64 protein-coding genes and 3 tRNA genes (2 of these 67 cut by a window edge) are annotated in these 53,999 nt (G+C 59.4%); 46 read left to right on the top strand and 21 right to left on the bottom strand.

The annotated features are described in order from the left end of the window. Positions 1-948, bottom strand: partial view of a porin gene (locus AB5Y48_RS10390; RefSeq protein WP_368164359.1) — the 5' portion only. The gene continues 120 nt to the left of window position 1, outside the view; the window shows 948 of its 1,068 coding nt (coding positions 1-948); its start codon is at positions 946-948; its stop codon lies beyond the left edge, outside the window. A gap of 396 nt (positions 949-1,344) precedes the next feature. Between AB5Y48_RS10390 and dinG the strand changes: the two genes are divergently transcribed. From dinG to AB5Y48_RS10375, 3 genes are all read left to right on the top strand, one after another. Continuing rightward, positions 1,345-3,417: an ATP-dependent DNA helicase DinG gene (gene dinG, locus AB5Y48_RS10385; RefSeq protein WP_050666089.1), complete on the top strand. Its 2,073-nt coding sequence runs from the start codon at positions 1,345-1,347 to the stop codon at positions 3,415-3,417. Between the two features lie 107 nt (positions 3,418-3,524). Further along, positions 3,525-4,184, top strand: a complete 660-nt coding sequence (locus AB5Y48_RS10380; RefSeq protein WP_050666088.1) for a DUF2057 domain-containing protein — start codon at positions 3,525-3,527, stop codon at positions 4,182-4,184. A 37-nt stretch (positions 4,185-4,221) separates the two neighbouring features. Then, positions 4,222-5,121 carry a histone deacetylase gene (locus AB5Y48_RS10375; RefSeq protein WP_050666087.1) on the top strand — a complete coding sequence of 300 codons (900 nt, stop codon included), beginning with the start codon at positions 4,222-4,224 and terminating at the stop codon, positions 5,119-5,121. 25 nt (positions 5,122-5,146) lie between these two features. Here AB5Y48_RS10375 and ylqF read toward each other — a convergent pair whose 3' ends face one another. The 4 genes from ylqF to AB5Y48_RS10355 all read right to left on the bottom strand — a co-directional run bounded on the left by ylqF (position 5,147) and on the right by AB5Y48_RS10355 (position 9,008). Next, positions 5,147-6,085: a ribosome biogenesis GTPase YlqF gene (ylqF, locus tag AB5Y48_RS10370; RefSeq protein ID WP_050666086.1), complete on the bottom strand. Its 939-nt coding sequence runs from the start codon at positions 6,083-6,085 to the stop codon at positions 5,147-5,149. 105 nt (positions 6,086-6,190) lie between these two features. Next, positions 6,191-6,712, bottom strand: a complete 522-nt coding sequence (locus tag AB5Y48_RS10365) for a hypothetical protein (RefSeq protein ID WP_136614615.1) — start codon at positions 6,710-6,712, stop codon at positions 6,191-6,193. Positions 6,713-6,718: 6 nt separating this feature from the next. Beyond that, positions 6,719-8,035: a hemolysin family protein gene (locus tag AB5Y48_RS10360; protein WP_050666084.1), complete on the bottom strand. Its 1,317-nt coding sequence runs from the start codon at positions 8,033-8,035 to the stop codon at positions 6,719-6,721. 127 nt (positions 8,036-8,162) lie between these two features. After that, positions 8,163-9,008 (bottom strand): OmpA family protein, encoded by an 846-nt coding sequence (locus AB5Y48_RS10355; protein ID WP_368164358.1) that lies wholly within the window; start codon positions 9,006-9,008, stop codon positions 8,163-8,165. Between the two features lie 163 nt (positions 9,009-9,171). Between AB5Y48_RS10355 and rnt the strand changes: the two genes are divergently transcribed. Next, positions 9,172-9,831 (top strand): ribonuclease T, encoded by a 660-nt coding sequence (gene rnt, locus AB5Y48_RS10350; RefSeq protein WP_368164357.1) that lies wholly within the window; start codon positions 9,172-9,174, stop codon positions 9,829-9,831. A 317-nt stretch (positions 9,832-10,148) separates the two neighbouring features. On the opposite strand, the gene AB5Y48_RS10345 is transcribed toward rnt, so the two are convergent. Continuing rightward, a tRNA-Ser gene (locus tag AB5Y48_RS10345) sits at positions 10,149-10,236 on the bottom strand. Between the two features lie 238 nt (positions 10,237-10,474). Further along, positions 10,475-12,196 carry a C4-dicarboxylic acid transporter DauA gene (gene dauA / locus AB5Y48_RS10340; protein WP_224163376.1) on the bottom strand — a complete coding sequence of 574 codons (1,722 nt, stop codon included), beginning with the start codon at positions 12,194-12,196 and terminating at the stop codon, positions 10,475-10,477. Positions 12,197-12,530: 334 nt separating this feature from the next. On the opposite strand from dauA, the gene AB5Y48_RS10335 reads away from it, so the two are divergent. Both AB5Y48_RS10335 and AB5Y48_RS10330 read left to right on the top strand, forming a co-directional pair. Beyond that, positions 12,531-12,606 (top strand) — tRNA-Asn (locus AB5Y48_RS10335). Positions 12,607-12,608: 2 nt separating this feature from the next. After that, positions 12,609-12,684: transfer RNA gene (locus AB5Y48_RS10330), tRNA-Asn, on the top strand. An 81-nt stretch (positions 12,685-12,765) separates the two neighbouring features. Here AB5Y48_RS10330 and AB5Y48_RS10325 read toward each other — a convergent pair. Then, a complete protein-coding gene (locus AB5Y48_RS10325; RefSeq protein ID WP_224163377.1) occupies positions 12,766-13,533 on the bottom strand; it encodes a zinc-dependent peptidase in 768 nt (255 codons plus the stop codon). Next, entirely contained in the window at positions 13,533-14,003 is a 471-nt protein-coding gene (locus tag AB5Y48_RS10320) for a GNAT family N-acetyltransferase (RefSeq protein ID WP_368164356.1), read from the bottom strand. The genes AB5Y48_RS10325 and AB5Y48_RS10320 overlap by 1 nt, the downstream gene beginning before the upstream one ends. A 254-nt stretch (positions 14,004-14,257) precedes the next feature. On the opposite strand from AB5Y48_RS10320, the gene AB5Y48_RS10315 reads away from it, so the two are divergent. Next, positions 14,258-15,751 (top strand): sodium:alanine symporter family protein, encoded by a 1,494-nt coding sequence (locus tag AB5Y48_RS10315; RefSeq protein WP_060586857.1) that lies wholly within the window; start codon positions 14,258-14,260, stop codon positions 15,749-15,751. A 172-nt stretch (positions 15,752-15,923) separates the two neighbouring features. Here the strand turns inward: AB5Y48_RS10315 and AB5Y48_RS10310 are convergent, their stop codons facing one another. The 5 genes from AB5Y48_RS10310 to AB5Y48_RS10290 all read right to left on the bottom strand — a co-directional run bounded on the left by AB5Y48_RS10310 (position 15,924) and on the right by AB5Y48_RS10290 (position 21,401). After that, positions 15,924-16,910, bottom strand: a complete 987-nt coding sequence (locus tag AB5Y48_RS10310; RefSeq protein ID WP_368164355.1) for a tyrosine-type recombinase/integrase — start codon at positions 16,908-16,910, stop codon at positions 15,924-15,926. A 352-nt stretch (positions 16,911-17,262) separates the two neighbouring features. Then, on the bottom strand, positions 17,263-19,269 hold the full coding sequence (locus tag AB5Y48_RS10305; protein ID WP_368164354.1) for a hypothetical protein: 2,007 nt from the start codon (positions 19,267-19,269) through the stop codon (positions 17,263-17,265). Positions 19,270-19,272: 3 nt separating this feature from the next. After that, positions 19,273-19,731: a hypothetical protein gene (locus AB5Y48_RS10300; RefSeq protein WP_368164353.1), complete on the bottom strand. Its 459-nt coding sequence runs from the start codon at positions 19,729-19,731 to the stop codon at positions 19,273-19,275. Further along, on the bottom strand, positions 19,728-20,630 hold the full coding sequence (locus tag AB5Y48_RS10295; protein WP_368164352.1) for a hypothetical protein: 903 nt from the start codon (positions 20,628-20,630) through the stop codon (positions 19,728-19,730). Before AB5Y48_RS10295 ends, AB5Y48_RS10300 begins: the two co-directional genes overlap by 4 nt. A gap of 72 nt (positions 20,631-20,702) precedes the next feature. Continuing rightward, complete coding sequence (locus AB5Y48_RS10290) at positions 20,703-21,401, bottom strand: LexA family protein (protein WP_368164351.1); 699 nt, start codon at positions 21,399-21,401, stop codon at positions 20,703-20,705. A 120-nt stretch (positions 21,402-21,521) separates the two neighbouring features. Here AB5Y48_RS10290 and AB5Y48_RS10285 point away from each other — a divergent pair, with 120 nt between their 5' ends. The 14 genes from AB5Y48_RS10285 (at position 21,522) to AB5Y48_RS10220 (ending at position 28,090) form a co-directional block, all read left to right on the top strand. Next, complete coding sequence (locus AB5Y48_RS10285) at positions 21,522-21,719, top strand: Cro/CI family transcriptional regulator (protein ID WP_368164350.1); 198 nt, start codon at positions 21,522-21,524, stop codon at positions 21,717-21,719. A 21-nt stretch (positions 21,720-21,740) separates the two neighbouring features. Beyond that, positions 21,741-22,010, top strand: coding sequence for a DNA-binding protein (locus AB5Y48_RS10280; RefSeq protein WP_368164349.1), 270 nt, complete (start codon positions 21,741-21,743; stop codon positions 22,008-22,010). A 37-nt stretch (positions 22,011-22,047) separates the two neighbouring features. Further along, positions 22,048-22,557: a phage regulatory CII family protein gene (locus AB5Y48_RS10275; protein WP_368164348.1), complete on the top strand. Its 510-nt coding sequence runs from the start codon at positions 22,048-22,050 to the stop codon at positions 22,555-22,557. A gap of 10 nt (positions 22,558-22,567) precedes the next feature. Beyond that, positions 22,568-23,026: a hypothetical protein gene (locus AB5Y48_RS10270; RefSeq protein WP_368164347.1), complete on the top strand. Its 459-nt coding sequence runs from the start codon at positions 22,568-22,570 to the stop codon at positions 23,024-23,026. Between the two features lie 65 nt (positions 23,027-23,091). Then, positions 23,092-23,268 (top strand): hypothetical protein, encoded by a 177-nt coding sequence (locus AB5Y48_RS10265; RefSeq protein ID WP_168929927.1) that lies wholly within the window; start codon positions 23,092-23,094, stop codon positions 23,266-23,268. 2 nt (positions 23,269-23,270) lie between these two features. Next, positions 23,271-23,444, top strand: coding sequence for a hypothetical protein (locus AB5Y48_RS10260; protein ID WP_368164346.1), 174 nt, complete (start codon positions 23,271-23,273; stop codon positions 23,442-23,444). Then, positions 23,441-23,632 (top strand): hypothetical protein, encoded by a 192-nt coding sequence (locus AB5Y48_RS10255; protein ID WP_060587457.1) that lies wholly within the window; start codon positions 23,441-23,443, stop codon positions 23,630-23,632. The genes AB5Y48_RS10260 and AB5Y48_RS10255 overlap by 4 nt, the downstream gene beginning before the upstream one ends. Further along, positions 23,629-23,838, top strand: coding sequence for a hypothetical protein (locus tag AB5Y48_RS10250; protein ID WP_136614294.1), 210 nt, complete (start codon positions 23,629-23,631; stop codon positions 23,836-23,838). Before AB5Y48_RS10255 ends, AB5Y48_RS10250 begins: the two co-directional genes overlap by 4 nt. After that, on the top strand, positions 23,835-24,143 hold the full coding sequence (locus AB5Y48_RS10245) for a hypothetical protein (protein ID WP_368164345.1): 309 nt from the start codon (positions 23,835-23,837) through the stop codon (positions 24,141-24,143). The genes AB5Y48_RS10250 and AB5Y48_RS10245 overlap by 4 nt, the downstream gene beginning before the upstream one ends. After that, a complete protein-coding gene (locus AB5Y48_RS10240; protein WP_368164344.1) occupies positions 24,140-24,397 on the top strand; it encodes a hypothetical protein in 258 nt (85 codons plus the stop codon). Before AB5Y48_RS10245 ends, AB5Y48_RS10240 begins: the two co-directional genes overlap by 4 nt. Continuing rightward, positions 24,394-26,658, top strand: a complete 2,265-nt coding sequence (locus AB5Y48_RS10235) for a replication endonuclease (protein ID WP_368164343.1) — start codon at positions 24,394-24,396, stop codon at positions 26,656-26,658. The genes AB5Y48_RS10240 and AB5Y48_RS10235 overlap by 4 nt, the downstream gene beginning before the upstream one ends. Position 26,659: 1 nt before the next feature. Beyond that, positions 26,660-26,947 carry a hypothetical protein gene (locus AB5Y48_RS10230; RefSeq protein WP_368164342.1) on the top strand — a complete coding sequence of 96 codons (288 nt, stop codon included), beginning with the start codon at positions 26,660-26,662 and terminating at the stop codon, positions 26,945-26,947. Positions 26,948-26,999: 52 nt separating this feature from the next. Next, complete coding sequence (locus AB5Y48_RS10225) at positions 27,000-27,401, top strand: antitoxin Xre-like helix-turn-helix domain-containing protein (RefSeq protein ID WP_368164341.1); 402 nt, start codon at positions 27,000-27,002, stop codon at positions 27,399-27,401. Next, positions 27,401-28,090, top strand: coding sequence for an RES family NAD+ phosphorylase (locus tag AB5Y48_RS10220; RefSeq protein ID WP_368164340.1), 690 nt, complete (start codon positions 27,401-27,403; stop codon positions 28,088-28,090). Before AB5Y48_RS10225 ends, AB5Y48_RS10220 begins: the two co-directional genes overlap by 1 nt. 34 nt (positions 28,091-28,124) lie before the next feature. Here AB5Y48_RS10220 and AB5Y48_RS10215 read toward each other — a convergent pair whose 3' ends face one another. The 3 genes from AB5Y48_RS10215 to AB5Y48_RS10205 all read right to left on the bottom strand — a co-directional run bounded on the left by AB5Y48_RS10215 (position 28,125) and on the right by AB5Y48_RS10205 (position 31,266). Further along, positions 28,125-28,376, bottom strand: a complete 252-nt coding sequence (locus AB5Y48_RS10215) for an ogr/Delta-like zinc finger family protein (RefSeq protein WP_368164339.1) — start codon at positions 28,374-28,376, stop codon at positions 28,125-28,127. Positions 28,377-28,438: 62 nt separating this feature from the next. Then, positions 28,439-29,458 carry a phage portal protein gene (locus AB5Y48_RS10210; RefSeq protein ID WP_368164338.1) on the bottom strand — a complete coding sequence of 340 codons (1,020 nt, stop codon included), beginning with the start codon at positions 29,456-29,458 and terminating at the stop codon, positions 28,439-28,441. Next, positions 29,455-31,266: a terminase family protein gene (locus AB5Y48_RS10205; protein ID WP_368164337.1), complete on the bottom strand. Its 1,812-nt coding sequence runs from the start codon at positions 31,264-31,266 to the stop codon at positions 29,455-29,457. Before AB5Y48_RS10205 ends, AB5Y48_RS10210 begins: the two co-directional genes overlap by 4 nt. A 188-nt stretch (positions 31,267-31,454) precedes the next feature. On the opposite strand from AB5Y48_RS10205, the gene AB5Y48_RS10200 reads away from it, so the two are divergent. The 24 genes from AB5Y48_RS10200 (at position 31,455) to AB5Y48_RS10085 (ending at position 49,001) form a co-directional block, all read left to right on the top strand. Continuing rightward, positions 31,455-32,342, top strand: coding sequence for a GPO family capsid scaffolding protein (locus AB5Y48_RS10200; RefSeq protein WP_368164336.1), 888 nt, complete (start codon positions 31,455-31,457; stop codon positions 32,340-32,342). Positions 32,343-32,354: 12 nt separating this feature from the next. Next, positions 32,355-33,419, top strand: a complete 1,065-nt coding sequence (locus tag AB5Y48_RS10195; RefSeq protein ID WP_368164335.1) for a phage major capsid protein, P2 family — start codon at positions 32,355-32,357, stop codon at positions 33,417-33,419. A gap of 3 nt (positions 33,420-33,422) precedes the next feature. After that, positions 33,423-34,133, top strand: coding sequence for a phage terminase small subunit (gene gpM, locus AB5Y48_RS10190; protein ID WP_368164334.1), 711 nt, complete (start codon positions 33,423-33,425; stop codon positions 34,131-34,133). 111 nt (positions 34,134-34,244) lie between these two features. Next, on the top strand, positions 34,245-34,706 hold the full coding sequence (locus tag AB5Y48_RS10185) for a head completion/stabilization protein (RefSeq protein ID WP_368164333.1): 462 nt from the start codon (positions 34,245-34,247) through the stop codon (positions 34,704-34,706). Next, positions 34,703-35,206 carry a phage tail protein gene (locus tag AB5Y48_RS10180; RefSeq protein WP_368164332.1) on the top strand — a complete coding sequence of 168 codons (504 nt, stop codon included), beginning with the start codon at positions 34,703-34,705 and terminating at the stop codon, positions 35,204-35,206. The genes AB5Y48_RS10185 and AB5Y48_RS10180 overlap by 4 nt, the downstream gene beginning before the upstream one ends. After that, the gene (locus AB5Y48_RS10175) at positions 35,203-35,886 is read left to right on the top strand and encodes a phage virion morphogenesis protein (protein ID WP_368164331.1); all 684 of its coding nucleotides are present in this window, start codon (positions 35,203-35,205) and stop codon (positions 35,884-35,886) included. Before AB5Y48_RS10180 ends, AB5Y48_RS10175 begins: the two co-directional genes overlap by 4 nt. A 4-nt stretch (positions 35,887-35,890) precedes the next feature. Next, positions 35,891-37,003 (top strand): DUF2586 domain-containing protein, encoded by a 1,113-nt coding sequence (locus AB5Y48_RS10170; protein ID WP_368164330.1) that lies wholly within the window; start codon positions 35,891-35,893, stop codon positions 37,001-37,003. A 3-nt stretch (positions 37,004-37,006) separates the two neighbouring features. Next, a complete protein-coding gene (locus AB5Y48_RS10165; protein WP_368164329.1) occupies positions 37,007-37,462 on the top strand; it encodes a phage protein in 456 nt (151 codons plus the stop codon). Positions 37,463-37,471: 9 nt separating this feature from the next. After that, positions 37,472-37,681: a TraR/DksA family transcriptional regulator gene (locus AB5Y48_RS10160; protein ID WP_368164328.1), complete on the top strand. Its 210-nt coding sequence runs from the start codon at positions 37,472-37,474 to the stop codon at positions 37,679-37,681. A 24-nt stretch (positions 37,682-37,705) separates the two neighbouring features. After that, complete coding sequence (locus AB5Y48_RS10155; RefSeq protein ID WP_368164327.1) at positions 37,706-38,029, top strand: phage holin, lambda family; 324 nt, start codon at positions 37,706-37,708, stop codon at positions 38,027-38,029. Continuing rightward, a complete protein-coding gene (locus AB5Y48_RS10150; protein WP_368164326.1) occupies positions 38,019-38,480 on the top strand; it encodes a glycoside hydrolase family 104 protein in 462 nt (153 codons plus the stop codon). The genes AB5Y48_RS10155 and AB5Y48_RS10150 overlap by 11 nt, the downstream gene beginning before the upstream one ends. Further along, a complete protein-coding gene (locus tag AB5Y48_RS10145) occupies positions 38,477-38,908 on the top strand; it encodes a hypothetical protein (RefSeq protein ID WP_368164325.1) in 432 nt (143 codons plus the stop codon). The genes AB5Y48_RS10150 and AB5Y48_RS10145 overlap by 4 nt, the downstream gene beginning before the upstream one ends. Further along, positions 38,844-39,035: a hypothetical protein gene (locus AB5Y48_RS10140; RefSeq protein WP_368164324.1), complete on the top strand. Its 192-nt coding sequence runs from the start codon at positions 38,844-38,846 to the stop codon at positions 39,033-39,035. Before AB5Y48_RS10145 ends, AB5Y48_RS10140 begins: the two co-directional genes overlap by 65 nt. Next, positions 39,032-39,289, top strand: coding sequence for a putative phage tail assembly chaperone (locus tag AB5Y48_RS10135; protein ID WP_368164323.1), 258 nt, complete (start codon positions 39,032-39,034; stop codon positions 39,287-39,289). Before AB5Y48_RS10140 ends, AB5Y48_RS10135 begins: the two co-directional genes overlap by 4 nt. 41 nt (positions 39,290-39,330) lie before the next feature. After that, entirely contained in the window at positions 39,331-39,474 is a 144-nt protein-coding gene (locus AB5Y48_RS10130) for a hypothetical protein (RefSeq protein WP_168929930.1), read from the top strand. 5 nt (positions 39,475-39,479) lie between these two features. Beyond that, a complete protein-coding gene (locus AB5Y48_RS10125; RefSeq protein ID WP_368164322.1) occupies positions 39,480-41,330 on the top strand; it encodes a phage tail tape measure protein in 1,851 nt (616 codons plus the stop codon). Further along, positions 41,330-41,647, top strand: coding sequence for a DUF2590 family protein (locus tag AB5Y48_RS10120; RefSeq protein WP_368164321.1), 318 nt, complete (start codon positions 41,330-41,332; stop codon positions 41,645-41,647). Before AB5Y48_RS10125 ends, AB5Y48_RS10120 begins: the two co-directional genes overlap by 1 nt. Next, positions 41,644-42,828, top strand: coding sequence for a baseplate J/gp47 family protein (locus tag AB5Y48_RS10115; protein ID WP_368164320.1), 1,185 nt, complete (start codon positions 41,644-41,646; stop codon positions 42,826-42,828). The genes AB5Y48_RS10120 and AB5Y48_RS10115 overlap by 4 nt, the downstream gene beginning before the upstream one ends. Beyond that, positions 42,821-43,411, top strand: a complete 591-nt coding sequence (locus AB5Y48_RS10110) for a phage tail protein (protein ID WP_368164319.1) — start codon at positions 42,821-42,823, stop codon at positions 43,409-43,411. The genes AB5Y48_RS10115 and AB5Y48_RS10110 overlap by 8 nt, the downstream gene beginning before the upstream one ends. Continuing rightward, positions 43,408-45,531, top strand: a complete 2,124-nt coding sequence (locus AB5Y48_RS10105) for a phage tail protein (RefSeq protein WP_368164318.1) — start codon at positions 43,408-43,410, stop codon at positions 45,529-45,531. Before AB5Y48_RS10110 ends, AB5Y48_RS10105 begins: the two co-directional genes overlap by 4 nt. A gap of 8 nt (positions 45,532-45,539) precedes the next feature. Continuing rightward, positions 45,540-45,965 (top strand): tail fiber assembly protein, encoded by a 426-nt coding sequence (locus AB5Y48_RS10100; protein WP_368164317.1) that lies wholly within the window; start codon positions 45,540-45,542, stop codon positions 45,963-45,965. Continuing rightward, positions 45,962-46,840 (top strand): hypothetical protein, encoded by an 879-nt coding sequence (locus AB5Y48_RS10095; RefSeq protein ID WP_368164316.1) that lies wholly within the window; start codon positions 45,962-45,964, stop codon positions 46,838-46,840. Before AB5Y48_RS10100 ends, AB5Y48_RS10095 begins: the two co-directional genes overlap by 4 nt. Next, positions 46,837-47,391, top strand: a complete 555-nt coding sequence (locus AB5Y48_RS10090; RefSeq protein WP_368164315.1) for a hypothetical protein — start codon at positions 46,837-46,839, stop codon at positions 47,389-47,391. The genes AB5Y48_RS10095 and AB5Y48_RS10090 overlap by 4 nt, the downstream gene beginning before the upstream one ends. After that, positions 47,388-49,001 (top strand): hypothetical protein, encoded by a 1,614-nt coding sequence (locus AB5Y48_RS10085; RefSeq protein WP_368164314.1) that lies wholly within the window; start codon positions 47,388-47,390, stop codon positions 48,999-49,001. Before AB5Y48_RS10090 ends, AB5Y48_RS10085 begins: the two co-directional genes overlap by 4 nt. A gap of 574 nt (positions 49,002-49,575) precedes the next feature. On the opposite strand, the gene AB5Y48_RS10080 is transcribed toward AB5Y48_RS10085, so the two are convergent. The 4 genes from AB5Y48_RS10080 to AB5Y48_RS10065 form a co-directional block, all read right to left on the bottom strand. After that, entirely contained in the window at positions 49,576-49,938 is a 363-nt protein-coding gene (locus AB5Y48_RS10080; RefSeq protein WP_368164313.1) for a hypothetical protein, read from the bottom strand. Further along, the gene (locus tag AB5Y48_RS10075; RefSeq protein WP_368164312.1) at positions 49,923-50,702 is read right to left on the bottom strand and encodes a hypothetical protein; all 780 of its coding nucleotides are present in this window, start codon (positions 50,700-50,702) and stop codon (positions 49,923-49,925) included. The genes AB5Y48_RS10080 and AB5Y48_RS10075 overlap by 16 nt, the downstream gene beginning before the upstream one ends. 6 nt (positions 50,703-50,708) lie before the next feature. Further along, entirely contained in the window at positions 50,709-51,269 is a 561-nt protein-coding gene (locus AB5Y48_RS10070) for a type VI secretion system PAAR protein (RefSeq protein WP_368164311.1), read from the bottom strand. Between the two features lie 355 nt (positions 51,270-51,624). Next, positions 51,625-52,431, bottom strand: a complete 807-nt coding sequence (locus AB5Y48_RS10065) for a crotonase/enoyl-CoA hydratase family protein (protein ID WP_060586858.1) — start codon at positions 52,429-52,431, stop codon at positions 51,625-51,627. A gap of 141 nt (positions 52,432-52,572) precedes the next feature. Here AB5Y48_RS10065 and AB5Y48_RS10060 point away from each other — a divergent pair, with 141 nt between their 5' ends. Then, positions 52,573-53,999: the 5' portion of a putative nucleotidyltransferase substrate binding domain-containing protein gene (locus AB5Y48_RS10060; protein ID WP_368164310.1), read on the top strand. The gene runs 373 nt beyond the window's last position; the window shows 1,427 of its 1,800 coding nt (coding positions 1-1,427); it begins with the start codon at positions 52,573-52,575; its stop codon lies off the right edge, out of view.

Genomic DNA, 53,999 nt, shown 5'->3' with positions numbered 1-53,999 from the left:
CTCGTCGACCAGATCCTTGTACTCGGAACCATTCAGATTGGAGCCCAGCTTGCTCTCTTTGAAGTTGTAACCGGCCAGGAAGGTCCAAGCGTCTACATTGTAGGAGGCAGCCAGCTCGTAGCCGCGGCCCTTGTCCTTGTCGGCACCGGCAGCATTCTTGGTGTAGTTCAGGTCACCCTGAGTGTATACACCGGCGAAGTAGAAGCCACCGATGGCGTAGTGTGCACCCAGTGCCCACTCTTTCTTATCACCGTTGATATTTGTGTTGTTTTTATTTTCGAAGTCGGAGTAGGCGTAACCAGCGTTGAAGCCCAGACCGAAGTCAAAGTCGTAACCGGCAGCGGCGGCATAACCATAGTTACGTTTAACATCTTTGCCGAAGATGGCTGTTTCTTTGACAGACTGGCCAGCATCAGTAACCTTCACAGCGACGTCGTCGTTGGTCTGATAGGAGAGCTTGCCCTTGAAGCCACCGATCTGGTTGGAATAGACAACCTGACCTTCCTGGCGACCGTCATAGAAGTTACCGTAACTTCCCCACTCATTGAAAATATCGGTTGCTTCCATTACATCGTAAAAAGCTGTATCGGTCTGACCGAAGATGATCTTACCGTACTGGGAGCCATCGAAACCGACGTAGATGTGGCGAGAGTTGAACTTGTTGTCAGAGTTTTCGGCAGAAACTTGCCACTCGGTCTTGGCAATGGCAGACCAGATGCTATCCAGAGCAACCTTGCCGGACCAACCCAGACGGGAAGACCCAATCAACTCAGCATCACCTTTGTGTGCAGCAGTGATATCGTTAGGGTTGTCACTATCAGCATAGTAGTTGGCCTGAACACGACCGTAGATGTCGAAGGTAGTACCGTCTTTGTCATACACTACGGCAGCGTTAGCAGCGGAGGCGAACAGAGCCGGGATGGCGATAGCCAGAATTGTCTTTTTCATAGTTTCCAATGCCTACTGTAATTAAACACTAAGTCTTTGTTATTCCCTGTGTTAGCGACGTTCTCTGCGTCACTATGCTGGCGAGACTAGCACCGGGGTTTGTAATCCGCAATAAAAAAACCGGGAACTTTTTACCGGGTCGATGGTCTGGCATATCAAAACGTGACCAGGATCCCATTATCTTCCCGATAACAACTGGAAAACGTTTTTAGAGATTATCACTGGTCATACCGCCACCAAGGCGCACACAATTGCGTCCTTCCTCCCCACAACAGCGCAATTTAATCGCGCGCCCTCCCCCGACAAATTCCCCTTTATTCCTCTCCCGACGCTCGCACTGGCGTGCCCTCATTCGCTATTCTGTGTCACCCAGTTACAAACCCGGCACTTTGTCCCATGCTTTCACCCCGTCTCAAAGAGGCCATCCGCACCACTTACCGGCAATTGGCCGACGCCTTGCCAGGATTCGTCCCCCGCCGTGAGCAGAACTTCTTGGTGGCCGAAATCGCCAAGACCCTGAGCGGGGAATACGAGAAGTCCCGCCGACTCCTGGTCGCCGAGGCGGGCACCGGGATCGGTAAATCCCTCTCCTATGCCCAGGGGGCCATCCCGCTCGCACGTCTGCAACAGAAGAAGCTGATCATCTCCACCGCCACCGTGGCCCTGCAAGAGCAGCTTATTCACAAGGATCTCCCCTTTTTCCTGCAGCACAGTGCCGTTCCATTTCGTTTCATGCTGGTCAAGGGACGCCAGCGCTACTGCTGCGAACATCTGCTTGAGCAGGCGGCCATGGGGACCGAAGAGGCCAATCTGGAGTTTGCCTTCGAGCAGCTCTCTGCCACACGGCCCAGCGAGGAAGATAAAGATCTTTATAAACGGCTGTGGGATCGCTACACGGATGGCAAATGGGACGGAGACAGGGATAACTGGGCCGAGCCACTCCCCGATACGGCCTGGGAGCGCATTGCCGCCGATCGCCACACCTGTAACAAGGCCCTGAACCACCATCAGCAGTGCCCCTTCCACCGGGCCCGGGACAAGATGGAGGAGAGCGATGTGCTGGTGGTCAACCATGCCTTGCTGCTGTCGGACCTCACCATGGGGGGCGGCATCATACTCCCTCCTCCTGACGAGTGTTTTTATGTGCTCGATGAGGCGCACCACCTGCCCACGGTGGCACGGGATCACGGGGCTGCCGCAATCCACCTGGGCGGCAGCCGCAAGAGCCTGGAGAAGCTTGCCCAGAGTGCCGGCAAGATAGCCCGGCGCCTTAATAAGGAGAGTCTGCTCGATCCCCAGATGAAGCTACAGGATGCGTTGGCCTCTCTCTTGCCCGACCTCAAGGAGGTGGAGCAGTGGGTTAAACAACACCCGGAGCTCTTTGCCAACGAACCGCATCATCGTTTCGTGGATGGGGAGCTGCCAGAGCCCCTGCCACTGCTTGCCATTAACCTGCGGGAGGGGAGCAAACAGGCGCTGCGAGCGCTGGATCGGTTGCAAGGCGCCCTGAGTGAGGCCCTTCGCGAGGGGGAGATCCGGCGCAAGGAGGCCGAGCCTCTGCTCGCCGAGGCGGGCTTCTTCTTGCAACGCCTCGAGCACTTCCACCAACTGTGGGAGCTGATGAGCCGGGAGGTCCCCCCCGGCAAAACACCGCTCGCACGCTGGCTGTACCAAAGCGATGGGGGGGATGTGATGATCCACGCCTCCCCCATCGAGGTGGGTTATCTGCTCGAGGAGTGGCTCTGGTCCAAGTGCCTGGGGGCCGTGCTGGTCTCGGCGACCCTGACGGCCCTGTCGAGTTTTGACTACTTCCGCCATCAGGCGGGGCTCAAGCCCCATGATGGCACCCGTTATCTGCGCCTGCGCTCTCCCTTTGATTACGAAAAAGCCGAGCTGTTCATCCCCAAAATGCGCTGCGAGCCGAGCGATCCCGGCTTCACCCCTGAGCTCATCGAACGCCTGCCTGGGCTCATCAAGGGTGAGAAGGCCAGCCTGCTGCTCTTCTCCTCCTACCGCCAGATGAAGGAGGTGGCCGAGGGACTGCGCAGTCAGGGATTGACCCTGCTGGTGCAAGGAGAAGCCTCGCGCCATGCGCTGCTGACCCTCCATCGCCAGCGCTGCGACGCCGGTACCCCCAGCATACTGCTCGGCACGGGTAGCTTCTCGGAAGGGCTGGATCTGCCGGGCCACTACCTCACCAACCTGATCATTACCAAGCTCCCTTTCGCGGTGCCCAACTCCCCGGTCGAGGAGGCCACCGCCGAATGGATTGAGAAACGTGGCGGTAACCCCTTCTTGCAGGTAACGGTGCCAGAGGCCTCGCGCAAGCTGATTCAGGCCTGTGGCCGGCTGATCCGCAAGGAGGCCGATGCCGGACGCGTCACTGTTTTGGACCGGCGCCTGGTGACCAAGCGCTACGGCAAGGGGCTGCTCGATGCCCTGCCCCCTTTCAGACGCAATATTGAGTGAGGATTCAGCAGCGAGGCCAAGATGGGCAAGGCTTGCCGCCCAGCAGCAAACCTGCAAGAATGCCGCTTGGTTTAGGTTTGTAACCTTCGTTGGTTCAAGGAGATAGAATGAAACTGACCGTTTTGCTGCCAACCGTAGCGGCATTGGCTTGGGGTAATCTGGCTGTGGCCGCGGCGCAACTGGATGTTCAGGCCCCCTATGTGGTAGAGCTGATCGATGGCCAGAGCGTCAGCGCCAAGCTGCTCGAGCACGGCAAGAACAATCAGCTGCAAGATGGCAGACATCAGCTGGTTGTCTCTTTTGAGGGCAACTATTCCAATCGTACCGAGACCCGTTTCATCACCGCCGAGCCGCTGGTGCTGAACTTCGAGTCCAAAGATGGCCAACACATCGTATTGGACTACAAGAAGCCCCGTAACGAGGGTGAAGCACGTCAGTTTGTTAAGCTGCAAGACGTCCAGCTCAAGGACAAGGTGACCGGGCAGCGTATCGAGAGCGAGCGCTTCGTGATGCCCAAGCAAGAGGGCTTCCAGCTGACCCGCGACTATCAGCAGGAGCTGATCGCCATGGGCAAAGCCTTCAACCAACCCAAGACGGTCGCCGTCTCTACTGCCGCCGTGATGGCCGCCAGCAGTGAACCGATGCAAGTGGCCCCCACCAAGGCCATGGCCAATCCCGAGGCCCTGACCCAGCTGCAGAGCTGGTACAACAAGGCCGATGCCGAAACCCGCAAGGCATTCCAGATCTGGGTCATCCAGCAACAGTAATGACCAAGGGGAGCCAAGGCTCCCCTCTTCTTTGCCCATGACTCCCACCGTCTTCTATCACCCCCTCTACTCGGCCCTCCCCCTGCCCGAGCACCACCGTTTTCCCCTAGCCAAGTACCAGGCGCTGCACCAGAGCCTGCAGAGCCTTCCCTTGAGATGGCAGCAGGCCAATCCCATCAGCCGGGAGGCCCTGACCCGCATCCACGAGCCAACCTATGTGGATGCCCTGCTGCAGGGGTCGCTGGACCCTCTCAGCCTGCGACGCATCGGCTTTCCCTGGAGCCCGCTTTTGCTGGAGAGAACCCGACTCTCGGTAGGCGCGACCGTGATGGCCGCCCGCCACGCCTGCGAGGAGGGGTGCGCCCTGCAGATCTCGGGGGGTTATCATCACGCCCACAGGGAGAGGGGCAGCGGCTTCTGCCTCTTCAACGATCTGGTGCTGGCCGGGGATCTGATGATCGCCGAGGGGCGTGCAGAGCGGGTGCTCATCTGCGATCTCGACGTCCATCAGGGGGACGGCAGCGCCACCTTATGTCAGGGCCGCGACGACATCATCACCCTATCGCTACACGCCGAGCGCAACTTTCCCGGCAACAAGGCCCACTCACACCTGGACTTTCCCCTGCCCGATGGCATGCAAGACGACGCCTATCTGGAGACCCTCTCCCAGGCTCTCGAACTGGCGCTGTGCCTCTACGCCCCGGATCTCATCCTCTATCAGGCCGGCATCGATGTGCATCGGGACGACGAACTGGGCTACCTGGCATTGAGTGATGAAGGCGTCCGGCAACGAGACCGTTTCGTCTTCGAAACGGCCCAAACCCGGGGCATTGCCATCGCCGCCGTGCCGGGGGGCGGCTACCGGCGGGACTGGAGCGCCCTCGTTCCCCTGCATCGCATCCTGTTTGAAGAGGCGCTTGCCTGCTGCTTGCGATAGCAAAACGGCCCTTGCGGGCCGTCTCTTACTTACCGTAACGCTTGCGCGCTTTGGCCTGGCGGACCTTGTCCCGCTCCGCCTTGTCGGCGGCCCTTCGGGCCTCCTCCTCCTTGGCCTCAATTTGCTCCTGACTCACCATGTCAGGGGTCTCCAGCGTGAGGGAACCCAGTTGCCCCAAGCGCAGCTCATGGATCAGGATCTCCGAGACCTTGTGCAGATCAGAAACGCCCCCCTTGCGCATGCAGCCGCGCCGCTGTGCGATGGCATCCATCAGCTCCATGTCGCTACCGGGCAACTCGCTGAGCTGATAACGATCCATCAGGCGCTCGGGGTAGGCCTTGAGCAGATACTCGGCAGCAAACAGGGCGATATCGGCGTAGTCGATCACCGTGTCCTTGATGGCACCGGTCACCGCCAGGCGATAGCCACAGGAGGCGGGGCTCAGCTTGGGCCAGAGAAAGCCCGGGGTATCGGTCAGAATGATGTTGCCCTCAAGCTTGATACGCTGTTGGGATTTGGTCACCCCCGCCTCGTTCCCTGTCTTGGCGATGATACGCCCGGCCAGGGTGTTGATCAGGGTCGACTTACCCACATTGGGGATCCCCATGATCATGGCGCGCACACCACGCAGCTCCTTGTCACGATCCGGCACCATCTCGTGGCACAGGGCCAGCAGGCTCTTGATCTCGTCCGGCTTCTGCTGGGTGAGCGGCAGGGCACGGATCCCCTTTTGCTGCTCCATATGAGCAACCCAAAGAGCGGTGGTAGCCGGATCCGCCAGATCGGCCTTGTTGAGTACCTTGATAACCGGCTTGTCACCGCGCAGCTCCGGTACCAGGGGATTTTCGCTGGAGAAAGGGATGCGAGCATCGATCATCTCGATGATGACATCGACCTGGGGCATCACCTCGGCGATCTCTTTTCTCGCCTTGTGCATATGGCCGGGGAACCAGTTAATCGACATCGCTTCTCTCCATCAGATCCAAAGGTCGCGCATTCTAACCAAGTTTGTGCCGCTTGTAGAGGGGCCGTAAAAAAGGGGGCAAGCCCCCTCTTGTCCGAGCGGCGCCTAGCGCCCCGCCATCACCTGCTTGAGACGGGCACTCCAGTGCCGCACCTCACCATTTTGCGGCAGGCTCTGCCATATCTGCCGGTAGCGGGCATCGCCGAGAGGACCGAGACGAGCCTCCAGGCCACTGCGGATATAGTCGTGGGCCGTCGTGGTGGCATGCTCCGAGGTGAGGAACTTGCGCACCGGATCGGTCAAGTGCACATCGCGCATGCCGAGTAGCGGATAGTCGGTATGCACCGCCGCCAGCATGGTCTCACGCAGGGCAGAGTCGACGTAACCGCGGGCAAACAGGGCCTGCACCGAGGCTATCGATCCTGGCTTCGGCCCCAGGTACTGCTCCTGGAACTGGATCCGCTCCACCCCTTGCGTCTGTACCTTGCCGTCGGTGCGCGGTGCGGCAGGCGCAACAGCGGCAGCGACGGGAGCAACCCGGGCTGGAGCGGGCTGCGGCTTCTGACTGCAACCGGCCAACATAAGGGCGACCACCAGCCCCATCAGGGGATAGCCGTTAAAACCCATCATCATCTACTCCTGGATGGCCGGCTCGGCCGGTGCTTCAATACGGGTCACCAACAGCTGATCCACCTTGTAGCTGTCGATATCGACGACCTCGAACTTGTAACCGGCAAAGGTCACCGAGTCGGTCCGCTTGGGGATCTTGCGCAGCATATACATGATAAAGCCGGCGATGGTCTCGTAGTTTTGATCGTCCGGGAACTCCTCGATGGCGAAGGCTCGCATCACATCCGAGATGGGGGTAACGCCATCGACCAGCCAGGAGTGCTCATCGCGCTGCACGATCTGCTCTTCCACCACATGAGTCGCCCACTCGCCCATCACGGTACTCATCAGGTCGTTCATAGTGACGATACCCACCACCAGAGCGTACTCATTCATCACCACGGCGAAATCACCACGATGATTCTTGAAATACTCCATCGCCTCGTAGAGGGTCAGGGTATCGGGAATGATGAGCACGTTGTGGATGAGGGAGTCACCTCCCTTGAAGTCGATGCTCTTGCCATTGATGACGCGGATCAGCAGCTCTTTGGCATCGACAAAGCCCTTGATACTGTCGAGGTTCTTGTCGCACACCAGAAACTTGTTGTGGGGGTGATCGGCAATCTTGGCCTTGATGCTCTCTTCACTCTCTTGCAGGGTGAAGTAGATGAGGCTCTCACGGGCCGTCATGGCCGAGGTGACGGAGAGAGACTGCAGCTCGAAGACGTTCTCGATAAGCTGCTGCTCTTCCCGTTGCAATACCCCCGCCTCGGCCCCCGCATCGACCAGGGCGAAGATATCGTCAGAGGTGATCTCGTCCTTGCGCACGGTCGAGATACGCAGCAGCCGAAACAGGGCATTCGCCAGACCGTTGAAGATCCATACCAGAGGACGCAGCAACACCACCAGGAAGATCATCGGGCGAACAATGCGCACGGCGATCTGCTCGGGAAAGCTCATGGCCAGTCGCTTGGGCATGAGATCGGCGATCAGAATAAAGCTGCAGGTAACCACCACAAAGGAGAGCACAGAGCTTATCTGCCCTAAACCGCTGCCCTGATAGACACGGGAGACCAGCTCCTGAAAGGCCGGGTTAAGACTGGACTCGCCCAGCACACCGGCGAGGATCGCCACCGTGTTGAGGCCAATCTGTACCACGGTAAAGAAGTTCCCCGGCTGGGCTTGCAAGTCCAGCACCTTCTGGGCATGGCGATGCCCCTCGTCCACCATCACCTGCAACTTGATCTTGCGAGCGGCGGCGAGAGAAATCTCGGAGAGTGAAAAGAAGACACTGCCGGCAACCAGCAGCGTAAGCATGAATAAACTGTCAGCAAAACTCATGATGAACCTATCGGCTAAGGCCGCTCGGCATCATCATCCCCGATTGAGGACGCTCGAGCCGCGGCACAGGGGCAATATGATAACAGAAATTAGCCGAAAAAGGGGGAGAGGCGAGCCTTTACGCCTCCTAGAGGTTACTGCTGCGCTCCATGGAGATGACCACACGGCGGTTCTTGGCCCGTCCCTTTTCTGTCTCGTTAGAGGCCACATGTTGCTTCTCCCCATGGCCCTCAACCGCGATCTTGGTCGCGTCGAGTCCCAGTCCGGTGAAGAAACTCTTGACGCTCTCGGCCCGCTTCTCGGAGAGCGTCTGGTTGGTCCAACGGCCGCCATAGCTATCGCTGTAGGCGTCGATGACCACCACATCGATACTGGGATCGGCCTTGAGATAGGCAGAGATCATCTCAAGCCGGCGCCGCGAGGGGGCCGAGAGGCGATCGCTGTTTTTCTCATAGGTCAGAATACTGAAGGCGATATCATCGAAACTGTAGGGCAGCAGGCTGCTCATGCAATCCATGAAGGCCTGATACTTGACCCGAAAGTTCACCGAGGAGAGGGAGACGCGCACGGCCCTGTCCTGACGATACCAGTCCCGATATTGGAAGGTGGGCATGCGTCCCCCCTCCAACTCGTCGAGCATGGTCCAGGCAGTCTGGCCATTCACCAGGCCATCAAATTGTTTGTAGAAACGCAACTGCGCCAACTGGCGGCCTGCCACTCCGGGGCGCCAGGCAGGAGGCATGGAGCCGAGCGTCACCGACTGGCTCTGTGCCTGGGGGCGCTGCCCATGCAGTTCGAAGTCGAGGTTGATCTGTTTGCCGGCACGGGCCACAAACATGCCGGTCCCCCAGCTTGGAATAGGATGCTCGAGGCGACACTCGACCTGAGTGTCCGAGGTCAGTCGCCAGACAGACTGATCCAGACTGGCACCAAACTCGGTGACTCCAGCCTGAACCGGTACGGCTGCCGCCATGATTGCCCACCAACTGTGCTTCACTGACCATCCTCCAGAGAACCTCAGCTCTCTTATCGGCAGTCATCCCCCATCCTTTAGGGCCATGCAACGGTGCGGTCGGGGCGACAATCGGCCACGCTTTTGCCATAATGCCCCCTCGTTTTATGCCTGTTGAGATCCCATGACCGAGTCAGTTCATACCCTGAAGGGACGTTTTCGAGGCTTCTATCCCGTCGTCATCGATGTGGAGACCGCCGGTTTCAATGCCAAGACCGATGCCCTGCTGGAAATCGCCGCCTACACCCTCAAGATGGATGAGGCGGGCTGGCTCAGACCCGACCAGATTTTCCATTTTCATGTGGAGCCCTTTGAGGGGGCCAACCTGGAGAAGGCGGCACTGGAGTTCACCGGCATCGATCCCTTCAACCCCCTGCGCGGCGCCGTGAGCGAGAAAGAGGCGCTGACCGAGATCTTCAAGGGGGTCCGCAAGGGGATGAAGGAGAGTGACTGTGGGCGTGCCATCGTGGTCGCCCACAATGCCACCTTCGATCATGGTTTCGTGATGGCCGCCGCCGAGCGAGCCGGCCTCAAGCGCAATCCCTTCCACCCCTTCGCCACCTTCGATACCGCAGCGCTCTCGGGGTTGGCACTGGGCCAGACGGTGCTGGCCAAGGCGTGCCAAAGCGCAGGGATCCCCTTCGACAATAAAGAGGCCCACTCGGCCCTCTACGATACCGAGCGCACCACCGAGCTCTTCTGTCATATCGTCAACCGCTGGAAGGCTCTGGGGGGCTGGCCACCCACCCTGTCAGAGAACGTCCCGAATGAGGGCGATGAGTGATGCCAAGACGGGAGCCAGGGCTCCCGTTTTTCTCTCTGACAAGTAGCCATGAAGAGAGTGACAAGCAAGGGATCACATCAGACTTATGATTCATCAGGTAAAGCAAAAGGCCCCGTCTTGCGACGGGGCCTTTTGCTTTACTTGACCACTACAGAGGGAGGGATGATTCGCCGCCAGGACGGCTCACCCCTTCGGGGCGTCCTTCGAATGTTCGTCGCAGCAGAGCTGCTCCGCTCGAACCCGCCCAAGCTTCTTACCCTCCTTTGGCTCAGGGCAAGAAACGAAAAAGGGTCCACTTGAGTGGACCCTTTCGAATTTGGCGGTGAGGGAGGGATTCGAACCCTCGATACGTTGCCGTATACACACTTTCCAGGCGTGCTCCTTCAGCCACTCGGACACCTCACCAAATTTTGTCAGCTTAATGTTTGCTGGCTGTGCGGAGCACGCTCTGCGTGCTTTTCATGTCGACTTCGTCGACGGGCAGCCACTCGGACACCTCACCAAATTTTTTGTTCTGCGCTGTGCGTCGGAACGGGGCGTAATGTAGGGGATTGAACCTGTGGGGTCAACACCTATTTGTCTCTAGTGTGCCGTTTGCTCAAAAACCACACCAATTGAGCGATAACCCCACATTTTCTTACGCTTAGCGCACCATTAACTCGGCCAGAGCCTCCTCAACCGTCGGGTAGAAAGCCAATCTGTCGGGGCGGGGGTGGACCTTGGCCCGAGCCAGGGTCTTGAGCGGCTGAAACTGCAGCTCAGCCACACGAAGAGCGACCCCCCGCTGCGCCAGAGCCTGCTCAAACTGCAAGAAGGCCGACAAACCACCGGCATCGAGTACGGTCACCGACTCCATCTGCAAGACCAGCACGTCGTGTCCCTCTACCTTGCCCAGCAACTCTCCGAACACGCGCTCGGCGGCCGCGAAGAAGAGCGGACCATTGATCTTGTAGAGCAGGGTACCCGCCGACACCTTATGGGCATGGCGACGATCCTCGGCCATGTTGTGAAGGCGGGTCATTCTTGCCACCTCCCGCATAAAGAGTAGGGAGGCCAGGATCACCCCGAAGGTAATGGCGATCACCATATCGAAGATGACGGTGAGGAGCAGACAGACCAGCAACACCACCACATCCGAACGTGGGGCCCGGCGGATCAGCTCCACCGCCTTGTGAGCCTCACTCATGTTCCAGGCGACCACCAGCAGCAGTGCCGCCATGGCCGACAGCGGCAACCAGGAGAGCCAGGGAGCAAGCACCAGAATGGCCGCCAGCACAACCAGCGCGTGCACTATGCCGGAGATCGGGGAGGTCGCCCCTGCCCTGACGTTGGCAGCCGAGCGGGCGATGGCCGCCGTCGCCGTAATGCCACCGAAGAAGGGGGAGAGCACATTGCCAATCCCCTGCCCCACCAGCTCGGCGTTGGAGCTGTGTTTACGCCCCGTCATGCCATCGAGGACCACGGCGCAGAGCAGCGACTCGATGGCCCCCAGCATGGCCATGGAGAAGGCCGCCGGCAGCAGACGCTGCAAGGTGGTCAGACTCCAGGCCACCGGCTGCCCATCGGGTCCGGGCAGAGCCCAGGGGAGGATCAACTCGGGGGCGATGGGCGGAATACCGCTACCCTGGGTACCATCGGCCAGGGTGTAGTGAAACTTGGAGCCGATGGTTGCCACATCCACCCCGGCCAGATGCAGGCCATAACCGAGCCCGACCCCGATCAGTACCGCGGGCAGATGGCCGGGTACTGGCAGCTTCAACCTTGGCCAGAGTAACAAGACAGCCAGCGTGACGACGCCTGTGAGAGTATCCCCCCACTGCCAGCTCGGCAGGGCCTGGGCCAGCGCCTCTACCTTGCCCAGATAGGTCTCCGGCATCTCGGCCACACTCAGACCGAGAAAATCCTTGATCTGCAAGGTAGCGATCACGACGGCAATCCCCCCGGTGAATCCCAGGGTAACCGAGGGGGGGATGTACTCGATGAGACGCCCAAGGCGGCCCACTCCCATCACGATAAGAAAGAGGCCCGAGATCAGGGTCGCCATCAGAAGACCCGACAGCCCGAACTGCTGGGCCACCGGATAGAGGATCACCACAAAGGCCGCCGTCGGTCCCGAGATAGAGAAACGGGAGCCACCGGTCACGGCGATGGCAATACCGGCGATGATGGCGGTGTAGAGGCCGTGCTGCGGTGCGACGCCGCTGGCAATCGCCAGCGCCATGGCCAGCGGAATGGCGATGATCCCGACGGTGACGCCGGCGACCAGATCGCGCCCCAGGCGCGTCAGGTTATAGGGCTCTTGGAAACAGGCTTGGCGAAGGGCAATACCCAGCCTAACACTCTGTAGCTGTGTTTGATTGTGCATCGAGGTGTAATACCAGAAGAGATAAAAAAGACCGGTAGAGACCGGAACCCGAGTCATCGGGGCGTCGGCAAGCGGGGTCGGCGCGACGATGGTATCGCTAACATTGTAACGCGATTGAGAGCGAACCGGCGCCGATCAGGATCAATAATATGAGCGAGCCACCCGGCATGAGAAGGTGGGGCGGGCATCGCCGATGCGGGCGCCATCTTCGAGATGAATGACTCTTTAACCATATGATTGTATTGAATTTAGCCAACCGATATCCAGGGTGGTGCAACGCCTTGACAGCACCGGAGGGGCTCATTATTATGCGCCCCGTCCCGCAAGCGACGATTCCTCCATAGTTCAGTCGGTAGAACGGCGGACTGTTAATCCGTATGTCACTGGTTCGAGTCCAGTTGGAGGAGCCACTTCCCCCGTAGTTCAGTCGGTAGAACGGCGGACTGTTAATCCGTATGTCACAGGTTCAAGTCCTGTCGGGGGAGCCACATTCGATACCAAAAAGCCCGATCACGTGATCGGGCTTTTTTGTTTGTGTCCATCATACCTGGCGCCGCCCCATGAAGGGGTTACAACGATCCCGCAGGCTGCCGCAGCAGCGGGTCCTGGGCAAACAGGGTGACCAATTGGCCATACACGGCCGGATAGATGGTGTGCAACAGCCTGGGATCGGTGAAGAAGAGTTCGCAGCTCACCGCCAGAAATTCGGCCGGATGGGTGGCGGCATAGGGATCGATGGCGCTCTCCTCTCCCCGATCGAGCTGCTCATTGAGGGCATCAAACGCCGCCTGAAAGTCGGCTCGCCACCTCTCCATCACCATGCCGGGACGCATGGGAGGAACGCCGTCTGCGTCACCGCCCAGCATATCAATCTTGTGGGCAAGCTCATGGATCACCAGGTTGTAGCCATCCCAGCCCCCATCCTGGCAGAGCTCACTCCAGGCCAGCACCAGGGGGCCCTGCTGCCACGACTCACCCGCATGTTCCTCCTCCACCTCGCTCACCAGGCCATATTCGTCCTGGATGGTCTCACGCCGCACTACCGGTTGGGGGATCACGATGATCTCGTGAAAACCGCGATACCACTCCAAAGAGAGGTTCAGGATAGGGAGCGCCGCCTGCAAGGCCAACGCCCCCGTCTGCTCATCACTGAGCTCAACCCCGATGAGGGTCAGGCGCTTGCGCTGCAACAGGGTCGCGGCCAGCTCAAAGAGACGCCCCAACGCCTCCTCATCCAACCCGTCCAGGATCGGGAGCGTGCTGGCCACCTTCGCCAGTGGCAGAGGCGGGGCAATCTCTTGGCCCAACAGGGCCCTCAACCGGGTCAACATCCCCATCAGGTGTCCCCCAACCGTTTGACCAGCCGCTTGCGCCGCTCCTCATACCCTGCCCGCTCATAGAAACGGTGGGCATCGAGGCGGTGCATGCTGCTCGAGAGCTCGACCTGGGTGACGCCCCGCGCCTGGCAGATGGCCTCGGCTACCGCCAGCAAGGCTGCGCCAATACCGGCCCCGCGCACCGACTCGTCCACCACCAAGGCCGAGATCAGCCCCCATGATGGGGCCACATGCAAAGGGGTAAACAGGTGCAATACCAGCACGCCGTCGATCCCCTCTCCCCTGTCGTGGACCAATACCACCCGCTCCGGGCTGTGAGCCGTGAGGGCCGCCGACATATTCCGCCCCCCTTGGGGATATCCCAGGGCAGCGAAGAGCGTGGCCAGTCGCACTCCATCGTCCGGACAGGCTTCACGCACCACGCTGTTGTACTGCGTCGTCACTCCTTGCCCCTCAACCTTGCTGCCCATGCGTGTTCAAAACACGAGCAAAGTTCACACATTGGCAACATTTCAGAAAATTCCTCTTTGAAGGTTCACAGCGAATCGTTATGTTATTCCTGTCCAGTCAGTAACTGCGCTCTGTTTTGGTGTTTTATGAGACCAATTTGCCATTTCATCGCAGATCGTTCGGCTGAGCCCTTAACAACTCGCAAGGAATGATACCGGATCCCGTTTATTCGGTCACAAGCTGATACCCAATACAACAAAAGGAGTCGTTGTACATGAGTGAATTGGTCAATGCCATCAATGGCATTATCTGGAGCCCCGCGCTCGTCTATCTCTGCCTGGGAGTAGGCCTCTACTTCTCCCTGCGCACCCGTTTCCTGCAACTGCGCCATCTGCGCGAGATGATCAAGTTGATGTTCCAGGGCAAGGGCAACGAGGCGGGAGTCTCCTCCTTCCAGGCCCTCTCCATGACCCTGGCCGGCCGTGTCGGTACCGGTAACATCGCCGGGGTGGCCACCGCCATCACCTTCGGTGGTCCCGGCGCCCTGTTCTGGATGTGGATGGTCGCCTTCCTCGGTGCCAGCTCGGCCTTCGTCGAATCCACCCTGGGTCAGATCTACAAAGAGAAGCTCGACGGCGAGTATCGCGGCGGCCCCGCCTTCTACATCGAGAAGGGCCTCGGCATGAAGTGGTACGCCTGGACCTTTGCCATTGCCACCGTCTTCGCCTGCGGCGTGCTGCTGCCGGGAGTACAGGCCAACTCCATCGGTGCCGGTCTGCAGACCGCCTTTGACATCAGCCCCAACGTCACGGCCGCCATCCTGGCCCTGCTGCTCGGCTTCATCATCTTCGGCGGGGTCAAGCGCATCGCCAACTTCGCCGGCATGGTGGTTCCTTTCATGGCACTCGCCTACATCATCGTCGCCTGTGTCATCATCGCCCTCAACATCACGGCCCTGCCGGGCGTGATCCTGCTCATCTGGAAGAGTGCCTTTGGCCTCGATGCCGGCTTCGGCGCCATTCTGGGCCTGGCAGTCATGTGGGGGGTCAAGCGCGGCGTCTACTCCAACGAAGCCGCTCAGGGGACCGGCCCTCACGCCTCCTCTGCCGCGGCGGTGAGCCACCCGGCCAAACAGGGTCTGGTGCAGGCCTTCTCGGTCTACATCGACACCTTGTTTGTCTGCTCTGCTACCGGCTTTATGCTGCTCATCACCGGCCTGTACAACGTGCAGGGTCCGGAGGGTGCCGCCCTCTTCACCGGTATCGCCGGTGTGGCGGCAGGCCCAGGCTATGTGCAGACCGCCATGGAGACCATGATGCCCGGCTTTGGCAGCTACTTCGTGGCGCTGGCCCTCTTCTTCTTCGCCTTCACCACCATCGTCGCCTACTACTACATCGCCGAGACCAACATCGCCTACCTGACCCGCAGCATCAAGGTGCCTGGGCTCAAGACGGTGCTCAAGCTGGCGCTGATGGGGGCGACCGTGTATGGCACGGTCAAGACCGCCGATCTGGCCTGGGGCATGGGGGATATCGGGGTGGGCCTGATGGCCTGGCTCAACATCGGTGCCATCCTGCTGCTGCAAAAGCCGGCGCTGGTTGCCCTGCGCGACTACGAAGCCCAGCAAGCCCAAGGGGTAGACCCTGTCTTCCACCCGGAAAAACTCGGGATCAAGAATGCCGACTACTGGATCGACAACCGCGCCGAGATCAATCTGATGCGCGAGAAACAGGGCCACGAGTTCGAGCCGGATCAACGCTCGGCCTAAGTGGCGTCAAGATGAAAAATGGCAGCCTCGGCTGCCATTTTTATTTCTTTGAATTCAATAGCTTACATTAAAATCAAGAAGTTATGTGCCACATAAGGGGACACGTTGGGACGTGAAAAGACACCAAAGTTGGCAAAATGTGGACACTTTTTTCGGCCCATTCTCGGGGAGATCAAGCTGGTTGAAGATGGTTTTCCAATGGGTTAAAGCGGACCGCGTCATTGAGATAATCCGGTGCAAAGTGGGCATAAGTCATCGTCTGATGAATGTTCTGATGCCCCAGAATTTTTTGCAGGGCCAGGATATTGCCACCCGCCATCATAAAGTGAGAAGCGAACGTATGGCGCAGCACATGAACCGCCTGCCCTGCCGGCAAATCAGGGGCCACTTGCTTGATCACGTCACGCACCAGCAGATAGTCAACGTCTTTGAATAACAGGCCACGATGAATACCCTGGGTGATCTCCTTCGCTAGGGCGGCAGAGATAGGCACTGTCCGGTTCTTGCCGTTCTTGGTGTTGATGTAAGTCACCCGACTGGCAATCACATCATCACGCCGCAGCCCTGTCGCCTCACTCCAGCGGGCACCGGTGGCCAAACACAACTTGACCACCTTCAGATTGTCACCTGTCAGCACGGCCAGCAGGCGACCAATTTCCTCATGGGTGAGATACCCCATTGCGCGGTCAACCTGTTTGACCTTTTTCAGCCCTTTAAGCGGGTGATCATTGTGATAGTGCCCCAATGCGATCAACACCGAAAAGACGCCGCTAAGCCTGTCCTGCTCCCAGTTGAGCGTACTGGGCTGGCAACCGGCTTGCAGGCGCTGCGCCCGATACTCAGCAAACAACAGGCGGTTTATTTGCCGGGCCTGGGGATAGCCCAACGCCGCATCCAATTTGCGCAGTCGGGTAATGGCGTTTTCCCCCGACTTCAGAGTCTGGCCGTGGTAGCGCCACCAGAGCTCGATAAGCTCGGAGAGCGTCCGGTTATCTGCCGGGCGCTCCACCCACTCTTTATTGTGTTCGGTGGCAATCACCCAGCGCTCGAACTGCTGGGCCTCGGACTTGGTCTTGAAGCGCTTGCGGATCCGCTTGCCACCCCTCCCCTGCGGACGGATATCGACCAAATAGCCATCGGGAGTGGACTTGATGCTCATCGCACCTCCTCATATAGGAAGGTGCTTACCCATTCCCGCAGCCTGCTCTTAACCACAACACCCAACAACTGCACTCTCACAGCCATCTAACCTCCATCAAAACACTGTTCTTTTATACAGCATTCAGTGAAGGTTAGCAGTGTTTAACTCTAGGTAATACATACATGAACAGGCATGTGGATTGTGGCCCATACAGAGGGCGCAATAGTTTCCAGTTCAATGTTTGGGATGAGCGGCTAGCGGCCAGCAATTGAAAAACTCTTTACAGCTCAAATTAAGGTATGCGTTGCTTTTCCTGTATCAATCCCGACAAGCCACTCTGTGGCTTGCCGGGTATATTATTGATAATGCATTAATTTATCTTCTGCAGGATATAATCACCGTCTTCAAATATTCTGACATTAACCTTATCATTAAGTTTAAATGAAAGAAGATCATCTTTACCGATGCTAGTAGCGATAATTATTTGACCGCCAATGTCAACCATTGATGACGATTTCTCAAGGAGATTCTTAAAACTTTCCTTATTTGCTTCGTGTTGTCTCGGCTCATCAAAAACGACAAAGCCTCCATGCTTCACAGCATCAAAATCAACGCCTAACTCTAATAACGCCAATGTATAAGACCAAATGATTCTAATGTAATCACTTGCTGATGAGTCTGCGACAATGTCATATCCATCCAACTCTGGCCTCAACGTTTGAGAGGATATTTTCACATAATTAAGTGAGCGTTTATCGAAACCAAAACGATTAAGATTACTCTTTAATGCATTCTCCAACCCTTCAATGATTTTAGATGACACACTGCGCTCAACTTCTTTTTTTACAACATCTAGAGCACCTTTCGAGATATGCCAATCGTTATGAATCTCTACAGCGCGTTTATTGTACCGCTCTAGCTGTGTATTTATTTTTTCTAACTGTTTTATCCTATTTTCCAAGTCAAGCTTTCGTCTGATTTCTGATGAGTTAGTTAGCCTGTTGATGAAATTCTCTTCGTCCTTTGTTAAGGTCTCAACCTCTTGACTAACAACAAACAATCTAGATTCGAATTCTGATATAGACTTTTTATATGTGTCAATGTTAGTGAGATGTTTGTTTTTAATGCCATCATAAAACTTAGATTGATTATTTAAATAGTCTATGTTTTGCTCAACTGATAGAGGACTAATCTCATGAGTCTGCTCTATTAGAGACTCATGTAAATTACTATCGCAAATAGGGCATCTCTCAGTACAAAACTCTTGATGTTTTTCACTGCCAACATCACTGAGCCTTTTAAGCTGCTTATACTTATCAAGATCACGTTTTATTTGCTGTAACTTACCATCAACTTTCGTCAAGGATATTACTTCAGCCTCTTGAGACTGCTTAATGTTAAGGAGTTTTCGTTCAACCTCACGGAGTGAAATTAACTTATGTTCTAGCTCTTTTGAATAAGGCCATGATACGATTTGATCGTGAATATCCTTAAGATTGATCTTCAAACCAGTAATATATGCTTTAAGTTCAGTTTCGGTATTTATATTCTCGACATAAAATTCGAAAGGAGACTCATTAATGTCGGTATCTTGAAGCGAAAAGCAAACCCGTACATGGGTATTTGTAAATTCACCAAGTGATGCTACAGCTGCTTGATTTTTATCCCACTCACCTTCATAGTTTTTAAGGTCTACGGTTAGTTCTGACATTCGATTTTGTTTATCATAATCTTCGAGTCCGAGAACATACTCAAGAGCAGATTTCTTTATGTTCTTTATTCCGTAGTGTGTTGGTGTATTAGCTTGTATTTCTGACCACCCACGCTTTTGTTCAATAAAAAACAATGGAAATACACATTGCAGATATAATTTTCTTAAATTTCCATCGTACGTTGTTAGTGTAGGTAACTTCCAGCCAATAAATTTCTCTAACCAATAATGAAAACCGTGCTCACTTTTAGCTGAACCAACGGTTCCTGCACTACCGAGGAAGTAATCAACATCATTACCATGCTGAGTAACGGTAATTTTATCTTCATGCCCCTTGATATCACGAGTCAATATCGCTCTTTCATCGAATTGATTCGAGATCTCTAGTGTCACATGAGAATGCTTTACAAACAAAACATTAGCGTCATCAGATTTTAAACTCTTTAAGTCTGAAGAAACCGCATTAGGAAATGGCTTTTTACGACTAGGGCCGAGAAGGTCTTCTAATCCCAATGCATAGGCTATAGCATTTATACACGTTGACTTTCCTGATGTATTCTCAGCACGTATAATATTCAATCCATTTTTAAAGGGGAGTTCAACACCATAAACCCCATCATTTGTTTGGACTGTTACCTTTAAATTATTCAACATCAACCCAAGCATAAATCACCACCCCATAACTCTGTTAACAAACGAGTCTGTAAACTTTGTTTTTATAGTATTTATAAACTCAATTTCATTCTGAAATAAGCCTAATTCTAAAGAAAGAGAAATTAATGAATGGCCACACTCCAAAAGCTCAAGATTTTTCCCTTCAAACATGAAGAATTTTTTCACCATACCTAACTCTATTGTTCTTTCTGTGTATGAATCATCTTTAAAGAAATTAGGCTTTAAACTAAGATCATTAAGAACTTCATTATAGTATGGCCAATCCTGCTCTCTAATTAACATCCATGTAGCTAATTTCAACTTGATGAGACTGAGTCCATATGTGTTAGAACCAAGATAATGTATACATAAACACATTAACCCTAAACGCCAAAGAGGTCTTTGTTCTATAGGAATAGGATAGCCCCCATCATTAAAAATGACTTTGGCTTTCTCATTTATATCTGATGTCATAAAATGAACTCCATCTTACATTCAGCAATCCATTGCGCAATGCATCCAATGGAAAGCAACTCACAATTTTTTTCTGATATGTTCATTTTACCAAATGCGGTTCTATTTTTCTCCCTCAGAGAACGCATTATCTCCTCAGGCGGAATACTCTCAAATAATGAGTCATTTCTAAGAACATCCAAGTTACTATTTGCCAGGCCAGATAGATGAGCATGTATATTTGGAAATTGATATCTATATGCATCAAGTAAATCATTTACCTGTACATAAAACAGTATCATGCTTTCTCTCAATCGTTCATTTTTACCTTTTGTGATGACTTTTGTCTTTCTTTCTATATTGTCATTAAATGTAGAGTTAACGTCTTTCCAAACATTTAAATCATGTTCTGATGGTGTATCTACATCCAAATCAACTTTATCTTCAATATACTGCCTTGCAAATATTGCTTCTGATGGATAAGCCTCATCAGTTAGAATTTGGACCGCAAACGAAGAGCAATCGATGAATGACGGAGGGGAAGACAAAAGTTCTTTTTTCTTTTTGTTGCAATGCTTAATTATATCTTTACTTCTATCTTCGGGGGTAAGTAAAATCCACCGATTGATTTTTATATCCCCTAACATTTCAACAATGTCAGCCTCATAAGCTTTTAATTTACCAATGTCATCAGTGATTTTTTTCTTAACCCTTTTCTTATACTCTTCCATCGTACATTGATCAGGGAAGTAACATTGAAAAATTTTACCACAAGTGGTAAAAAACTCGATGCCATGGTCACCATTATCAGAATCAGGCACTCGAGTGATGTTATATACACCAAAATGCCTAACCAACATGTCGTAACAGTATTTCTCCCATGACTTACGGTTTAATTTATCTTTAAAGTTAGATGCCATGAACCACCCTATTAGTCCTTTTGTCCCATGGCACTAGGCCAATAAATTTCCAGCAAGTAAAATCAGGGCGCATTAGCGCCCTGTTTGTCTTTTTCGATATGACCTGTGTTCTACCATCACGCCGATGATCTTGATGTGCTGCCGGTCGGAGTGCATGGTGGGATAATCATCGTTGAGGGGGACAAGCTCAAATACCTCTTGCCCGTTCTCATCGATGCCGCGAGGCCGGTACTTTTTGAATGTGGCCTCGTCGCTGCCGTTCCTGGCCACGACGAAATCCCCTGGTTGAGGCGCTTCGTCGGGGTCAACGATAATAAGGTCTCCTTCCTTGAAGAAGGGTTCCATCGACTGGCCACGCAACCAGAGGCCGAAACCACAAGGGCCAACATCCACCCCCGCCGTCACATACTCTACGTTGCCATCGAAGGCAGTGGCCTGCTCACACATCTCGTGCCAGTGGCCGGCCTGAACATAGCTAAGCACAGGCACGCGCGTACCTTGCGGGATCACGGCCGGCTCGACGTTGTGATATCCAGGCATCACTTCTGGTGCAGGCTGTCCCCTCGCCTCCCCGTCTCCAGTTAAAAGCCAGTCGACAGTGACCCCCAGCGCTGCCGCTAGATCATTGAGATAGCGGCCTTTTGGCTGGTTAAGTCCCGACTCCCACTTGCTAACAGACGCATGGGAAATACCCACTCGTCGGGCAAGCTCAGCCTTACTCATTTTCTGTGCCTGCCGGCTGGCAGTTATGCGGTCATTGATCGTTTCCATGAAACCTAAGTTACCACTCAGAAATCGCACTTAAGTATCAAACTCTCTTGACTCCCTTTTATTACATAAGTTACGCTTCGAGCATTAATAGTCCTTAAGTTATATTTTGTGAGGTCGGAAATGCAGAAACATGACGTCTTAGAACACTTCGGCAGCATCACTGCCATCGCCAAGGCCATTGGGATCTCTCACGCCGCTGTCAGCAAGTGGAGCGAAACCATCCCCCAAGGCCGTGCCTACCAGATCGAGGTGCTGACCGGCGGCAAATTGAAAGCCGGCTCGCACAGCACCCCGCAACAACCCACCCCCTGTGTTTGAACTCCCTAAGAAGGATTCATCATGACTACTCGAATCAAACCCATCCGTATCCCCAGCGATGTGAGTCAGCTACCGCTTGATTACCCCTTTGGCGAACGCGTCAGTGAAAGCCTGGGGGAGTATGCCAAACGCCAAGGTATGAGCCTGGAAGCGGTCAAAAAGCGTGCCGACCGCGGCCAGTTGCCCATTTTGCAAGAGGGCCCAGGTGCACCTCGCGAGGTCAATCTTTACGCCCTGTTCCTGAAAGCCCGTTATCAGGCTGAGCGCTACGTCACCATGACGCTCGCGTGAACCTGCCAACACCATAACGGGTCAAGGAGAACCTCGCATGTTTACCGAACACGCCAGCAAACATCCGCACTGGATCAGCGCCTGCCAACGCTTTGCGGCCAGTCACAACATGGCCGAGATTGCCCAGCGAGCCGGCATAAATCCGCAGCTCCTGCGCAACAAGTTAAACCCCGACCAACCCCACGAGCTGACGGTGGCCGAGTTGATTGCCATCACCCAGGCCAGTGAGGGGGATGAAACCCTGTTCGATGGCGCCCTGTTTGGCTGTGGCTTGACGGCTATCGCCATTCCCCAGGCAGAACGGGCGCCTTCCCTGCCCCACCAGGCGATCGACCTGAACGCCAAGGTGGCCAGCATCGGTCAGCGAGCGCTGGAGCTCTCTGAACGAGGCCGCATCACCCGCACCGAGCGCAACACCCTGGTGGGCGTCGCCACTGCGGCGATGGGCTCACTTGCGCTCCTTATCCACGACATCGAGAGCCGCTTTCAAGCGGTGCCGACCCTCGCCTGTGCATCAGACATCTTGATGCAGGCCGCGACCATGTAAGGGGGAACCCATGCAAACCCAACACATTGACCATCAACAACGCAATCTGGCTGGCCTGACGCCAGAAGAACAAGTGGCCATGAACACCGCCGGCTGCCTGCTGCTGCGTGAGCTGCTGCGCAAGACGCGATCCAGCCTGGATAGCGACTGGCTGGCCATGAGCCAGACCAAACGAGCGGCCATCTGCGCCATCGCACGCCAGCCACGTCATGAGGTGATGAGCGCCACCTTGTCGGCGCTGCCCCATGCACAGCGTGAGGCAATTCGCCTGGCGGTGATCGCTCTGGAGTACCAGGGGGATTTTCGCTGTGGCTGCACCACAGAGGTGTGGCATCCGGTCACCACCGACCGGGCCCAACGAGAGATAGAACGAGAGAAGAAAGAGAGAGCCAACCGCCTGCGCATGAAACGCGCCGTGCTGGCGGCCACCCACATGCTGCAGCAAGGGCCGCGTGCCATTGGGCAATAAAAAAGCCCGCATTACGGAGCGGCAACTCCAAGCGGGCCTTATCAACAACGTATCAGGAAGTCGACATGGCAACTTTAGCTATTCGTGACCAATTGCGCAATCTGCGCCTGCAAACCCGCAAGCTGACCCATTACAACCGGCGCCACCACTGTGACCCCGATCTGATCCGCGCCCTCGAGCGCCCGGTGGCCATGGCATGGCACGCGATCTGGTCATGCGTTAACTGCCGAGGGGAGATCTGATCATGGCTGCCGTTATCACCCGCCACACAGTACCCAATATCAAGGCCGCCAACGCCTACCTGGTGCAACAGGGGTACACCAATTGCGGCACCACCTGGCTTAAAGGCCAGCGAGGCTACGCCCGTATGGAGCGCCTGACCTCTGGCGCGATACGCATCATCGAGGGGGTGGCATGAAAACACTGTTTCACCCCATCGCGACGCAAACGGCCCTGGCCAATCTGGCCGACCTGCCGCACCGCATCAAGGCCCAGATCTACAGCACCAAACCCGGCCCCGAGGGCCGCCATTTACGCGAGCAGGCACGCCAGCAACTGCGCTGGCACCAGCTCTTTCGCACCCTGAGCCGGAGGACCCAACCATGAGCATCGATGCCATCCATATCGCCAAGCGCGCCGAACACGCCGTGCTGCCGCTGCTTACCGAGTTGCTGGCCAGCGGCGAGCAGGAAAACCGGATCGCCCTGGGTGAACTCTACTCGGGCGAGGAATACATCCAGGTGCAACTGGTGGTGACCAGCAAGCCAGCCGATCTGATGGATGACGACTCGGTCATGGGGGATGAGCAATGAGCGATCTGTTTGCACTGCAAGCCCCTCTTGATGAGCAAGATGGCAGTGAATCGGGCCCGGCCCACCTGCAGCCCCCCGCCGCCATCAGTCAACTGGCCAAACACTGGGCCGTGACCAGGAACGAATTCAACCATTCAGGGCAAGGCCCACTGAGGGACATCACCAAAGAACTGCTGTCTCTTGGTGCTATTCGCGCCCTCTATTGGTTGGCCCTGGGCAATGGCGAGGTGGCGCTGGCCAAAGAGATCGGACAGTGGTGGGCCCATTGCCAACCACTGCACGGGTTGGGGGAGACCATTCGATGAGCCATCACCTTATCGACCAACTGACCGCCAGGGTCAGCCACTGGCGCACCGCAGAGGCAGAGGATAAAGAGCGACTGCGTGACTACCAGCGCCGCCTGCTGGCGCTGCGCCAACTGTCACCGCGCCCACATGGCTCGATTGACCTGGCCTTGCGCCAGTGCAAGGCCGTGCGCAAGACCCTGCAAAACGCTACCCATACCCTGGCCGTCTGCCGCCGTCACCTTCGCGAAATATCAGGTGCCGCCCTCCCATGATCCGCCGCAGCTCCCGGCTGCCGCTCTCCAAGAAGACCCTGCGGCAGCGCATTGACACCCTTTCCAACTCTCTGCCCGGCGTCAATGTTGACGCCGTTTTCGGTGGTCCCCGCGGTCAATACGACCTGCTGTGGGCCATCCAGTTGCTCGATGGCCTCTCCCCCCAACTGACCCAGACCCTGTTTAAACAGTATGTGCGCCGGCGAAAAGATGGCAGCACCCACCCCAGCCGCAGCGCCAACATCTGGCTGCGCGAGCGCACCCAATGGGTGCGCGGCCTTATTCAGGCGATCCCGGTCGACCCGCAGCAGCTGCGTGACAAAGAGAGCCGCGAGCGGGTGGCGCATCAGTTCGCCAACCAAACGGCCGCCATCTGGCACCACATCGAGCAGAGCATCAAAGGCGGCGAATACCCCGATCTGCCACTGGCCTTTGAGGCAGTGCGCCAACCGGCCGACCAGTGGGGCTTTATCGGTGACATGCCCACGTTCAAATCAGAAGAGACTCGGGATAACTGGGCCTTGAGCGTGATGGTGCGCCTGCTCTCGGCCAAGTGGTGGGAGAAGCGTATCAACCGCTGCTGGGACCGGCTGCAAGAGCACATCAATATTTTGCTCGGCAAGGTCCGCAAGGGCGTGTCGGCCTATGTGTCGAACGCCACCATGAAGGTGGTGCGCGAGCGCAAGCGAGCCATGATGCGCTGGCTGACCGAGTCGGAGGTGATGAACGCCCGGCATGATCTGGTGGCCTCGATGAAGGAGTGCTGGGAGGCGAGCCCCTCTAACCCGGTCAACCGCCGCAACGAGATGATGACCCGCATGCGCGGCTTTGAGGATTACGCCGAAGAGATGGGGCATGTGGGTGTGTTCTTCACCTGGACGGCCCCGAGCCGCTATCACGCCTGGAAGACCGGCCGCAACGGCAAGACGGTCGAGAACGACAAGTACCAGGGTGCCACGCCCCGCGACACGTGCGCCTATCTGGCCAAACTGTGGAGCCTGACCCGTGCCAGCCTCAAGCGCGCCAATACCCCCGTTTACGGCTTTCGGGTCTGTGAGCCCCACCACGATGGTACCCCGCACTGGCACCTGCTGCTGTTTATGCGCCCGGCTGACAAGTGGCGAGTGATCAGCACCCTGCAGCACTACGCCCTGAGCGATGACCGCGATGAGCTGGAGCGCCTTAACCAGGGGATCCCGTTTACCGACATCACCCCGCGTTTTGACTGGAAGGAGATCGATCCGGCCAAGGGCGACGCCACCGGCTACATCGCCGCCTATATCGCCAAGAACATCGACGGCGAGCACGTCGAGGGGGACGATGAGGCGGGCACGGCGGCCGATCTCGGTGCCCAGCATGCCGTTGCCTGGGCCAGTTGGTGGGGCATTCGCACCTTCCAGCAGATTGGCGGCGCCCCGGTCGGTGTCTGGCGTGAATTGCGCCGCATCAGCAACGCCAAGAAGAGTGGCGATCTGGTGGGCCCCCCCAAGCCGGTGCTGATGGATCCGCGCTTTGAGGCCGCCCGCTTCGCCGCCGATAACGGCATCTTTCGCTGTTACCTGCACGCCATGGGTGGGGCCCTGGCTGCGCGCACCGAGCAACCCATCAAGTTGGCCCATCTCATTGAGGAGCAGGCGAACCGTTACGGTGAAGACATCCAGCGCCTGATGGGACTACACACGGCGCTCCTTGGCGTCAAAACCCGCCTGCAGGGGTGGGAAGTGGTTCCCGCCGGCACCTATGAGGCCACCAAGGCCGCCGGAGGTGGGGGGGTTGGGGTTAAGCCGGGCGGCAGCCCGGCGCCTTGGAGCTCTGACAATAACTGTACGCAGCCGGATCCTGCGGCATTTGCGGATCAGGTAATGGCAGAGCAGTGGGGGTTATCGCCCTTCTCTATCAAGCGCCTACGGGAAGGCGCCCAAGTCAGTGCCGATGGTTATACCCTCTGGCTTGAGAACGGCCAGCTGCAGTCGAGTCGGGCCCCAGCCAGTGAACCGCCGTGGCAGTCTGAATCCTCCTCGATACCCCACGACCAGGAGGGTGAGTACGTCATCGCCCCCAATGACCCGCAGTGGCCAGAGCTGGTCAGCCTCTGCGGCAGCCTCCACCAGGTACAGGGCCATAGCGGCGCACACCGCTGGATCGAGATGCTGCCCGAGCCTTACCAGTCAGAGATGTGGCGGGTGCTCGAGAGGCTGGATTCGCCGTCGTGGATGCAAGAGCAAGAGGACTACCGCGAGTGGGAAGAGTGGGAGGCATAAAATGAGCAGACAACCCCATGCAGCCCTGACCCCAACCGTCAGCCAGGATAACTACCGGCGTCTTGATAGCCGGGTGACCAGCATCCTCAAGCGCAACTGGCCGGCCGATGAGATCAGCCAATGGGTGGGGTTGCTGTCGGGGGAAGAGCAGGCGCTGGCCTGTGCCATCCTGCGCCGGCGCCACTCATGCACTAATGACCCTGCAGGTATAACAACATTGTTCACCTTTCTCTGTTTTTGTTTATATGTGTACATAAATCAGAGTTTGTTTTACACTCAAGATCAATAAATTATTCAAGTGTCAGGCTGTTTTGCTTGGCACTTTTCTATAAGGAGGACATATGGCAACTGCACACAAAGTCCAGAGAAATGGCGCCATAGATCCCAGCAAGGCATTGCCTGTTGTGTTTCGTATCCTGGATAAATGGGACTGTAACACAGATGAACAACTGGCTTTGCTTGGTGTTTCATCTCGTTCAACATTGAACAAATACAGAGAATCCCACGGCGGAATCCGCCTCACCGCGGACATGCAGGAGCGCATGAGTTACATCCTCAACATCCACAAGTGCCTGAGGGTGTTGTTTACCGCCGATGACAGCATCTATGGCTGGGTTCGCAAACCCAACAGCCATCCCTTTTTTGCTGGCCGCAGCGCGATGGAAGTGATGAGCGGCGGTCGCGTGGCAGACCTGTATGAGGTTGCAACACGTTTACATGCATGGCGAGGGGGAATGGCCTGATGCAAGAGCCGCCGCTGATGGAACTCAAAGGGCAACGCGCCTACAGGATCATTCCGAGTCGCTACCCGACTATCCACGTCTTTGAAGATGTCGCCAATGCAGACGAGCTAGAAGCAGTCTGGGCCATTGAAGCACTGACGAATGATAGGTTGAGTGAAGAAGCGGGCAAGTTGTCGCGGGTGCCAAAAGAAGATTGGTTGGTTGGGGTGCCTGGCGGTAGCTATGTCATGGCCGCCTTCACCCATATCAATCCTGAAGGTGCGCGCTTCACAACAGGCGACTTTGGTGGCTACTACTGTGCACCACTGCTAGACACAGCAATCAAAGAAACGGTTTATCACCAGGAGCGGATCTTTAACTACACAAATGAACCCGCCCAAAGAATACAGATGAGGGTGCTCTGCACCGAGTTCAACGCAATGATGGTCGATATCACAGGCGATCAATTTCTCACAACCCCGCTCTACCATGCCACAGATTATTCTCAGTCACAGGCCTTTGCTCAACAACAAAAAGCACAGGGAGTCGATGGCATAACGTATCGTTCCGTTCGTCACAACGATCATGACTGTTACGTCCTCTACCGACCACGCTTAGTGACCCAGATCTGCCAGGCTCAGCATCTCGAATACCACTGGAACGGTAGTGCCATTACAAACGTTCTTAAGATCCAGCTGTACGGTGAATAACCAACGCCCCAAGAACCGGTACACCAGGGAGGCGCTACTGCGCCCCCAATCCTTGTAACACCATCTGTCGCCCCTCTGGGCTTAACCCTCGAGTCAGTATCATCGCCAACTGGTTGGAAGTTCGGGCCGAAGGGCTCAAAGTGTGGTTGAACGACAGGGTGGCCACCCAGCTGTGGCCGCACTCGGCATCGGTGCATTGGCAGTAGAGATCGGCCACGCTGTCGCTCAGGTGATTGGTCTTGGTAATGCGGCCTCGCTGGCCACACTCTTTGCAGTAAACGCGCATCCTCTCCCCCTTTCTCGGCACAGCGTCAATGTTTGTATCATACCCAAACAGACACTGTTTGTTTATACAGCTCCGCCAATTTCCTGCCTGAAACTGACCCATAACGCTCGCGGGATCCCGCTGCTGTTTATGGTCTCGGTGACCAGCTCGCACAGGGGCAGCACCTCGTTGCGGGTATAGGTGGCATCGTACTTCTCAGGATCCCCCAGACCGGCGCTGCCGTTGGCCGGGATGATGCCGGCCAGTGCCGCCGGGAAGCGGTGCGCGGTCAGTACGTCCTGAGAGGTGATCCCCTTGATGGCGGCAAACTCGTCCTTGGTCGCGATGTCGCCCACCGGGATGAGCTTGATGGCATCCTTGTCCCCGCCCGGGATGTTGACGAACATGGAGCGGAAATTTCCCACCCCCTGGCTGCCGGCGATCATCTCCTTCATCTCGGCCTCGGTGTCGTCGTCCATGTTCGGATCCGAGGTGTAAAAGATAAACCCCATGTGGGCACCGTTGAGAAAGTAGCGGCGCCGAAACAGGGTCGCGTCCCGGTTGAGCAGGGCCGACTGCAGGCCACCCAGGTAGTCGGGCAGTCCATAGACCTGCTGCTCGGGGTCGTACTGGGCCAGCCAGATCACATCTTCTTCGGCATAGTCCAGGTGCTGGCCATTGCGCTGCAGCAGCACAAAGCCACCCAGGGGCCGGCGGCGCAAGTAGATGCTCGAGAGCGGATAGAGCCCCACCACCTGGCCCCAGTGGTTGCGCAGTTTCAGCAGCGCCGCATCCCCGCTTTGCAGGTAGTTATGCACGAACGCCGCGATGGTGGCGCGCGGCACCCCGCCGCTTTCAAAGCGCCCCGACACCATGTTGCGCCTGGCCATCAAGATGGCGCCGTGGTGGGCATTGGCGCGGGTCAGCTTGGCCAGCCCCTTGCGATCGATGGGCGGCTGGTAGTAATCCCCCCAGGGGTTCAAAAACACGTCCGTGTAATCGGTCATCCAGGCGGTCGAGTCGACCGGCTCGGGCATCGAGAACATCACGGCCGGTTTGTGGGTCATGGCAGCAGGTGCCGCCGGGGTATGCTTGCGGGTCATGCAGCCCTCTTTGCTGGGCTCACCGCCCAGGTTGATTTGCGTTTACGGGATGTGTTGAGTGGCTCGTTCGCCACGGCGTGGGCCACGGCCCAGAACACGTCGGCGTGGCCGGTGAGGTTGTCGCGCCCGGCCTTGAAGGTCATCTGGCCGCCGCCGGTGGTGCCGCGCTTGATGGCGAGGAAGGCCGCCGGGATATCCCGGTCGCTACCATCCCACTCGATGCGGTTGGCCTCGACCACGTCGATGAGCTTGAGCACCATGGCGCCCTTGGTCTCGACGCTGTAGTGAATGGGACGCAGCTTGCCCTTGAACAGGGGCGAGGCCGAGAGCAGGTCATAGACCCCCATCCCGATCCCCGACACGTCCACCCCGAGGTAGGTCACATTGAAGCGGCCGGCGATGCGCTCGATCTCCTGCGCCTGGTACTGGAAATTAAGCCCCCGCCAGTAGTGGCGCTCGAGCACGCGAAAGCGCTCCCCCTCGACCAGGGGCGGGGCGACCACCACCAGGGTGGCGTTGTCCCGGGTGCGGCTCGGGTCATAGCCGAGCCACACTTCGCGCAGGCCAAACGGGCGGGAGGTGCCGCCCTTGTAGTCGCCCCAGCGACTCGGGTCGACCCCGGCGCGCTCCATGTGCTGGAACTTGAACACCGACAGTGCATCATCAATGAAGCGGCACATGAAGAGGCGATCAAACACCTCGTCCGGGTACTCGTCGCGCAGCTCCTCGATGTTGATCCGGTCGCATCCCATGCGCACTGCGTCTTCCACCGTGATGATGTAGCGCCACTGCTTGTCCGGACAGACGCGCCCCCCGTCGCGCAGCGCCTCCTCGCCCGGGAAGTCGATCGCCTGGCGGGCCGGACGGTCCCCCTTCCAGCGCTCCCCGCTCCAGAAGCGATAGGCCGGGTGTGCCTTGCTCGAGGGGGTCGAGAAGAAGGTCTTGCGAAAGTGGCTCTGGGTCGCCATGGCCGAGGCCACGTCGGCCAGCTTCTCGAAGCCGCCAATCCAGAAATACTCGTCGATATAGACGTTGCCCGAGCGCGACTGGGCGCTGTCGGAGTTGGTGGAGCAAAAGTGCAGCTCGGCCCCGTTCGACAAGGTGATGGGGTTGCCATTGGAGAGGGTGACGCCGAGGAAGGTGGCGGCAATCTTGCGGATATAAGAGCGGAACACCTCGGCCTGTACCTTGGTGGCCGAGAGGAAGATCTGGTTGTTGCCGGTGAGTACCGCATCCTCGAGCGCCTCGCCCGAGAAGTAATAGGTCATCCCGATCTGTCGGCTCTTGAGGATGTTGCGGGTGCGCGGCAGTGCCGGATCGTCTTTGGCCTGGCGCACATGCCGCTGATAACCAAACAGGGTGTCTACCCAGGGCTGGAAATCGGCCGCCGTGAGCTGGCTGATGTCGTTCTTGCCCCCCTTGCGGGGTTTCTTCTTGCCGGCTTCCCGCTCGCTCGTCTCGCGCCGTGGGGTATGCTCGCCGCCTTCGTCACGGCCACTTAATGCCGCCTGGCGCTCGGCCCAGCGCAGCGCCTTCTCTTTGAGTTTGACGTGGTGCTCGATGAGCCGATCGAGCTCCTCCTGCTCCCCTTGGGTCTTCTTCTCCCGGTGCATCAACACCTGCAGGCGCCGGTTGATCGCCTCTTCCACCGATTCCTCGGTGAGCAGATCGCGCCAGCCGAACTTCTCGGCCCAGTAATAGACGATGCGGCAGCTGTTAAGCCCGAGCTCCTCCTTGATCTCCTGGGGGGTCCAGCGCTTAAGGTAAAGGCCGCGCGCGGCGGTGCGGATCTCGTCGGGGTAAGCCATGGCGTCCTCGGGTTATCGTCTCGGCGCCATCTTAACGAGCCCCTCCCTCTCCCTTTGGCTGCTTTCGTTCGGATGACTTCGGATAACCCCTGATATCCGAATTGCCCGGAACGCAACCGGATGAAACGCCCCTCCCACCCCGATAGCCTGAGCCCGCATTCACAACAATGAGGCGCGGCGAGCACCCCATGAGCACCCCCAACGACTCTCAATTGCGCACCGGCTGGGTGTGCATCGCCACAGAAGGCAAGGCCGTCGATGGCCGCGATATCACCCGCCAGTGGCTGGTCGATATGGCCGAGACCTACGACCCGAGCTTTTACACCGCCCTGCTGTGGCCCGATCACGATCGCTGGTCCGCGGTTGGCACGGTGCAGGCACTCAAGACCGAAGAGGTCGACGGAAAGCTCAAGCTATTCGCCATCCTGAGCCCGACCCGGGATCTCATCTATTACAACCAGGTGGGCCAGTATCAGTTCTGCTCCATCGAGCCTTTCGAGAACTTCGCCGACACCGGCCGCACCTACCTGCTCGGCCTCGGCGTTACCGACCAGCCGGCCAGCACCGGCACCACCCAGCTCAAGTTCAGCACCAAGCACCAGGGCCACGCCATCGGCACCAGCGAGCCGCTGGACTTGTCCGGCTTCTCGCTGCCCAAGGAGCCGGGCGGCTTTCTCAAGAAGTTGTTCAGCCTGCTGGCCAACCATGGCGAGGAGCTCGCCCCCTTGACCCCCCCGCACAGCCACGACGATGAGGACGAGGCAATGAAACCCGAACAGTTCACCCAGCTGACCGAGGCCCTTAACGGCCTGGGCAGCAAATTCGAGAGCCTGGCCGAGAGCGTCGCCACGTTCACCGCCGGCAACCAGGGCACCGACGAGCAAGAGAAACCGGCGCCCAAGCCGGCCGCCACCGAGGCGGTGACCGCCGAGCAGTTCAGCCAACTGACCGAGGCCATGACCGGCATGGCCAGCAAGCTCGACGGCATCACCCAGACCATCGAGCAGTTCTCCGCCGAAAAGCCGGGTCAGCGCCCGAGCCCCCTGGGCGGCAACGACAACATCACCCTGGTGTAAGGAGCCCCCACCGTGAGCCAAACCCTGACCACCCACGCCATGGCCGCGCTGCAAACCTACTGCAGCCAGCTGGCCAAGGCCTACAACATCCCCGAGGCCGCGCTGTCGAAACAGTTCTCGGTCACCGGCCCGGTCGAGAGCAACCTGCGCCAGGCCCTGCTCGATTCCCTCGAGTTCCTGAAACTCATCACCGTGCTGGACGTGGACCAGATCAAGGGCCAGGTGGTGCAAGTGGGCGTCGGGGCCCTCTACACCGGCCGCAAGGCGGGCGGGCGCTTCAAACGCGCCATCGGTATGGGTGGCAACACCTACGAGCTGACCGAAACCGACTCCTGCGCGCAGCTGCCCTGGTCCACCCTGTGCACCTGGGCCAACGCCGGTGGCGATGGCGAGTTCATGCGCCTGGTCAATGAGTTCACCAACAAGGCCTTTGCCCTCGACATGCTGCGGGTCGGCTGGAACGGGGTTTCGGCCGAGCCGACGACCGACGCCGAGAAACACCCCCTCGGCCAGGACGTGAACACGGGCTGGCACCAGCTCGCCCGTGCCTGGAACGACGGCAGCCAGATCGTGAAGGCCGACGCCGGCAAGAAGATCCACTTCGACCCGGATGGCCGCGGTCATTACCGAACCTTGGACGAGATGGCGTCGGATCTCATCAACACCACCATCGATCCCCTGTTCCAACAGGACCCGCGCCTGGTGGTACTGGTCGGCACCGACCTGGTCGCCGCCGCCCAAGCCAAGCTCTACAGCGAGGCCACCAAGCCGAGCGAGCAGATCGCCGCCCAGATGCTGGCCAAGTCCATCGCCGGGCGCAAAGCCTACATCCCGCCCTTCTTCCCGGGCCGGCGCATGGTGGTCACCACCCTGGACAACCTGCACATCTACACCCAGCGCGGCACCCGCAAGCGCAAGGCCGACGATAACCAGGACGCCAAGGCCTTCGAGAACCAGTACTGGCGCATGGAGGGCTACGCCATCGGCGAATACAAGGCCTATGGCGGCTTTGAAGAGGCCGACATCGAGCTCGGCGCCGACCCGGACGCCCCCGTGACCGCAAGCACAGGAGGCTAAGCCATGCTCTCCCCCGCGCTGCGCCACAAGCTACGCCATGAAGCGACCGCCGCTATCACGCAAACGGCCATCACCGGCCAGGCGACCGGCGCCGTGGGGGACAGCCTGCACCTGCAACTGCTGGCGCTCGAGCAGGACATCGCCCGCCTGCGCCAGTACGAGCGCATCGCCGATCGGATCGAGATGAAGCGCCGCGAGCTGCTGCCCAAGTATCGCCCCTACGTGGAGCGCTACCTGGCCGCCGGCATCGCGCACCGCAATGAGCTGTTTGCCCAGCTCATCATCTGGGCCTTCGACGTGGGCGACTTCGATACCGGGATCGCCTGGGCGCTGATCGCCATCGAGCAGCACCAGCCGACCCCGCCCAACATCAAGCGCAACTGGGCCACCTTCGTGGCCGACACCGTGCTCGAGTGGGCCGAGACCCAGAGCACCAACGGCCACAGCGTCGATCCCTGGTTCGCCCGGGTGTTCGACCTGGTACGCAACCAGTGGCGCCTCAACGAGCGCATTACCGCCAAGTGGTTCCGGGCCGCCGGCCTGCACCTGCTGCGCGATAGCGAGGGCAAGCCACTGCCCAGCGCCGTCAATGACGGCAACGTGCTGGAGCAGGCCGACCACTGGCTGGCCGAGGCCGAAAAGCTCCACGCCAAGATCGGCGTGGGCACCGTGCGCCACAAGATTGCCATGCGCCTGCGGGCGCTCTCGGAGTAACCGACTCTCCGTGCCGCCGCCCCCCGGCGGGGAGGATAGGCTGCCAGATGGCACGCCGACTCCTGCGAACCGTGGCCACAGGGGGGCCCCACTTCAACATAAGGACGAGGCATGTTTACCGGTAAACCGCTCGACTACAGCGACCAGCAGATCAGCAACAACGGCTTTTGGCCCGACGTGGTGGTCGCCGAGTTTGAGCGGCGCAGCGCCCAGCCGGCCGATCTGGACCGTCAAACCATCGCCTCGGCCCTGCTCTCGGCCATCGGCCAGATCAACCTGCAGCTCGATGCCTACCAGGCCGGCCAGCAGGCGCTCGGATTTGTCCGCGCCGCTGACGTGCCGGGTCCGGCCATCGAGGGCGGCAACAACGCCCTGACCGAGCATTACCTGGGCGCTGTGTTCGCCCGGGCCCGCGGCGAGCTGCTGCCGGCGGCGGCCAGCGTGACCGAGCGCCAGGTGGCCAACCTCACCGCCGAGCGCGAGCCGGTCACCCGCGAGAGCCTGCTCGCCATCAGCCAGCAGCTGGTGCGTCTCATCAAAGGCAAGCGCCGCGCCGGGGTGGCCCTGTTATGAGCAGTCAGGGCTACTACCTGCAGGCACTGCACCAAGCGCTGATCGCCGTGCTGCCCCCCAAGTGCCAGCGCCTGCTCGACAGCTGGATGGAGCAGGGCCAACTGCGCCTTGAGCCCAAGAACATGGGGCCCACCGGGGTCAATGTGGCGCTGCTCACCTATCGCGCCGTCTACACCCTGGAAGGGCTGCCGTTTCGGGAGTGCGATCCGGCGGTGCTACTGGCCACCGTCTGCGCCTGGCTACAAGACCACGACGACCATCGCGCCACCTTCGAGCTGCCCGATCCCGAGTTCGCCATCACCGAGAACGACGAACACAGCGCCGATCTCGAGGTGCAGGTGGAGTTTGTCGAGCCGCTTCGCCTCTCGCCGGACCCACAGGGGCCGGTGATCTGGAACGGCCAGCGCTGGGCGGTGATGCCCTATGAGATCTGGGTGGCCGATCGGGCCCTGCTGCAGGTGGGGGCCACGCCGGCCCATACCGTGGGGGACGAGGCATGATCACCATCACCCTCGACACCCGCCGCTGCCAGGACCAGCTCAAGCTGCTGGCCCTGCCCGCCAAACAGCGCAAGCGCTTGGTGTGGCGCGCCGCCAACGAGCTCAAGAAGGTGGCCAGCCGCAACATCCGTGGGCAACAGGACTGGAACGGCACGCCCTGGACACCGCGCAAGCGGGGCAAACGCAAGATGCTGCAGGGACTGCGCCGCCTGATTGTCATCAGCGACAAGCGCCAGGATGTGGCCGAGCTCCGCTTTCGCGGCGGCCGCTACGGCATGCACCCGGGCGTGGTCGCCGCCGCCCATCAGCAGGGGCACACCTACAAGGTGACCGCCGCCCAGCGCGCCCGGGTGATGCCGGCCGGCGCCGGCAAGGAAAAGGCCGCCACCCGCGCCCAGGCCCGCAAGCTACGCGAGCTCGGCTTTAAACGCCCGGGCGCGCGCAAGGGGCGCTATCGCGCCGCCTCGCTCGGCTGGATGACCGCCCATCTCAACTACGCCCAGGCCGGGCTGCTGATCAAGAAACTCAAGGATGAACCCACCAAGAGCGACTGGGATATCACCCTTCCGGCTCGCCCCTTCCTTGGCGCCAATGCCCGGCAGCGCCAGCAGGCCTTCGCCCGAGCCCTGCAGGGGATCAACTACGGCTGGGACGTAATGAAAGACCAGATGAGGACCTGACGCCATGTGGCCCCATGTACAGATCAACAACCTAAACCAGCGGCAAGGACCGGTGACCGAGGTCGAGCGCCACCTGCTGTTTATCGGTAGCGCGCCGAGCAACACCGGCAAGCTGCTCTCCCTCAACACCCAGAGCGATCTCGATGCCCTGCTGGGCAGTGCAGACAGTGAACTCAAGCGCAATCTGGCGGCTGCCCGCGACAACGCCGGCCAGAACTGGAGCGCTGCCGCCTATGTGCTGCCGAGCGATGGCAACTGGCTGGATGCCGCCCGGGCTGCCCAGCTCACCCAATCCTTTGAGGGGATCGTGGTGCTGGGCCACGCATGGGACAAAGACGCCATCGCCGCAGCCCACGCCCTCAACCAGGAGCTGATCGCCAAGTGGGGGCGCTGGCAGTTCCTGCTGCTGGCACTGCCGGGGATTGCAGGGGATCAAGACTGGCCTGCCTATGAGGCCGCCGTGGTGGCCCTGCAAGATGGCATCGCCGCCGAGTCGGTCTCCCTGGTCCCCCAGCTCTGGCCCACCCTGGCCGGCATCTATGCCGGGCGCCTGTGTAACCGCGCCGTGAGCATTGCCGACACCCCGGCCCGGGTCAAAACCGGCGCCCTGGTCGGGCTTGGTAACAAACCCAAGGACAAGGACGGGGTCGCGCTGCCGCTCGCCACCCTGCAGACCCTGGAGCAGAACCGCCTCTCGGTGCCCATGTGGTACCCGGATTATGACGGCTATTACTGGGCCGACGGCCGCACCATGGACGCCGAGGGCGGCGACTACCAGGTGATCGAGAACCTGCGGGTGGCTTACAAGGTAGCCCGCCGGATGCGAGTTCGCGCCATCGCCCGCATCGGCGATCGCGCCTTCAACTCCACCCCGGGCAGCACCGCCGCCGCCATCACCTATTTCGGCAAAGACCTGCGCGAGATGGCCCGCGCCACCACCATCGCGGGCCAGCCGTTCCCCGGGGACATCCTGCCGCCCCAGGACGGCGACATCGTCATCAGTTGGCAATCAAAGAACCTGGTCTCTGTGTATGTGGTGGTGCGCACCGTCGACTGCCCCAAGGGGATCACCATCAACATCATGCTCGATTTGAGCCTCAACAACGGGGAGGGCTAACCCATGACCCGCCGCATTTCCGGCATCAACTTCGACACCAGCCTGATGGGGGCCATGGTCCACGTCGAAAAGGCCACGCTCACCATCACCGACAACACCGAAGTGGCCAAGACCCGTGGCATTCCCGACGGCTTCGTCGATGGGGAGGTGAGCGCCGAGCTCGAGTTCGAGCTCGACGCCAAGAACTTCAAGCAGCTGGGGGAAGCAGCCCGCCGCGCCGGCAGCTGGCGCGGGATGGAGCCCGACGATGTGCTGTTCTACGCCGACACCGGCGCCGAGACGCAGAAGATCGAGGCCTTCGGGGTCAAGCTGCTGCTCTCCGACGTGCTCGACATCGATCCGGCCGGCGGCAAGAAAGGCACCCACAAGATCAAGGGGCTGGTGACCTCCCCCGATTTTGTCCACATCGATGGCGTGCCGTACCTCTCCAAGGACGACACCCGCCACCTGCTGGGTTAAGGGGGCGCCATGGACGACATCGACCGCGCCAACCGCCACGCCGAGCGCATGCTGACCGTGGCCCTCGCCAACCAGGTGGGCAAAAGCCGGCGGCATGGCGAGAGCCTGACCGAGTGCGAGGAGTGTGATGATCCGATCCCCGAGGGGCGCCGCCACTCTGTGCCCGGAGTGCGCCTGTGTATCACCTGCCAGACCAGGCGCGAGCGCCTGCGCCGGTAACGACGAGAACAGGACATGAAACCCATGCCGAACAAAGACCCCATGATCGGTGCCGCCTTGCTGGCCTGGCTGATGGACAACTGGCCCGCCGTCTATGGGGCACTGCTGGCGCTGGCTATCGCGTTTTTGCGTATCACCTACAACGGCGGCAGTGGGCGCCGGCGCCTGATCGAAACCCTGCTCTGTGGCCTGATTGCCCTGGCCGCCGCCACCGGGGTGCGCCTGCTTGGCATCCCTGCCGACGCCACCCCGTTCGTGGGCGGCATGGTGGGGCTGCTCGGTATCGACATCATTCGCGACAAAGCGGCGGACCTCGTCGGCCGCCAAGGAGGTAACGATGCCCCGTAGTCACTGCCACCCCCAGGTGGCCGCGTTCCTGGACATGATCGCCTTTGCCGAAGGCACCCGAGGCGTGGGTGACGATGGCTATAACAAGTTGGTCAATCCGGCCGGCTTCTTTAAGAGCTACGCCAGCCACCCCAACGTGCGGGTACAGGTCAATGCCAGCCTCATCAGCACCGCCGCCGGCCGCTATCAGTTCCTGGCGCGCTACTGGCCGCACTACCGCGACCGGCTCGGGCTGCCCGACTTTGGCCCCGAGTCACAAGACACCTGGGCCATTGCCCTGATCCGCGAGCAGAAGGCCCTGCCCGACGTGATGGCCGGCCGCCTGAAAGAGGCGATCGCCAAGTGCGCCAACATCTGGGCCAGCCTGCCGGGGGCCGGCTATGGCCAGCGTGAGCACACGTTCGCCACCCTGCAGGCCACCTTTGTCGAGTTCGGCGGGGTGCTGGCATGAGCGCCTTGTTCAAGCTGTGGCCGACCCTGCTCGGGCTGCTGATTGGCACCCTCCTCTTCGTTCAGGGCGAGCGCCTCTCGACTCGCACCAAGGAGTTGGCAACGGCCCACGACACCATCGCCGCACTGCAACGCGCCAACGAGTTGCAAGCCCAGGCCCTGGCCGACTACCCCAAGCGCGAGCAGGCCTTGCGCCAGCAGTTGGCCGCCCTGAGCGGTGAGCTCGCCGCCCTCGACCAACACAACAGGAGCATCAGCGATGAACTGGAACGCGCCCTGGCCACGCCGCCGGCGGGCCGCCCGAATTGTGCCCGTGAGCCTCTGCCTGCTGGCGCTCTGCGCCTGCTCAAGCCCACCGGCGCGGGTGCAAACCCGGGTGGTGACACGCCTTCCCCCGGCGGCGCTGGTGCCCCACTGCCCGGAGCCTGACTTTACCGGGACCACCTACGGCGAGGCCGTGCGCTTTATCCCGACCCTGCAGCTGGCCCTGCGCCGCTGCCAACGGCAAATCAATGCCCTGAATCACTGGATCAACACCGAGGAGAACACCCAATGAGCAAACTCACCCTGACCGTTGCCGGTACCGAGATCACCTTCGAGCCGACCATGGTGGCTTACAACGGTTACATCAACGACCTGCTGCCCGGCGACAAGGTGGCCCCGGCGCACAACTACCTGCAAAAGATCGTGGCCCAGGGCAGCAAGGAGGCCCTCGCCGAACTGCTCAAACGTCCGGGCACCGCCCTGCAGCTGACCGCCGTGGTTAACGAGCATTTCGCCCCGCAGCTCGAGATCAGCGTAAAAAACTGACCGCGCGCGCCGAGGCTATCGAGCGCAACCCCCTCGAGCAGTTGCTGGCCCTGCGCCGGCGCTACCTGCCGCACGAAGGGGACGACGCCGACAGCCTCGCCCGCGCCCTGTGGCTCGACAAAGCCGAGAGAGAACGCCTCGCCCATGCCGTGCGCGAGGGCATTGTGAACGCCTTTAACGGATAACGCCGATGGCCTGGATGGAAAAACTGATGATGCAGGTGGCCCTGGTTGACCAGGTGACCCGCCCCCTCGCCGGCATCCAGCGCCAGATGGATGAGGTGAGCCGGTCCGGCCGCCAGGGGTGGGCCAACATGGCCATGGGCGCCACCACGGTCGCCGCTGGTGGCATGGCGATCCAGACCGCGCTCGGTCCGGCCATCGAGCTGGACCGCGCCCTGGGTGAAGTGGCCTCGCTCGGGGTGGCCAAGGAGACCCTGGCGCAGCTCGGCCAGACCGCGCTGACCACCTCGGTCAACTATGGCCGCTCGGCGGTCGACATGGTGCGCGCCTCCTACGATATCCAATCGGCGATCGCCGGGCTGGAAGGGGGTGAGCTGCCCGCGTTTGCCCGCGCTTCCGACGTGCTGGCCATGGCGACCAAGGCCGACACCGCCACCATCACCAACTACATGGGTACCCTGTACGGCATCTTCGAGCAGCAGGCCAACGCCATGGGCAAGGCCAACTGGGTCGAAGACGTGGCCGGCAAAACCGCACAGGCCGTGCAGATGTTCAAGACCACCGGCCAGGGAATGGCCGATGCCTTCGGCGCGATCGGGGCCAACGCCACCGCCGCCGGAGTCTCGATGGATGAGCAGTTCGCCGTGCTCGGTCAGCTGCAAGCCACCATGAGCGGCGGCGAGGCGGGCACCAGGTTCAAGGCCTTCCTGGCCGGGGTCGGCAATGCCCAGAAGGCGCTCGGCCTGCAGTTCACCGACGCCGCCGGCAACATGATGCCGGTGCTGAACATCCTGGAGCAGCTCAAGAAGCGCTACGGCGAGACCCTGAGCGTCGCCGAGGGGGACGAGCTCAAGAAAGCCTTTGGCTCCGACGAGGCGGTGGCCATGGTCAAGCTGCTGATGACCAACACCAAGGCCCTGGCCGGCAACATCAACGCCCTGGCCAACACCCACGGCATGGGCAAGGCCGAGCAGATGGCGGCCAGCATGACCGACCAGTGGCAACGGGTGGAGCAGGCCTGGTTTGCCATCAGGGCGGCGGCCTTCTCCACCATCCTGCCCGCCATCAACGGCGTGGTCGGGGTGTTTGCCGACGGGGCCATGGTGGTGCTGCGCTGGACCCAGCTCTTCCCCAACCTCACCAAGGTGGTGAGCTATGCCCTGCTCGCCATCGTGGGACTGGGGATGGTCACCGGCACCTGGATGCTGATAGCCGGCATCGCCAAGATGGCCACCCTCGGCTGGGGCATCGCTCTTGGCGCCATCATGGTCCCCCTCAACCTGCTCAAGGCCGGCCTGATCACCTTCCGGGCCATCATGCTGGCGGTCAATATCGCCATGTACGCCAACCCTATCGGCCTCATCATCGCCGGCATCGTGCTGCTGATCGGCGCCGTGGCGGCGGCAATCTACTACTGGGACGATCTCAAGGCCGTGCTGGCTGACTGGGGCGTGTTCACTGCCATGGAGCAGGTGATCAACACCCTCGGCCAGGGGTGGGATGCCTTTCTCGGCGTGCTCGGTAACCTGAGCCCGTTCCAACTGCTCGGTGATGCGGTGCAGGGCCTGATCGATCTGCTCAACACCATCCCGGGGGTCAATATCGACCTGGGCGGGCGTCTGAGTATTGCTCCTCCCCCGGCAACGGTGACCGCCCCCATTGCGCGCTACCGGGAAGCGTCAACAACCCTCACCCCGCCGGGTGGGCTGGGCCAGCAACTGGTGCAGGCCAACGCCCGCGCCAGCGCCGCCAACCAAAAACCAGGCAAGAGCCTGCAAATTGGCGAGGTGCACCTGCACAGCCAGCAGCCCATGACCCCCGAGCAGATGGCCGAAAACGCCTGGCTGGAGACCCCCTGATGACCAAATACGTCGACATCCTGGTCGAGGGCGGGGCCTGGGTGCTGGATGCCGGCAGCCAGCCGCGCCTCACAGCCGATCGCCACAGCATCGGCCAAGACATCAAGCACCGGATCATGGAGTCGGGGCTGGCCCGCAAGCTTGTCGGCGAACGCAGTGCCACCCTGCGCGCCGATGTCATGACCGAGATTGAGCTGCTGATTGAAAACGATGAACGACTCATCCCGGGCACCATCGAGATCCGCGAAGAGGCTCCCGACCGGCTGCTGGTCACCGCTACCACCTATGAATTCGGACCTGTGGAGATAACCGCGTGAAGCAACGCCCAACCGTCGATTTTATGGCCCTGCTGGCGGCCAGTGGTGTCCCGACCACCGCCGAGGCCATGGAGAACGAGCTGAAAAAGGAGGTAGAGGCCGCCGGCTCCCTCATCTCCAACGACAGCGATGTGTCGCCGTTCTGGCGCCTGGTGCGCGCCGTGGTGATCACCCCGGCCCTCTGGCTCATCCGTACTCTGCTCGCTGGCCATGTCCTGCCCCAGGCCTTTACGGCGACAGCCACTGGCTACTATCTCGACCTCAAGGCCTGGGATGTGAACCTCAAGCGCAAGCTGGCGCAACCCACCCGAGGCGTGATCGAGTTCGTGAAGATCGACCCGATGGCCGATGTGGTGATCCCGCGTGATGTCTGGGTGACCACGGAGCGCATCAACGGGGTAGCGTACCGGGTTAAACCACTCCAGCAGGTTATCAGCCCCACCGGGGAGGCGGTTGCCAAGGTGGTCTGTGAGGCCGAGCATCCGGGGAAAGCCTGGAATCTGGCCCCCGGTTACTTCTGCCTGCTCTCGGAGCCGGTGACCGGCATTCTTGCGGCGCGCAACCCAACCGACTGGATCACCCAGCCGGGCGCTGACGATGAAGAGAACGACAGTCTGGCTCTGCGTATTCAGAACCAGTTCTCGGCGGTGGGGAACTATCACATTGATGCGGTATACCGGGGCATGCTGGCCAGTGTGGCCGGGGTTCGCCCGGATCACCTCTTCTTTGAGCACGATGCCCCCCGCGGCCCAGGCACCGCCAATGCGTATCTACTGATGGAAGTAGGCACGACCCCGCCCACCCTGTTGGCCCAATTGAACGACTATGTGGGCCGCCTGGGCAATCACGGCCATGGGGATGACCTCTTCGTGATGGCCTTGCCAGAAACCCGCCACACCCTGCACCTGTCGCTGTGGCTGGCGGCCAATCTGGAGCCGGAGGAGCGCCATGCCGCCGAGCACGCCATCAGGGATCGGATCCGGGCCGCCTTTCGAGAGTCGGACGCCTTCCCCTTAATGACCCGCACCTGGCCTCGCACCCGTTTTTCGATGTCTCGACTCATCGCCGAGCTGCACCAAGACGTGCCGCACCTGCGCAGCATGACCATCGCCGAGGCAGACATCGTCTCGGGTCTCACCATCCCCCGCCTGGACGCCATTGAGGTAACGCTCCATGAGTGATCCCCATGACCTGCAGGCCCCGATTCTGCCGGAGGCGAATGCTCCCTGGTGGGAGGATGGCCAGACCATCGCCGACGGGGTCAAGGAGCCGGCCTTTCTGGCACGCGGCATCATGGCCTTGTGGCGCAGGATCCGCCGCTGGTGCCTACTACCGCTCGAGGTGGTTGACCCGCTCACCTGCAGCCGGGAGCTGCTCGATCTGCTGGCTTGGGAGCGAGACATCCGCCGCTTTGATGGCGAGCCCCTCGAGCTCTACCGCCGCCGGGTGAAGTACGCCTTCATCAACGCCATGGACGCCGGCGAAGTGGCCGGTTTCAAGCGTATTTTCGAGCGTTTGGGCATCGGTTGGTGCGAGCTGCACGAACGCCAGGCGGGCGCCCCCTGGGACGTGATCACCATTGAGGTCACCGACAGCGCGATCGCCGGCAACCAGCAACTGATGGAAGCCCTGATCCGCCACTATGGCCGCACCTGCCGCCGCTATCGCTTCCAGGTGGTCTACCCACAGCGCGGCCAGCTTCAGCACGGCCGCATCGACATGACGCACCAGAGTCATGTTGCATCACTCAAGAGGACATCATGAGCCAGATCATTACCGACGCCTTTTCACGCTATTGGCAACAGTGTCTGACCGAGCAAACCCCGGTGCGGCTCGATGAGATGGTGCTGGCCAATATCCCGGGGCTGGATCCCGATGCCCCCATCAGCCCGGCCATCGACCTGCCACCGCCGGATCAGATCGTGCATCGCCACGCAGTCGATCAGCGCGGGCGCATCAACAACGACGCGGTGGCCTACTCCATTGTGATGGACACCACGATCGGCGATTTCAGCTTCAATGCCATCTACCTCATCAACCAGGCCTCCGGTCTGGTGGCCATGGCGGTGCATAAGGGCAGCGAAACCAAGCTCAAGACCGATGAGGCGACCGGCCAGACCGGTAACTCCCTGGTCAAATCGTTGTTGATGGAATATGACCGCGCCGCTGACGCATCGGCGACGCATGTTGATGCCAGTACCTGGCAAATTGACTTTGCCGCCCGCCTGCGCGGAATGGATGACGATCTGCGCCTGCAGGCCTTGCAGTTCTTCGGGCCGGCCGCCTTTTACGGCAACGGCTTTAACCTGGTCAACGATGCCGGTGTGTACAAGGTACAACCCGGGGTGGCCTATGTGGGTGGCTTGCGCGCCGAACTTGGAGACGTGCGCAAGGTAGACCCGAGCACCTCGGCCAAGCCGGTGGGGCTCTGGCTCGATATCTACCGGGCGGGCTCCCTGCTCGATGCCTGGGTGAATCACTTCACCCTGACCCTGAGCGTGCCTGACATGGTGGATTACCTGGACAGCAACGGCTATCAGCATCATGTGGCCAAGGTGGCCATCATCAACGCCGACGGCTCGGTGACCGATGTACGCCGCAAGCGCACCATCGAGCTGACCGGGGACGTGACCGGCAAGGGCATCCTGGAAGACGCCCAGGGGGTCAACATCTCGGTGGAGATCAAAGACGGCAGCCACCGTCACAAGTGGGGCGATCTGGATGAGGTGCCAGAACTTGCCCCCAAGCGCCACCGCCATACCTGGGAAAATCTGGACAATGTGCCGGCCGGTCTCGGTACCTATGCCGCTGCAGTTGGGAACGTGGCCACCGACCTTCGCGATAAAAGTGGCTTTTACAATGCGGTTGGGGCAGCCAACGCCATGCCCTTTGGTGCCCACACCTGGAAATATTACTGGAACATCGCGCACGCCAACGCAGGCGGCTACAACGGCATGATTGGTCTCGACTTTAGCGGGACCGAACTCGGCTTTGCTGCCGTCGAAAACGGTACGTTCAAGGGCTGGCGGCAGCTTTGGCACTCAGAGAGCACCCGCATTCAGACCAAGGGCAGCACCTGGCCGATGTTTGAGATGCACATCCCCGGCAAGCACGCCCGCGCCATGACGATGGGCGACGATGGTTCAATCCAGTGGTGGATCACAAATGGTGGGGGTGGATGGGTTCAAACGCTGGCACAACTCAACCCGGGCCGCTTCTCTCTGGAAGGTGCCCAGTGGGCCGCCAATAACTCCCATGCCTACGCAGACCAATGGGCCACAAAAGCGCCATTCCATGTCGACTTCGGAGCTGTAGCGGGCGGCTCGGATTATTACCCCATCGTCAGGGGCAAAAACCTGGTTGCTGGCCAGGGCTACACCACCCAGGTGGAACTGGGGATCCTTCGGCAGGGTGGGGCTTGGGGACATGGGATCCTGATGGTGCGGTCGGGTGAAAGTAGCGCCCATGGTCACCCATTAGCCACTTTCCAATTCACCTATACCGGTGAGCTCCACGTCCCTGGAGCACTTCACGCGGCAGGGGTTCACGACGCAGGGCAACGAGTCTACAGCCCCCACCGGGAGCCTAATTACACCCATGTTCACACTGCCGCCCAAGGCAACCAGGACATCGTTGCCGGAGGCTGGGGGCAAGTTGGCACCTATGTGTTTGCGCAAATACACCCCAGTCTCGTTGGTGACCTTGGCATTGGAGGGCTGATGGCAGGCTCCTCACTGCGCCCATGTGCCGTCGACTGGGATTGGGATGATCTGCAGGACATAGCACTCCCAGGAACATGGAAGTGCTTAGGCAGAGCCAAGCTAAATACAGCAGGCGAAACAGATTGGACGGGCAGCAAAACACTCTGGTTTAGGGTTGCATAGGAGAACACATGGATACCATCGAAGTTATCACTGCCGCCAACCCGCGCCACCTCGCTGGCGATGAGGATTCCATCACCCTGGATGTACGATTCAGCCACCTGGAGCAGGTCGTAGAGTTCACCGCCAGGCGGGACGATGCCGAGCGGCACGGGCGCGAGCTCTACAGCCGCGCCGTCTTTGGTGAGTTTGGCGATATCACCGTGATCTCCCCGCCTCCTCCAACCGAAGCGCAGCAACAGGCCCGCCTGAATGACGCACTTAAACGGGCGACGGCAGTCATGGCTCCGCTGGAAGATGCCGACACGCTGGGCATCATCAGCGAGAGCGAGAAAGCCCAACTCACAGCGTGGCGACATTACCGGGTAGCTCTCATGCGGCTGCCACAAAGCGAGGGATGGCCCAACCAGGTTACTTTGCCAGAGGCGCCGCAATGAACTGGCGCTACTCCCCGCTGACCCTGCCGGCCAGTCTCAACAGGATCAGTACGAACGCCAGCTCGGTGGCCACGGCCATTCCGAGCGAAAGCCATGCTGCCACCGATCGCCTGGGCGCCATCACAGGGCGAGCCGGTTACCGTCGCCACCCACTCAGCGAGCCAGCTTCCGCCTTGCAGGCCCTGCGCAGCGAACTGGATCAGTTGTTGGCCCATGGCCATCATCTGACCGTTACGCCCTTTATGCACAGGGTGGGGCAGCGCCAGGGCGAGCAGTGGACCCTCTCTGCCGAGCAGGCGGTCAACGTACTGGCCGCCAAACTTCGCGACGGCGCCGACCCACTCCGCCCACAGGGGGCCCTCTACGCGGTGGCCTGGTTGGTCGCAGGCAACAATGCCGCAGAGTTGGCCAGCGCACTGACTCCCCTTTGCCAGCTTCTCCCGCTGCCTGCTTGGTGCGCCCTGTTGCGCCGCTTGCAGGCCGACAACGACACCATGGCAACCCTGGCAGCCCCCGCGACGCCACTCTGGGCACCCAAAGAGCCTCTGACCTGGGATCCGCTCAGGCGTGGCCGCCGGTTGGTCGGGGCCCAACTGGCCCAGCTCGAGAGCCTGGCCGCCGATGCCTTATCTCCGATTGAGCGCCTGGCCGCGCTGGCGCAGCGACGAAGCGCACATCTAGACACCCTGGCCACACAACTCAAGGCACTGGCATCGCTGCAGGGGCAGCTGTGGCACTGGCACGGCCATGGTGATCCGGCCACACTGGCCAGCTCACTGGCCCAGTCAGCCCCACCGGGAGCCATGAGCATGACCACCGGCGCCCTGCTCCTCTCTCCCTCCCCACTCACCTTCTGGCAGGAGTTGACCCCATGAGCACCACCATGCTGACCCTGGACGGCGAGCCCGTCGTCATGCAGTCCCTGCGCATCACCGCATCGATGCAGTTTCAGGATAAGGACCAGAGCGGACAAACCAGCTCGACCAGTAGTGCGGAGCAGGGCGCTAAGGCCAAAGAGCTGGATGTGATGGGCCTTATCCCTTTCAAGGATGAGCGCAACCTGGCCCGCCTCTTTGAGCTGGCCGATGCCAAGGGGGATGGCGACCAGCGCCACATCTACCGGGTGGGATCACTGCTGGCCAAAACCATCAAGGTGCGCCAGGCAAAATTCACCGGGCGCATCACCGCCAGCGAACAGGAGGGACTGCTGGCCTGGCAGGTACAGTTCACCTTGCGCGAACACAACTCGGTACCGGAGAAAAAAGAGCAGCGTAAAAAACAGCCCGTGCCGAAAGTGGGACAGCACACCGACAACACGCGCGCCAGTTCTCCCGCCAACGGGCAGACCCAAACACCGACCGGCAGCCAGGACCTAAGCTGGTTCGAGCGTAACGTACTCAAACCCATGGATGAGGCGCTCGGATGAAGCTGACCACCCAGGCCGCCATCAGTGGCCAGCCCGTCCACCTGGTGAGCCATGATATGGTGCTCGATCTCTCGGCCGGTGGTCGTGCCGCCCTGGTGATTGGGGGCAGTGCCAAACCCAACCAGGTGGTGACTGTTGATCTCGGCTACAACGGCGATCTGCGCCGCTGGTTTGTGGGCTATGTCGAAACCACAGCGCCAGCGGACAGCGGCGCTACTCGCCTGATGGTGCGCGAGCTCGCCGGCCTGCTCGCCAAGCGTTTCCCGGTCAGCCAGCAGCACGCCACCCTGCGCGGCCTGCTCGACTGGTTGGCCAGCCAAAGCGGCCTTACCTTCCTGCTACCCGAGGGCACCGATTACACCGATAGCCCCATCCCCAACTTCACCAGTGCCGGCACCGGCTACCAGTTGCTGGAGAATGCCGGCCGCGCCTTTGCCGTGCCGGATTTCTGCTGGTACCAACAACCCGACGGCGCCATCTATGTGGGCAGCCATGCCCACAGCCGTTGGCACAATAGGGCGGTCACTCTGGATGCAAGCTGGTCATCCAAACAGACCGGCGACACCCTCACCCTCTCACCGGTGCCCTCTATCCGGCCCGGCGCCATGCTCAATGGCCAGCGGGTGACCCGGGTACGCCTGGCCGGCGATCAGATGAGCCTGACCCTGGCCAGCCAGGGTCAGCCGACCCAGAGCACCGAGCGGCGCAAACTCGAGCGAGAGTTCCCCGAATTGGCCGACAAGATGCACCTGCCCAAGTTCGGGCGAGTCGAGGCCATCAGCGACAGGGCCGCCGCTGGCCAACTCAATGACCCTTATCGCCCCCGCTATGCGGTGGACGTGCAACTCCTGGGCGAGGATGGCGAGCCAGACAACGCAGCCCCGCTCTATCGCGCCGTCCCGCTGCCCGTCATGTTCGGCGGAGCCGAGCAGGGGCTGCTGCAGTTCCCCAACGTGGGAAGCCTGGTCGAGCTGGGGTTTGCCTTCGGCCGCGCCGATCGCCCCTTCATTCGCACCATACTGGGCACCGAGTGGCCGCTACCCGATATTGCCCCAGGTGAACAGCTGCAGCAGCAGCGGGCCGAGGTACAGCTGCGCACCGACCAGGTGGGCAACCAGCACCGCCTCACTGACCGGGATCAGCACGATGAGGCCCACACCATGCGCAGGGTGGCCGATGCATACCAGGGCGAGTTTGGCAGCCATCGCCTGCAGGTGGGTCAGCACAGCATTGAGGCGGTGGACGGCATCAAGCAGGTAGAGGCCCTGGGCGCCATCGAGCTGCTGGCCGGGGATGACCTGGTTCTGGGCTGCCTTGGCAACATGAGCCAGACCACTGCCGGCGATCTGGTGGAGGTGGTGGGCCAACTGCGCCGGGCTGTTGCTGGCGAACTGCAGCACTTCGAGGCGCCCCGTTCGTGGATGGGGACGGAGGGGGTGAATATCTTCCGGCTACTGCTGCAGCTGATGAACGTGGTGGAGCAACTGGCCACTGCAACCTCAAGCCATACCCATGGCAGCGGGCCTGCCCCAGGAAACGGGGCCACCATGGCAGCCCAGGGGCAACAAGCCAAGCAGCTCGCCAGCCAACTCGCCCCCATCATCGAGTAACTCGCTACGAATGACGAAGGCCCCACGGTGTGGGGCCTTCTTGCATTGCTGCGGTGCACTTGCGCAGTGCCAGGGAAGCGCCGTTAGGCAGGCACACCGAGCCGCCGACGCATCATAAAGTGCTCACAGGTAAAGTGCACCTTCACCAGCTCCCTCCTGTAACAAAAGACACCACGGACGCCACGCACTCACGGAATCCGCGCTCTTCCGCTCCCGCCTGCGCGTTGCATCGGAAAAAATTTTGCAAAAGTGGATTACCGCAAAACCATATGGCCAGACCGCGCCAGATAAAGGATCTGCGGCTTAGCGAGGATCTGAAAGGATCGAAAGAAATTGCAGGGATTTGCAGTTTGGCGGAGGTCCGTCCAGCAACAATGGAAGAGTAAATATTTGATTTTATTAGGATGCCTCTGTTTTTCGTGAGAATTTGGATTGTCGAGGAGGATCTGCCGGATTGTGCAATTTTATAAAAATTTTATTTATTTCAGTTGGTTAGTGGTGTTGTGGGTGGATCTGAAAACTTCATTACAGATCACATAGGCACATCTAACCCTACAACACCTCTACCGCAATTTTATCTCTCTTGGCTCAGCAAAGCCGATAACTTGCGCCATTCATCAGCATACTCCTTTCTAAGGTAGCGCTGCCTAATGTTGGCCATTCCCTTTCTAACCAAACCAGCACTCTTCTCTTTAGCTATGAGCTCTTGGATATCACGCCACAAAGCTTCGCTCTCAAAACCAGACCAGATAGGAGGAACTGGTGAAAGAGCATTCGTATAACAAACAGGTGCAACCCATTCAAACAAAACAGACTCCACATGCTTCAGAGGAAAGTTTCTGGCAACTGAAGCGATATATTCGTAGTCTACTTCGTTATCAACGAAGATATCTGATAAGGCTTCGCATAAATCTTTATCTGTCAGTTGATCTGCCAACGGGTAAATTCCTCTATCTCATCATCAAGACTATCTACGACAGCAGAGCCCGCCACACCACCTGCAATGCTACCTAATAGAACCAGAGCAATTGCACAAAAAGGCGCTCCAGGACCACAAACCGAAGATACTGCTAAACCGGCTAACCACCCGCCGGCAACACCACCGCCTATCTGCATCCCCTGCTTTACCGCTTCTTTAGGTTTGTTATCTGCATTCAAGACTGCATGGGTAGCCAATGCAGCCGTTACGATAACTCCAACCTTGCCAAGAATCTTGAGACGCCGATTTGCAGTAGTGAACTTAGGGTTGTCACGGGCGGATGACTCAATGATCTCGTAATGAATCGCCCCTTTCTGCTGGGCTGACAGGCTCTTAAAATCTTTACCAAATTTCTTCTTTGCATACTTATCAAACAGTTGATCCAAAGAGGGCGGCGTTTTTTTATGACGTTCAGCCAATGCCAACCCTTGGGCTGAAGTGTACTTTCTATGTTCAGCCATGATCTGGTTCCGCATCTCGTAGCAAAACTCAGCGCCTTCTTTTACAGTTATTTTCTTCGCAGCAGCCAGTTGTTTGACTTCGGTAACTACCCGCTTAATGTTCGAGGTGTAACTGCTTCTGACATTCGCATCACTGATTGCATCAGTAGAGAATTTAATCGCAGCCCCTTCAAACGCGGCCAAGGCCTTGCTTAATACCGGGTCTTCAACTGGATGTTGCTGCTTTGCCGAGAAGTTACCGTCTATTTGAGCGTATGCCATACACCATTACCCGATGATTTTACCAAGTAGAACTTCCGTTAGACTCTGGCCAATTTGTTCACGCTCAAAGCTCTCAACTTCTAGCTTCACGCACGTAGCACCCGAGATCGACGAAAACATCACTTCATTCTGTTGATTAAACTGCCCTTGAACCACAGAACCATCGTCCAAGGTAGCCAGACACTTAACACCTGCGTAATCAAACATTGCAGGCATGGTGAAGCCAATCCATTTTGTGCTTGGAAACAGGGAAGTAATTGATGAGCTACCTTCTGGCCCAGAGTCACCGACCGTGACTGTGCCTCCCCCAATGATTACGCCTCCACAAGATATCCCTTTACCAGTGAAGGCAAGTGGTTTTCCATTCACAAAAACACTGCTTGAACCCGCAGCAATCTCTCTGGGATGAGGTGGATTATTTGGCTTGTCATGAGGTTCAAGGGGATCGCCAACTCTTGCCGCTGGCAGACCATCTATAAACACATCTGGAGAACCGGCGGTCACTTTTGTCGGTCGAAAGCCGTCATGATCTGTACCGATGTCGCCGACCTTTGCTGCGTTGCCCATCAATAAAACCCAAGTGAATCCAATGAGGGGGCTAACTTATGAACAATCTCGCCTCACGTCAATAGCAAGATATTGAAATTAGAATTCCCTCACAGACCTAGGCAAACTCCGTCAATAACTGACGAATCAAGTCAGACACCACCAACAGTGTTGGCCTAAGAGCATGACCCAACTGAACGGAGAAGACACTCACCGATGAGTGTAGTACTCGGGGTAGAACTAGCAGAGTTGCCAGAGTGCTCACATCTGGAAAGCGTGGTCACAATGTGGACACATGAAATATAAAATCCATATTTAACAGCATCTTACAAATACATCAATGGCAGCCTCGGCTGCCATTTTTTATGGTTTTTTTTCACCCCTTCAAGCGGTTGGGGCCAAAGGGCAGGCGCAGGCCAAAGAGTGACCCCAGCGTCGCCTTCCACTGATTGGGACGCCCCAGGATCTGCTTTTGCAGCCGGGTCTCCTCCTGCATCACCTCGGCATCCGACAGGGCCCAGGCCTTGTGATAGAGCTGCTTGATCCCGGCCAGCGCATCGGGCGACTTGGCAAGCAAGGTGCGGACAAACGCCTCGGCCTCTGCCCCCGGATCCTCGCATACCCGACTCACCAACCCCAGTTCACTCGCCTCGGGCGCCAGAAATTCACGGCCCGTCATCGCCAACTCCATGGCGCGATCGACTCCGACCAGTGTGCGCAGGGTAGCGGCACCACTCATGTCGGGGATGATGCCCCATTTTATCTCCATCACCGAGAAGCGGCACTCTGGAGTGGTGAAACGAAAATCGGCGCCGAGGGCAATCTGCAACCCGCCACCAAAGCAGACGCCACGCGTCACCGCGATGACCGGCACCGGCAAGGCTCGCCAGCCATAGGCTACCTCCTGGGCCAGGTTGGTCGCCGCATCGGCCTCCCGCTTGAGGATCTCGACCGCCGCCAGAGGGCTCTTGAGCATGGACTTCACATCGAGTCCGGCACAAAAGGCCCGCCCCTCCCCCTCCAGGATGACGGCGCGCAGCCCCTTCTCCTCCCGTAGACGCGCCAGCACGGTGGCGATCGCGTCAAACATGGGCCGGTCGAGGGCGTTAAGCTTGTCGGGACGACTCAAGGTCACCCGGGCTACCCCCTCCTCGATACGGCACCTTACCCGCTCGCTGGCCATCACACCCTCCTTGTTTGCTCCAGACAGGTCAGACCACATGTTAATCTCTTGTGAAGACCTTGAACAGATCTCGACCAAAGTCCAGTGGCCACCCCGCCGGCCCCCTGCCACACTGAGCGCTCATCCCCAAAAGGAGCCGGCATGAGCCAGCTATTTCACTTGAGCCGCCCCCCTTTCGACAGGCTCTCCAGTGCACAACAAGGGCGCCTGCAAGCGGCCTTGCAACTCATCTATGTGCGAGCCCATCAGGTGCTTCTGGAACCCGACAGCGAACCCGAGGGCGTCTTGGTCATCGTCAAGGGGAGCGTCGAGGAGCGCAGCCCGGATGGCCATACCCACTTCACCGACTATGGGGCGGACGACGCGTTCGACATCCGCGCCCAATTTGACGGGCGGGTGCGTCATCGCTTCACCGCCCTGGAGGAGTGCCTCTGCCTGCTCATTCCCCGCCCTCTCTTCCTCACCCTGTGTGAGGAGAGCCGCCACTTCGAGCGCTATTTTCGTGGCTCTCTCCTCGAGCGCCAGCAAGGGCTCGAGCGCCACGCCGAGCCTGGTCAGCAGAATCTCTCCGAGTTTCTGCTCACCCGTATCAGCGCCGATCAGTTGCAGCCTCCCCTCATCCTCACCCCTTCTCATACCCTGGCCGAGGCAACCCGAGCCATGGCCGAGGCTGGCAGTGACTGCCTGCTGTGGCGAGACGGGCAAGGCCCCTGGCAGCTGGCCACCCGCACAACCCTGCTCCACGCCCTGGTCCTGCAGGATCTCACCCCGGAGAGCCCACTGGGTCGTCTGCCGCCGCTCCCCATGCCTTTGGTCGCCCTGGCGGAGGGGGATTACCTCTTCGATGCACTGATCCAGATGACCCGGCTGCGGGTCAAACGGGTGGTGATCACCCGGGGAGAAACGATCCTCGGCACCCTCCACCTGAGCCGGGTGCTCGGCCTCTTTTCGACCCACTCCCATGTGCTGACCCTGCGCATCCACCGCGCCGGCTGTGAACAGGCGTTGGAGGAGGTGGCCCGCGAGCAGGGTCGCCTGGCCGCCAACCTGTTTGCCCAGGGCATTCACACCGCCTTCCTGCTGCGCCTGATGTCGGCGGTCAACGAGCAGCTTATCGCCAAGGCCTTCGAGCTGACCCTGCCTGCCCACCTGCACCCTCACCTCTGTTTGCTGGCGCTGGGATCCGAGGGGCGCGGTGAGCAGGTGCAAAAGACCGATCAGGACAACGCACTGATCCTCACCGAAGCACTGGCGTGGCCGGATCGCGAGGCCGATCTGGCCCGCTTCAATGCCTTGCTGGTGAAACTGGGCTACCCCCTCTGCCCGGGTCATGTGATGGTCACCAACCCCGATTGGGTCAAGACGCCACATCAGTGGCAGCAGGCCATCGACCACGCCCTGATCCGCGCCGATGAGCGGGATCTGCTCTGGCTCTCGACCCTGGCCGATGCCCACCCAGTGGCCGGTAACCCGGCACTCCTGCCTCCCATCGCCACCTACCTGCGTGAGTCGCTTGCCGAGCGCACCGACATCCTCGCCGAGATGGCCCGCGCCGCCGTGGCTTTCCA

Source organism: Aeromonas sp. R6-2 (assembly GCF_040908155.1).
Classification (GTDB): Bacteria; Pseudomonadota; Gammaproteobacteria; order Enterobacterales; family Aeromonadaceae; genus Aeromonas; species Aeromonas schubertii.
This window is presented reverse-complemented; position numbering and strand designations above follow the sequence as displayed.

Bases quoted from the DNA above. Each gene is read 5' to 3' on its own strand.
- dinG (WP_050666089.1), top strand. From the start codon at position 1,345: ATGCTTTCACCCCGTCTCAAAGAGGCCATCCGCACCACTTACCGGCAA.
- AB5Y48_RS10380 (WP_050666088.1), top strand. From the start codon at position 3,525: ATGAAACTGACCGTTTTGCTGCCAACCGTAGCGGCATTGGCTTGGGGT.
- AB5Y48_RS10375 (WP_050666087.1), top strand. From the start codon at position 4,222: ATGACTCCCACCGTCTTCTATCACCCCCTCTACTCGGCCCTCCCCCTG.
- ylqF (WP_050666086.1), bottom strand. From the start codon at position 6,085: ATGTCGATTAACTGGTTCCCCGGCCATATGCACAAGGCGAGAAAAGAG.
- AB5Y48_RS10365 (WP_136614615.1), bottom strand. From the start codon at position 6,712: ATGGGTTTTAACGGCTATCCCCTGATGGGGCTGGTGGTCGCCCTTATG.
- AB5Y48_RS10360 (WP_050666084.1), bottom strand. From the start codon at position 8,035: ATGAGTTTTGCTGACAGTTTATTCATGCTTACGCTGCTGGTTGCCGGC.
- AB5Y48_RS10355 (WP_368164358.1), bottom strand. From the start codon at position 9,008: ATGGCGGCAGCCGTACCGGTTCAGGCTGGAGTCACCGAGTTTGGTGCC.
- rnt (WP_368164357.1), top strand. From the start codon at position 9,172: ATGACCGAGTCAGTTCATACCCTGAAGGGACGTTTTCGAGGCTTCTAT.
- dauA (WP_224163376.1), bottom strand. From the start codon at position 12,196: ATGCACAATCAAACACAGCTACAGAGTGTTAGGCTGGGTATTGCCCTT.
- AB5Y48_RS10325 (WP_224163377.1), bottom strand. From the start codon at position 13,533: ATGGGGATGTTGACCCGGTTGAGGGCCCTGTTGGGCCAAGAGATTGCC.
- AB5Y48_RS10320 (WP_368164356.1), bottom strand. From the start codon at position 14,003: ATGGGCAGCAAGGTTGAGGGGCAAGGAGTGACGACGCAGTACAACAGC.
- AB5Y48_RS10315 (WP_060586857.1), top strand. From the start codon at position 14,258: ATGAGTGAATTGGTCAATGCCATCAATGGCATTATCTGGAGCCCCGCG.
- AB5Y48_RS10310 (WP_368164355.1), bottom strand. From the start codon at position 16,910: ATGAGCATCAAGTCCACTCCCGATGGCTATTTGGTCGATATCCGTCCG.
- AB5Y48_RS10305 (WP_368164354.1), bottom strand. From the start codon at position 19,269: ATGCTTGGGTTGATGTTGAATAATTTAAAGGTAACAGTCCAAACAAAT.
- AB5Y48_RS10300 (WP_368164353.1), bottom strand. From the start codon at position 19,731: ATGACATCAGATATAAATGAGAAAGCCAAAGTCATTTTTAATGATGGG.
- AB5Y48_RS10295 (WP_368164352.1), bottom strand. From the start codon at position 20,630: ATGGCATCTAACTTTAAAGATAAATTAAACCGTAAGTCATGGGAGAAA.
- AB5Y48_RS10290 (WP_368164351.1), bottom strand. From the start codon at position 21,401: ATGGAAACGATCAATGACCGCATAACTGCCAGCCGGCAGGCACAGAAA.
- AB5Y48_RS10285 (WP_368164350.1), top strand. From the start codon at position 21,522: ATGCAGAAACATGACGTCTTAGAACACTTCGGCAGCATCACTGCCATC.
- AB5Y48_RS10280 (WP_368164349.1), top strand. From the start codon at position 21,741: ATGACTACTCGAATCAAACCCATCCGTATCCCCAGCGATGTGAGTCAG.
- AB5Y48_RS10275 (WP_368164348.1), top strand. From the start codon at position 22,048: ATGTTTACCGAACACGCCAGCAAACATCCGCACTGGATCAGCGCCTGC.
- AB5Y48_RS10270 (WP_368164347.1), top strand. From the start codon at position 22,568: ATGCAAACCCAACACATTGACCATCAACAACGCAATCTGGCTGGCCTG.
- AB5Y48_RS10265 (WP_168929927.1), top strand. From the start codon at position 23,092: ATGGCAACTTTAGCTATTCGTGACCAATTGCGCAATCTGCGCCTGCAA.
- AB5Y48_RS10260 (WP_368164346.1), top strand. From the start codon at position 23,271: ATGGCTGCCGTTATCACCCGCCACACAGTACCCAATATCAAGGCCGCC.
- AB5Y48_RS10255 (WP_060587457.1), top strand. From the start codon at position 23,441: ATGAAAACACTGTTTCACCCCATCGCGACGCAAACGGCCCTGGCCAAT.
- AB5Y48_RS10250 (WP_136614294.1), top strand. From the start codon at position 23,629: ATGAGCATCGATGCCATCCATATCGCCAAGCGCGCCGAACACGCCGTG.
- AB5Y48_RS10245 (WP_368164345.1), top strand. From the start codon at position 23,835: ATGAGCGATCTGTTTGCACTGCAAGCCCCTCTTGATGAGCAAGATGGC.
- AB5Y48_RS10240 (WP_368164344.1), top strand. From the start codon at position 24,140: ATGAGCCATCACCTTATCGACCAACTGACCGCCAGGGTCAGCCACTGG.
- AB5Y48_RS10235 (WP_368164343.1), top strand. From the start codon at position 24,394: ATGATCCGCCGCAGCTCCCGGCTGCCGCTCTCCAAGAAGACCCTGCGG.
- AB5Y48_RS10230 (WP_368164342.1), top strand. From the start codon at position 26,660: ATGAGCAGACAACCCCATGCAGCCCTGACCCCAACCGTCAGCCAGGAT.
- AB5Y48_RS10225 (WP_368164341.1), top strand. From the start codon at position 27,000: ATGGCAACTGCACACAAAGTCCAGAGAAATGGCGCCATAGATCCCAGC.
- AB5Y48_RS10220 (WP_368164340.1), top strand. From the start codon at position 27,401: ATGCAAGAGCCGCCGCTGATGGAACTCAAAGGGCAACGCGCCTACAGG.
- AB5Y48_RS10215 (WP_368164339.1), bottom strand. From the start codon at position 28,376: ATGCGCGTTTACTGCAAAGAGTGTGGCCAGCGAGGCCGCATTACCAAG.
- AB5Y48_RS10210 (WP_368164338.1), bottom strand. From the start codon at position 29,458: ATGACCCGCAAGCATACCCCGGCGGCACCTGCTGCCATGACCCACAAA.
- AB5Y48_RS10205 (WP_368164337.1), bottom strand. From the start codon at position 31,266: ATGGCTTACCCCGACGAGATCCGCACCGCCGCGCGCGGCCTTTACCTT.
- AB5Y48_RS10200 (WP_368164336.1), top strand. From the start codon at position 31,455: ATGAGCACCCCCAACGACTCTCAATTGCGCACCGGCTGGGTGTGCATC.
- gpM (WP_368164334.1), top strand. From the start codon at position 33,423: ATGCTCTCCCCCGCGCTGCGCCACAAGCTACGCCATGAAGCGACCGCC.
- AB5Y48_RS10185 (WP_368164333.1), top strand. From the start codon at position 34,245: ATGTTTACCGGTAAACCGCTCGACTACAGCGACCAGCAGATCAGCAAC.
- AB5Y48_RS10180 (WP_368164332.1), top strand. From the start codon at position 34,703: ATGAGCAGTCAGGGCTACTACCTGCAGGCACTGCACCAAGCGCTGATC.
- AB5Y48_RS10175 (WP_368164331.1), top strand. From the start codon at position 35,203: ATGATCACCATCACCCTCGACACCCGCCGCTGCCAGGACCAGCTCAAG.
- AB5Y48_RS10170 (WP_368164330.1), top strand. From the start codon at position 35,891: ATGTGGCCCCATGTACAGATCAACAACCTAAACCAGCGGCAAGGACCG.
- AB5Y48_RS10165 (WP_368164329.1), top strand. From the start codon at position 37,007: ATGACCCGCCGCATTTCCGGCATCAACTTCGACACCAGCCTGATGGGG.
- AB5Y48_RS10160 (WP_368164328.1), top strand. From the start codon at position 37,472: ATGGACGACATCGACCGCGCCAACCGCCACGCCGAGCGCATGCTGACC.
- AB5Y48_RS10155 (WP_368164327.1), top strand. From the start codon at position 37,706: ATGCCGAACAAAGACCCCATGATCGGTGCCGCCTTGCTGGCCTGGCTG.
- AB5Y48_RS10150 (WP_368164326.1), top strand. From the start codon at position 38,019: ATGCCCCGTAGTCACTGCCACCCCCAGGTGGCCGCGTTCCTGGACATG.
- AB5Y48_RS10145 (WP_368164325.1), top strand. From the start codon at position 38,477: ATGAGCGCCTTGTTCAAGCTGTGGCCGACCCTGCTCGGGCTGCTGATT.
- AB5Y48_RS10135 (WP_368164323.1), top strand. From the start codon at position 39,032: ATGAGCAAACTCACCCTGACCGTTGCCGGTACCGAGATCACCTTCGAG.
- AB5Y48_RS10125 (WP_368164322.1), top strand. From the start codon at position 39,480: ATGGCCTGGATGGAAAAACTGATGATGCAGGTGGCCCTGGTTGACCAG.
- AB5Y48_RS10120 (WP_368164321.1), top strand. From the start codon at position 41,330: ATGACCAAATACGTCGACATCCTGGTCGAGGGCGGGGCCTGGGTGCTG.
- AB5Y48_RS10110 (WP_368164319.1), top strand. From the start codon at position 42,821: ATGAGTGATCCCCATGACCTGCAGGCCCCGATTCTGCCGGAGGCGAAT.
- AB5Y48_RS10105 (WP_368164318.1), top strand. From the start codon at position 43,408: ATGAGCCAGATCATTACCGACGCCTTTTCACGCTATTGGCAACAGTGT.
- AB5Y48_RS10100 (WP_368164317.1), top strand. From the start codon at position 45,540: ATGGATACCATCGAAGTTATCACTGCCGCCAACCCGCGCCACCTCGCT.
- AB5Y48_RS10095 (WP_368164316.1), top strand. From the start codon at position 45,962: ATGAACTGGCGCTACTCCCCGCTGACCCTGCCGGCCAGTCTCAACAGG.
- AB5Y48_RS10090 (WP_368164315.1), top strand. From the start codon at position 46,837: ATGAGCACCACCATGCTGACCCTGGACGGCGAGCCCGTCGTCATGCAG.
- AB5Y48_RS10085 (WP_368164314.1), top strand. From the start codon at position 47,388: ATGAAGCTGACCACCCAGGCCGCCATCAGTGGCCAGCCCGTCCACCTG.
- AB5Y48_RS10075 (WP_368164312.1), bottom strand. From the start codon at position 50,702: ATGGCATACGCTCAAATAGACGGTAACTTCTCGGCAAAGCAGCAACAT.
- AB5Y48_RS10070 (WP_368164311.1), bottom strand. From the start codon at position 51,269: ATGGGCAACGCAGCAAAGGTCGGCGACATCGGTACAGATCATGACGGC.
- AB5Y48_RS10065 (WP_060586858.1), bottom strand. From the start codon at position 52,431: ATGGCCAGCGAGCGGGTAAGGTGCCGTATCGAGGAGGGGGTAGCCCGG.